At 45.5% G+C, this 43,471-nt stretch carries 38 protein-coding genes; 28 read left to right on the top strand and 10 right to left on the bottom strand.

Annotated features, from left to right (window positions below; translation table 11 throughout):
• Nucleotides 1-415: 415 nt before the first annotated feature.
• Nucleotides 416-1,261 carry a 3'(2'),5'-bisphosphate nucleotidase CysQ family protein gene (locus tag NIES208_RS13250; protein WP_075893460.1) on the bottom strand — a complete coding sequence of 282 codons (846 nt, stop codon included), beginning with the start codon at nt 1,259-1,261 and terminating at the stop codon, nt 416-418.
• A gap of 59 nt (nt 1,262-1,320) precedes the next feature.
• Nucleotides 1,321-2,871 carry a lysine--tRNA ligase gene (gene lysS, locus NIES208_RS13245; protein ID WP_075893459.1) on the bottom strand — a complete coding sequence of 517 codons (1,551 nt, stop codon included), beginning with the start codon at nt 2,869-2,871 and terminating at the stop codon, nt 1,321-1,323.
• 782 nt (nt 2,872-3,653) lie between these two features.
• Between lysS and NIES208_RS13235 the strand changes: the two genes are divergently transcribed.
• The 3 genes from NIES208_RS13235 (at nt 3,654) to NIES208_RS13225 (ending at nt 7,086) form a co-directional block, all read left to right on the top strand.
• Nucleotides 3,654-3,974: a slr1957 family protein gene (locus NIES208_RS13235; protein ID WP_075893457.1), complete on the top strand. Its 321-nt coding sequence runs from the start codon at nt 3,654-3,656 to the stop codon at nt 3,972-3,974.
• A 166-nt stretch (nt 3,975-4,140) separates the two neighbouring features.
• Entirely contained in the window at nt 4,141-5,322 is a 1,182-nt protein-coding gene (locus NIES208_RS13230; RefSeq protein WP_084176633.1) for an FtsW/RodA/SpoVE family cell cycle protein, read from the top strand.
• Nucleotides 5,323-5,652: 330 nt separating this feature from the next.
• Nucleotides 5,653-7,086, top strand: coding sequence for a sodium/glutamate symporter (locus NIES208_RS13225; protein ID WP_075893455.1), 1,434 nt, complete (start codon nt 5,653-5,655; stop codon nt 7,084-7,086).
• 102 nt (nt 7,087-7,188) lie between these two features.
• Here the strand turns inward: NIES208_RS13225 and NIES208_RS13220 are convergent, their stop codons facing one another.
• The 3 genes from NIES208_RS13220 to NIES208_RS13210 all read right to left on the bottom strand — a co-directional run bounded on the left by NIES208_RS13220 (nt 7,189) and on the right by NIES208_RS13210 (nt 11,556).
• Nucleotides 7,189-9,207 (bottom strand): CBS domain-containing protein, encoded by a 2,019-nt coding sequence (locus NIES208_RS13220; protein WP_171971772.1) that lies wholly within the window; start codon nt 9,205-9,207, stop codon nt 7,189-7,191.
• 239 nt (nt 9,208-9,446) lie between these two features.
• Nucleotides 9,447-10,046 (bottom strand): MiaE family protein, encoded by a 600-nt coding sequence (locus NIES208_RS13215; protein ID WP_075893454.1) that lies wholly within the window; start codon nt 10,044-10,046, stop codon nt 9,447-9,449.
• 214 nt (nt 10,047-10,260) lie between these two features.
• Nucleotides 10,261-11,556 carry a Glu/Leu/Phe/Val family dehydrogenase gene (locus tag NIES208_RS13210; RefSeq protein WP_075893453.1) on the bottom strand — a complete coding sequence of 432 codons (1,296 nt, stop codon included), beginning with the start codon at nt 11,554-11,556 and terminating at the stop codon, nt 10,261-10,263.
• A 188-nt stretch (nt 11,557-11,744) separates the two neighbouring features.
• Between NIES208_RS13210 and NIES208_RS13205 the strand changes: the two genes are divergently transcribed.
• From NIES208_RS13205 to NIES208_RS18650, 13 genes are all read left to right on the top strand, one after another.
• A complete protein-coding gene (locus NIES208_RS13205; RefSeq protein WP_075893452.1) occupies nt 11,745-12,362 on the top strand; it encodes a DUF4126 domain-containing protein in 618 nt (205 codons plus the stop codon).
• A gap of 32 nt (nt 12,363-12,394) precedes the next feature.
• Entirely contained in the window at nt 12,395-13,606 is a 1,212-nt protein-coding gene (locus NIES208_RS13200; protein ID WP_075893451.1) for a molybdopterin molybdotransferase MoeA, read from the top strand.
• A 70-nt stretch (nt 13,607-13,676) separates the two neighbouring features.
• Nucleotides 13,677-14,249: a Uma2 family endonuclease gene (locus NIES208_RS13195; RefSeq protein ID WP_084176631.1), complete on the top strand. Its 573-nt coding sequence runs from the start codon at nt 13,677-13,679 to the stop codon at nt 14,247-14,249.
• 196 nt (nt 14,250-14,445) lie between these two features.
• Entirely contained in the window at nt 14,446-15,858 is a 1,413-nt protein-coding gene (locus NIES208_RS13190) for an ATP-binding protein (RefSeq protein ID WP_075893450.1), read from the top strand.
• Nucleotides 15,845-17,866 carry a tetratricopeptide repeat protein gene (locus tag NIES208_RS13185; protein WP_075893449.1) on the top strand — a complete coding sequence of 674 codons (2,022 nt, stop codon included), beginning with the start codon at nt 15,845-15,847 and terminating at the stop codon, nt 17,864-17,866. Before NIES208_RS13190 ends, NIES208_RS13185 begins: the two co-directional genes overlap by 14 nt.
• A gap of 75 nt (nt 17,867-17,941) precedes the next feature.
• Complete coding sequence (locus tag NIES208_RS13180; protein ID WP_075893448.1) at nt 17,942-18,205, top strand: hypothetical protein; 264 nt, start codon at nt 17,942-17,944, stop codon at nt 18,203-18,205.
• Nucleotides 18,205-18,606, top strand: a complete 402-nt coding sequence (locus tag NIES208_RS13175) for an HNH endonuclease (RefSeq protein WP_075893447.1) — start codon at nt 18,205-18,207, stop codon at nt 18,604-18,606. The genes NIES208_RS13180 and NIES208_RS13175 overlap by 1 nt, the downstream gene beginning before the upstream one ends.
• A gap of 240 nt (nt 18,607-18,846) precedes the next feature.
• Nucleotides 18,847-19,089 (top strand): hypothetical protein, encoded by a 243-nt coding sequence (locus NIES208_RS13170; protein WP_075893446.1) that lies wholly within the window; start codon nt 18,847-18,849, stop codon nt 19,087-19,089.
• On the top strand, nt 19,086-19,304 hold the full coding sequence (locus NIES208_RS13165) for a DUF2283 domain-containing protein (protein WP_075893445.1): 219 nt from the start codon (nt 19,086-19,088) through the stop codon (nt 19,302-19,304). The genes NIES208_RS13170 and NIES208_RS13165 overlap by 4 nt, the downstream gene beginning before the upstream one ends.
• A gap of 429 nt (nt 19,305-19,733) precedes the next feature.
• Nucleotides 19,734-19,994 (top strand): hypothetical protein, encoded by a 261-nt coding sequence (locus NIES208_RS13160; RefSeq protein ID WP_075893444.1) that lies wholly within the window; start codon nt 19,734-19,736, stop codon nt 19,992-19,994.
• Entirely contained in the window at nt 19,981-20,343 is a 363-nt protein-coding gene (locus NIES208_RS13155) for a type II toxin-antitoxin system PemK/MazF family toxin (protein ID WP_075893443.1), read from the top strand. The genes NIES208_RS13160 and NIES208_RS13155 overlap by 14 nt, the downstream gene beginning before the upstream one ends.
• A 165-nt stretch (nt 20,344-20,508) precedes the next feature.
• Nucleotides 20,509-20,724 carry a BrnT family toxin gene (locus NIES208_RS13150; RefSeq protein ID WP_235641392.1) on the top strand — a complete coding sequence of 72 codons (216 nt, stop codon included), beginning with the start codon at nt 20,509-20,511 and terminating at the stop codon, nt 20,722-20,724.
• Nucleotides 20,725-20,788: 64 nt separating this feature from the next.
• Complete coding sequence (locus NIES208_RS18650) at nt 20,789-20,995, top strand: hypothetical protein (protein WP_139325061.1); 207 nt, start codon at nt 20,789-20,791, stop codon at nt 20,993-20,995.
• Here NIES208_RS18650 and NIES208_RS13145 read toward each other — a convergent pair.
• Nucleotides 20,952-21,323 carry a DUF1499 domain-containing protein gene (locus NIES208_RS13145; protein WP_075893442.1) on the bottom strand — a complete coding sequence of 124 codons (372 nt, stop codon included), beginning with the start codon at nt 21,321-21,323 and terminating at the stop codon, nt 20,952-20,954. The genes NIES208_RS18650 and NIES208_RS13145 overlap by 44 nt on opposite strands.
• 225 nt (nt 21,324-21,548) lie before the next feature.
• Between NIES208_RS13145 and NIES208_RS13140 the strand changes: the two genes are divergently transcribed.
• From NIES208_RS13140 to NIES208_RS13120, 5 genes are all read left to right on the top strand, one after another.
• On the top strand, nt 21,549-22,040 hold the full coding sequence (locus NIES208_RS13140; protein WP_075893441.1) for an LptA/OstA family protein: 492 nt from the start codon (nt 21,549-21,551) through the stop codon (nt 22,038-22,040).
• A 117-nt stretch (nt 22,041-22,157) separates the two neighbouring features.
• Nucleotides 22,158-22,904: an LPS export ABC transporter ATP-binding protein gene (lptB, locus tag NIES208_RS13135; RefSeq protein WP_075893463.1), complete on the top strand. Its 747-nt coding sequence runs from the start codon at nt 22,158-22,160 to the stop codon at nt 22,902-22,904.
• Between the two features lie 110 nt (nt 22,905-23,014).
• Entirely contained in the window at nt 23,015-23,578 is a 564-nt protein-coding gene (locus NIES208_RS13130) for a thioredoxin family protein (protein ID WP_075893462.1), read from the top strand.
• Nucleotides 23,579-23,705: 127 nt separating this feature from the next.
• A complete protein-coding gene (locus NIES208_RS13125) occupies nt 23,706-24,194 on the top strand; it encodes a hypothetical protein (protein WP_075893440.1) in 489 nt (162 codons plus the stop codon).
• Between the two features lie 49 nt (nt 24,195-24,243).
• On the top strand, nt 24,244-24,441 hold the full coding sequence (locus NIES208_RS13120) for a hypothetical protein (RefSeq protein WP_075893439.1): 198 nt from the start codon (nt 24,244-24,246) through the stop codon (nt 24,439-24,441).
• 4 nt (nt 24,442-24,445) lie between these two features.
• Here the strand turns inward: NIES208_RS13120 and recG are convergent, their stop codons facing one another.
• Together recG and NIES208_RS13110 are read right to left on the bottom strand one after the other, a co-directional pair.
• Nucleotides 24,446-26,914 (bottom strand): ATP-dependent DNA helicase RecG, encoded by a 2,469-nt coding sequence (gene recG / locus NIES208_RS13115; RefSeq protein WP_075893438.1) that lies wholly within the window; start codon nt 26,912-26,914, stop codon nt 24,446-24,448.
• Nucleotides 26,915-27,058: 144 nt separating this feature from the next.
• Complete coding sequence (locus NIES208_RS13110) at nt 27,059-33,244, bottom strand: PAS domain-containing protein (protein WP_075893437.1); 6,186 nt, start codon at nt 33,242-33,244, stop codon at nt 27,059-27,061.
• Nucleotides 33,245-33,377: 133 nt separating this feature from the next.
• On the opposite strand from NIES208_RS13110, the gene NIES208_RS13105 reads away from it, so the two are divergent.
• The 6 genes from NIES208_RS13105 to NIES208_RS13080 all read left to right on the top strand — a co-directional run bounded on the left by NIES208_RS13105 (nt 33,378) and on the right by NIES208_RS13080 (nt 41,239).
• The gene (locus NIES208_RS13105; RefSeq protein WP_225875310.1) at nt 33,378-34,130 is read left to right on the top strand and encodes a peroxiredoxin-like family protein; all 753 of its coding nucleotides are present in this window, start codon (nt 33,378-33,380) and stop codon (nt 34,128-34,130) included.
• Nucleotides 34,131-34,239: 109 nt separating this feature from the next.
• Complete coding sequence (locus NIES208_RS13100) at nt 34,240-35,160, top strand: o-succinylbenzoate synthase (protein ID WP_084176628.1); 921 nt, start codon at nt 34,240-34,242, stop codon at nt 35,158-35,160.
• An 81-nt stretch (nt 35,161-35,241) separates the two neighbouring features.
• Entirely contained in the window at nt 35,242-35,751 is a 510-nt protein-coding gene (locus NIES208_RS13095; protein WP_075893435.1) for a pentapeptide repeat-containing protein, read from the top strand.
• 3 nt (nt 35,752-35,754) lie between these two features.
• Complete coding sequence (locus NIES208_RS13090; RefSeq protein ID WP_075893434.1) at nt 35,755-37,827, top strand: ATP-binding protein; 2,073 nt, start codon at nt 35,755-35,757, stop codon at nt 37,825-37,827.
• Between the two features lie 167 nt (nt 37,828-37,994).
• Nucleotides 37,995-39,689 (top strand): DNA mismatch repair endonuclease MutL, encoded by a 1,695-nt coding sequence (gene mutL, locus NIES208_RS13085; protein ID WP_075893433.1) that lies wholly within the window; start codon nt 37,995-37,997, stop codon nt 39,687-39,689.
• A gap of 17 nt (nt 39,690-39,706) precedes the next feature.
• Nucleotides 39,707-41,239, top strand: a complete 1,533-nt coding sequence (locus NIES208_RS13080; protein ID WP_075893432.1) for a bifunctional ADP-dependent NAD(P)H-hydrate dehydratase/NAD(P)H-hydrate epimerase — start codon at nt 39,707-39,709, stop codon at nt 41,237-41,239.
• A 221-nt stretch (nt 41,240-41,460) separates the two neighbouring features.
• Here the strand turns inward: NIES208_RS13080 and NIES208_RS13075 are convergent, their stop codons facing one another.
• Complete coding sequence (locus tag NIES208_RS13075) at nt 41,461-41,841, bottom strand: C6orf136 family protein (RefSeq protein ID WP_075893431.1); 381 nt, start codon at nt 41,839-41,841, stop codon at nt 41,461-41,463.
• Nucleotides 41,842-42,110: 269 nt separating this feature from the next.
• Nucleotides 42,111-42,281, bottom strand: coding sequence for a hypothetical protein (locus NIES208_RS19035; protein WP_171971771.1), 171 nt, complete (start codon nt 42,279-42,281; stop codon nt 42,111-42,113).
• Nucleotides 42,282-42,524: 243 nt separating this feature from the next.
• Here NIES208_RS19035 and NIES208_RS13070 point away from each other — a divergent pair, with 243 nt between their 5' ends.
• Entirely contained in the window at nt 42,525-43,361 is an 837-nt protein-coding gene (locus NIES208_RS13070) for a sulfotransferase family 2 domain-containing protein (protein ID WP_075893430.1), read from the top strand.
• Nucleotides 43,362-43,471: the final 110 nt, after the last annotated feature.

The following is a 43,471-nucleotide window of genomic DNA, read 5'->3' as shown; positions in this document are numbered from 1 at the left end:
AATGTTCCCGTGTCTTCAAGGCATTCGGATAACTCCTTAACCCGAACTGACGTTAATTAAAATCGTTTTTCCCTGATGTCGTTGAGTTCAATGATTTTTAAAAAATTTACAGATTAATATCTCCCCCCACAACAAGAGACTAGGGATCTATAGCCAAAGCCATCAAAGTTAAGACACCTCATAGACTTTAAAACCTTATCCTGTCGAGGTTTAACACATTAACCCCCTAGTTATCTTGCCGACTATGGCCATACAATTTGATGAAATAATTTTGTCACCGTTGCTGCCGAGAGACTTGTTAAGATTGTGCTTCCGAATCAGTTTTAGCAACAGCCTTCATCCTTCCTTGGGGATAGTGCTCAAAGGAAAGTATTTAATTCTGATGCAAAATGTCTATATACTGACTGACCGCTGATTACGCTGCGTCAATTTCTTTCAAAATTTCAATAGACATCTGACAAAGTTCTGCATGACAGTGACCGTTGGAGGCCATAATACCGCCCCATTTTTTTACGTCACCTTGGTTGTAAAGTACTTCGTTGCCTTCAAAGTAGCTAAACTTGCCACCCGCTTCAGTCAAAATTAATTCTGGCGCTGCAAAATCCCAATCCTTCGCCGCCGATTTCCCTGAAACGGAAATGTAAACATCGGATTGTTGTTCGAGAATTGTTGCAATTTTACAGCCAACGCTACCGACGTAATTGCGATCTTTAAAAGGTAGGCGATTGAGTAAGTCTTGGAACCGCTGATCACGGTGAGTACGGCTAGCGACCAATAATAGTTCTTCTGGTTTATTGCGTTCCGAGACTCGAATCGGTGTGACTGTGCCGTCACGGGTCTCCACGAAAGTACCATTACCCTTTAGCGCAAAATAAAGCTTCTCGGCTTCGGGAATCACGACTACGCCAATCACGGGACGACCTTCATGGGTGAGGCAAATGTGCACTGCATACTCGCCAGTTTGATCGATAAAATCACGGGTTCCGTCTAAGGGATCAATAATCCAAACCCATGGGTGCTCAACCTTAATGCCGTCGTAGGTTTCTTCACTGAGATAGGCAAAGTCTTCTGTGCCGAGCTTGGCATGGAAATTTTCGATAATGTAGTCGTTTGCTGCGATGTCTGCTTTGGTGACGGGGCCATCAGCTTTATTCGAAATATCTTTTATATCGCCTTTGTAATGGCGACGCAATATGTCTCCAGCTCCCCAGCCAATCTCGCGGGCGATCGCCAAAACGGCTTCTAAACGTTGTTGATTCATTTTTTTTGTGGGTTAAACCTAAACCTATAAAAATTCAAAACTATCCATGGACGATCCGCTTAGCTATTCACAGCATCAATGTCCCCATCCGCATCCTTCGCTTTTTGTTTGAGCAGAGGGAAAGCAATCACATCACGGATACTTTCAGAATTCGTCAAAAGCATCACAAGACGATCAATCCCGATGCCTAAACCCACTGTGGGCGGCATGCCATATTCGAGAGCCGTGACAAAATCTTCGTCCACATCACAGGCTTCCACATCCCCCGCCGCTTTTTTAGCCGCCTGAGCTTCCAAACGTTGCCGCTGATCAATCGGATCTGTCAACTCAGAAAAACCATTGGCCAGCTCACGACCCACCACAAATAATTCAAAACGCTCGGTCAAGCCCTGCTTATCACGGTGGGGCTTAGCGAGGGGCGAAACCTCAACGGGATATTCCGTCACAAAGGTCGGCTGAATCAGCGTTTCTTCAACTTTTTGCTCAAAGGCTTCATTTAGAAGTTGACCAAGACTATTGACCTGCTCCGGAATCCCGATCCCGGCTTTCTCTGCTGCGTTTGCCGCGGCTTCAAAATCATCAAAGGCAAGAAAATCGACACCCGTGGCCGCTTGTACAAGATTTTGCATGGTTTCCCGTCGCCAGGGAGAGCCAACATCTACCATTGCTTCGCCATAGGGCAGCTCCACAGTGCCAATGATGTCCTTCGCTAAAGTGCGGATCAGATCCTCCGTCAAATCCATCATGTCGTGGTAGTCACCGTAGGCTTGGTAAACCTCAATGGAGGTAAATTCAGGATTGTGTTTAGTCGAAACCCCTTCATTACGGAAGATACGCCCCATTTCAAATACCCGCTCAAAGCCACCCACAACCAAACGCTTGAGGTGAAGTTCTGTGGCAATCCGCAGATACAGCGGCATATCCAGGGTGTTGTGGTGGGTGATAAAGGGACGGGCTTCAGCGCCGCCTGCCTCCCCTTGCAAAACTGGGGTTTCAATTTCGAGAAAATCTTTTTCCTCTAGGTAACGACGAATGGCTGCGGTAATTCTGGCGCGACAACGGAAAGTTTCACGAACGTCAGGGTTGATAATCAGATCCACATAACGTTGGCGATAACGTTTTTCGATGTCGGTTAAACCATGCCATTTGTCGGGTAATGGCAATAGAGATTTTGTGAGCATGGCAAATTCACTGACTTTGATGGACAGTTCGCCTTTTTCTGTGCGTTTAATCATGCCTTTAACGCCGATGATGTCGCCCACATCGGTTAATTTTTTCAGGTGATTGAATGCGCCTTCGATATGAGGCATGCCTGTATTAATGAGTTTTTTATCGAGATAGAGCTGAATTGTGCCTGTTTCGTCCTGCAGGCTAAAGAATGCTAGTTTGCCGAAAACGCGACGGGCAAGGATACGCCCTGCGATGGAAACGTGGTCTTCGACTTCTTCACCGGCGGCAATGTCTTTATATTTGTCTTGAAGTGCTGCGGTGTGGTGACTGACTTCCCATTTGTATGCGTAGGGGTTCATGGCGATCGCCTTGAGCTGATGCACCTTTTCGAGGCGGGCAGCACGGAGTTCGTCACGGGTGGAATGGGTGGAATCAGACATGAATTTGAGGTTAACAGTGAATGATAGAGCGGTCTCAGAACTCGGTTATTATAGCCGCTTCCTCTTCAAAACAGAATTATTTCTTTCCCTTGTAAAGACTCTGTTTGCTCGCTCATTTAAGCCATTTTTTCGTCAAGATAAAAAATTCCCCTTCCAAGTTGCATATTTGCAGATGGCTATGGTTTCTAGCACTACATATCAAGTGACAAAAATAATAAAAAACCAGCCTGAGCTTAATCGGCTGGTCTATCTGAGCTTGCTGTATGAGAGGAGAAACTCAATGCCAAGATGGCGCAGAACCTATTGTCTACTGGATGAGACTGTTCTTTAAAAATCTTGTGATGAGCTTATCTGTAAACAAATGTAACAAACATTCGGGCTTTTTGCAATATTTCTTTACAAAACTCTGGGCTATGGGCTGAATGTGGCGCTGTGTTTTGGATTTGGGGTGGCGAATTCGTCTTGGGTGAAGGGGAGTTATGGGCAATGATCCCCGTCTATTCAAGTTGGCGATCGCCTGATTTAAGCACCTGATTTTCCAATTAAAATGTCACGAAAAGTCTTTGAAATAAGTATTTTTGCCCATTGTTCTGTTTGAACTTTCTTAAATACTTTGGTTACCCCGTAAATATCATTGATACGATGAAAATCGTTAATTAGAAACAGCATAAATTTGTTGCTCACACCACAGAGCTTTGCTCATCCCAAAGCATTTTTAATTAACGGCAAAAATCACCTAATTTAGTTTAGTTAACCGCTAAAAAACCGAAGGATTTAATTGTATGAGGCATTACAGCGACGAGTGGATTCAAGAATGGTGCGACAGCAATGGCTGGACAGAACCGACTCTCGTCACGACTAATTTTTACTGGGCATTCCCCCCCAATGCCGTGATGCCAGAACCCATTCCCATAGATATTTTAAGGCTGATAAAAGCGGAAAAAGGCTTTACGACTGACGAGCAAAAATGGCTCGGTGCAGCAGTTTTATTTAGTGTTTTTTGCGCCATTGTGAGCATCTTTTGGCGTTGTCCAGTTCCCTTAGTAATGGCCTTTGCGTTTAGCGCAATTACGGTGGCACGTCTTGATGTAGAAGATCCATAAACTAGTGTGATTTCTTTTTATTAGCCCATGGGGTAGGCCTAGTTTTTTAGTTGGCTTTGATCATGGCTTATGACAAAAAGAAAATATTTGATTTATCTGTGAATTCCTCGCTTATTGGCATAATAGTGGGGATTTTTGTTGGTCATTTAAAGTTGATGCTGCCATTGTGCTGAGATATTTTTTGCCATTTCTGGATACGGAAGTTAAACATTGGGCATTGGAGGCGAGACTCCTACGCTGGCTCACTTTTTTGTGGCTATGTATTGGTCTTGTGGCCATGTTTTCAGCGTCTTATCCCGTTGCGGATTTGCGCCAAGGGGACGGTTTTTATTTCGTCAAGCGTCAGCTCGTTTGGATTGTGATTGGGCTATTTTTCTTTAACATCATTGTGCGATCGCCCCTGAAATCCCTCAATAAATTATCTGGTTGGTTGTTATTGTTTTTTTGGGTACTCATTATTTTGACCTTGGTTCCCGGCTTTGGGGTCGAGGTCAACGGTGCAACCCGCTGGATTGCCCTCGGCCCTATTCGTATCCAGCCATCGGAGTTGGCAAAGCCTTTTTTGATTTTGCAAGCGGCCCAGGTCTTTGGGCGCTGGCGTAAACTGATGTGGCATGTGCGGTGGCAGTGGCTGGGTGTTTTTGCCGGGATTTTAGGGTGCATCTTGATCCAGCCGAATCTTAGTACTACGGCGCTGTGTGGCCTGACTCTGTGGTTTATCGCGGTAGCAGCTGGTCTATCTTGGTTCCAGCTTGGTAGTACGGCGGGGGTTGGCCTAGCAACGGCGATCGCCAGTATTAGTGTCCATGAATATCAGCGTCGGCGACTGATGTTTTTTCTCAATCCCTTTGCCGATGCCCGTGGTGACGGTTATCAGTTAGTACAAAGTCTGTTGGCCATTAGTTCCGGCGGCATTTGGGGCGAAGGCTTTGGTTTATCCCAACAAAAACTGTTTTATCTACCCTTTCAAGACACAGATTTTATTTTCGCAATTTTTGCCGAAGAATTTGGCCTAGCAGGCTGTATTTGTTTCCTACTTTTACTCCTGACCTACGCTAGCCTTGGCACCTATGTTGCCCTCCGCTGCAAACATTTAGACCGCCGCCTCATTGCCATTGGTGTGACTTTTATGTTGGTGGGGCAATCGATTCTTAATATCGGTGTAACCACAGGGGTTCTACCGACTACAGGGTTACCTTTACCGCTTTTTAGTTATGGCGGTAGCTCGGTAATTTCTAGTTTGATTTCAGCCGCGCTACTGATTCGGGTGGCTCGGGAAGGAAAAGAAGCTCAGGTCATTTCTATCAGAAATAAACGCCAAAAACAGTCAGCACTGACAGAAAAGTGAAGCTTAAAGTCATTTACGGCAAAAAATAATTGTTTACAAGATATTTTGCTCTTTTACAGTTCGTTTCAATTGCATGCCGACATTATTGCTTTGTGGGGTAATGGGGGCAAGAGTTTAGTCTTGATGGTCAAGCAACGCATGAAATCGCGAGAACACGTTTAGGGGACAAACATTTCGTGTAACGGGGAACGGTAACTTCCCTGAAGGCTGCCTAAACTAGCTCTGAAACTAAAGACAACTTAATTAAAGCTCACTGTCTGTAGGGTGGTGAGTCCCTTTAGTTGAGTCAGGGTCTTGTCCTGAATCTGTTGCAAAGACAGCAGCATTGCTATGTTCACATTACGAGATGTTTTCTTTGCTTTTGTCTGGATTGCGCTACTGGTTTTAGCTGGGCGCTTGATTAAACAAAAGATTGGTTGGATTCGTCGGCTATATCTACCGGAATCTATTGTGGCAGGGGTTTTGGCATTATTGCTTGGGCCTCAGGTACTAGGGGCGATCGCCACCTCTGTCATCGGAGAAGGAACCCTCATCAGCGATGGCGTTTTTACCGAACAGATTCGCACAATTTGGTCACAGTCTCCGGGAGTATTTATCAATATTGTCTTTGCCGCCCTATTCCTCGGTGAAGTTATTCCCAGCCCAAAACAAATTTGGCGACGGGCAGCGCCTCAGGTGGTCTTTGGCCAATCCCTTGCCTGGGGACAATATGTCGTGGGTATTTTGGCGACTTTACTCATTTTGATTCCCCTTTTTGATGCCAACCCCATTGCAGGCTCTTTGATCGAAATTGCCTTTGAAGGCGGCCATGGTACAGCCGGGGGCATGGCGAATACTTTTACTGAGTTAGGCTTTGAAGAGGGTGCGGATCTTGCCCTTGGTTTAGCGACAGTCGGTATTGTTTCTGGTATTGTTACCGGGACGTTTTTATCAAAATGGGGGCGTAAACGTGGCTATGTTGCCGTTGCCGCCGTAGATGTTGAACAGCCCGACAATTTACCCGAACTTTCCCATAATAGCGATCCTGAGATCCTCGAAAAACGGCGGCAGTTAACTAGAGGTCTTTTAATTGATCCCCTTTCCCTCAACTTCGGTTTTGTCGGCATCGCCATCATTATTGGGTGGGTCATTTTAAAGGGGTTAGTCTTTTTAGAGTCGGTGACGTGGGGATTAAGCGGTTTTACGATGATGAACTATGTGCCTTTATTTCCCATGGCATTAGTTGGTGGCATCATTGTACAAGTCATTATGGTGCGTCTAGATTTGGATGCCCTCATCATTCCGCGATTAACTAAAAATATTGCGGGTATGGCATTAGATGTGGTGGTGGTGACGGCTCTGGCCTCGATTTCGCTGAAGGTTATTGGTGGCAACTTAGGCATATTTCTCGTCTTAAGTGTTGTTGGTATTGTCTGGAATATTTCCTTCTTTTTGTATTTTGCGCCGAAGATTTTTCCCGATTATTGGTTCGAAAAGGGCATCGGCGATCTGGGTCAGTCTATGGGGGTAACGGCTACGGGCATTTTATTGTTGCGTATGGTTGACCCGGATAATCGTTCTGGTGCGTTCGAAAGTTTTGCTTACAAACAGCTCTTTTTTGAGCCGATTGTTGGGGGGGGTTTATTTACGGCTGCGGCTCCGGCGTTGGTCGATAGTCTGGGTCTGGTGACGACTTTATGTATTACAGGGGGACTGTTAATCTTCTGGCTAGTGATTGGATTTGTTCTGATTCGCCAGCGATCGCGTTCTAGTTTTGCTCAATAAAAAGTAGGGGTAGTGTGGCTCTGCCCGATGGGCTAACTCTGGTTGAAGAGGACAATTTTTTTCTGTGGTTCTATCGTTAATGGACTGTCATGGTAGCTGTCTTCATGCGGCGATCGCCACGTGACTAACGGGCAAAGTAATCACAAATTCTGTACCTTCATTAGGACTAGAGTGACAGCTTAAATTGCCGCCATGATTTTGCACAATAATTTGATAGCTGATGGACAAACCCAGTCCAGTACCTTGCCCCACAGGCTTTGTGGTGAAAAAGGGGTCAAATAGTTTTGACTGGATATTCTTCGGAATGCCCAACCCATTATCTTTAATTTTAATAATGAGATGATCCCCTTCGGGGGAAACATTGGTCGAAATTTTGATTTGGGGCTTACGATAATTTTGCTTTGCAAAGTTCGTCATCGGTTGAGCCGCTATTTTCTCTTGGGGTGAGGGGTAGGGCGATCGCCGTTGCGCTTCATTGACCGCATCCACAGCATTTAGCAATAAATTAAAAAAAACTTGATTCAGCTGGCTCGGATAACACTCAATACTAGGGGTCGTCTCATACTGCCGAATTACTTGAATTTTTGGAATATCATGGTGCGCCTGGAGACGATTTTGGATGAGCAATAACGTACTATCGATCCCTGCGTGGATATCAGCCCGCTTTAACTGGGATTCATCTAAGCGCGAAAAAGTTTGGAGGGACATCAACAAATTGCGAATGCGATCAACCCCTTTATGCATTGAGTTGACTAAGTGGACAATATCTTCCCGCACAAAATCCACATCAGAAACCTGACGCTGTTGGCGAATTTCTTGGGGTGGCTTTGGATAATACCTTTCGTAGAGGGATAACAAACCCAGAATGTCTTCCACATATCCCCGCGCGTGTTGCAGATTGCCATAGATAAAGTTAATGGGGTTATTAATTTCGTGGGCAATCCCTGCCACCAGTTGCCCTAGACCCGACATTTTTTCGGTTTGGATCAGTTGCAGCTGTGTTTGTTGTAAATGCTTGAGTGTCTGTTCCAACTCAGCGGTCATTCTTTCACGATGGGCAAGGTCTTCCCGCAGTTTGGCATTGGCGTTATGGAGTTGCTGCGTGCGTTCTTTGACGATAGTTTTTAGGTGATCGTGGGCTTCTTGTAGTTGTTTCTCTGCGTGTTTGCGTTCTTTAATTTCTAGCTGGAGTTGTTGATTTTTAGAGGATAATTCTGCCGTTTGTTGATCGACCATGTGCTGTAGTAGGTCAATCATTTGGTACATATCATTGGGTCGTAGTACTCGGAATAGGCTGGTTTGGGACAGTAAGCCCTGCATTTCACCAGTTGTTTCATTAACGACAACGAGGCGGCGCACATATTGTCGGTTCATGGTTTGGTGCGCTTCCCATAAAGAGGTTTCGGGGGAAAGGGTAAAGAGGGGACTACTCATCACCTCCCCTGCTGTTGTGGTTTTGAGGTTTAGATCTAGGCTATGGAATTGGATAATGTCTCGTTCGGTGACAATGCCTATGGGCTGGGGGCGATCGCCTCCAGTTTCAGAGATCACCACACAACCCACTCGGTTCTTGACCATCAACTTCACAACATCGAGTAATGACGTTTCGACTGCTGCTGTAACGACCTCATGAACCATGACATCGGCGACACAATGGAGGCGAGTCAAGAGATTGATCGGTGGTAAGGCCTTGCGGAGACTATCGTAGGTGATAATGCCAATGGGGCGATCTTCCCCATCAACGACTGGTAAATGCTTGAGATGGTGGTGGGTGAGTAAATTTAATGCGGCAAAAATATCTTCATCGGGAGTACAACAGATAGAAACCGTGGGGATTTGAATGGCTTCTCCGAGGGTAATCGTCTGGAGATCTTCGCCTTCAGCAATGAGTCGGACAAAGTCTTGTTCGGTAAAAATGCCACAGAGTTTGTCTTCCTGCACTACTACCAAACAGTTTGGAGCACTAAAGGTCCCTGCGCCATGGGCACTGAGGTCACAATGGTTGCGTTGGCGTACCATCTTTTCGAGGGCGATCGCCAAAGTCTCATCTAGGGTTGCAGTCAGAAACTGGTGCTCGATGGCTAAGGTGATGGCAAAGGTTGAGTTAGCAGAATTCAACACGACATTATTGCTCGAAATACAGATGAAAAAATCCCAACTAATCTGTCTATGGCTCGCACCCTGCCACAAACCGAAATCAAAATTTAAAAAATTTTAGGCTCCAACAATCATTAGTCTGCTCTGTGAAGCACTGAAATGTAACCTTGCTTAAGGGAATTTAGATTTTGTTAATATTTCTTGACATAACCCTTCCGGATTGACTGCGTAACCTTTGCAATGGCACAAAAACGCTTTACTGCTCAGCTATGGACACGAGGTTCTGGGTGTAGTGTCGACAAAATTTCACTTTCGGCGATCGCCAACTCTGCCAAACGCTCATTAACCAAATCAGTATCGAAGTAGGTCGTGGCGAGTACCCAATAGGCACCATAATGTCTTGCTTCCGATGCCATTAGTCCCCGATAAAAAGCCGCCAGTTCCGGCTCAGGACAATACTCACCAATTAACCCTAATCTTTCATGGGATCGCGCTTCGATTAATGCTGAAATCAGGAGAGAATCTAACATTCGATCCGGCTCCTGGGGACGCATTAGCTTATGTAATTTACTGCCATAGGGAGGCGCATTAAGCGGTGCGAGGGGAATATTTTTCCGTGCCAGCCACTGATTTACCAGTTCAAAATGTTCTAACTCTTCTTTGGCGATCGCCGTCAACTCCCTCACCAACTCCGTCGACGATGGATAGCGAAACATCATATTAATGGCAACACTAGCAGCCTTGCGCTCGCAATGGGAATGATCCAGCATCACTTCATCAAGATTATTTAATGCCAACTCAATCCACTCATCACGGGTGGGTTCCTGAAGAAATTTAATGCGAGGCAAAGTAGAAGTCATCATAAAAACTAATGTAGCCTGAGTTCGAGTTAAGCAGAGTCTGCAATGATAATACGGCACAAGCAAGATAGGAAGATTGTTTCAGCCCATCAGTTTTGGTCAAAGCAGAAGTTAGCACAATGCCACTATTGCCGCATTGCCCCTTATTCTCCATGTCCCCGTGTCCCCATGTCTCCGTGTCCCGTGTCCCCCCTTCTTCTCCGAATTCCAGAGGCAATTAGGCCGAGCTACCGACGAAATAATTACGGGTTCCTTTGGCATCAAGGGCTGCCCCAAGGCGATTTAGAGCATGGGCATAGGCCGCAGTACGCATAGAAATCCCTTTGGTGTGGGCAAGCTCCCACACATTTTCTGTCTCGCGAATCATTTTTTCCTTGAGTTTTTCATGGACTTCCGCCGCTGTCCAATAGAAGCCATTACGGTTTTGCACCCATTCAAAATGACTGACCGTTACCCCCCCGGCATTGGTCAAAATATCGGGGACAACCATAGTGCCATGACGTTCAAGGATGCTATCGGCATCGGAAGTGAGGGGGCCATTGGCCACTTCAAAAATTAATTTGGCTTTAACTTGATGGGCATTAGCTGCCGTAATTTGGTTTTCGAGGGCTGCAGGAATCAGAATATCCACATCGAGGGTTAATAGTTCTTCGTTGGTGAGGACTTTGTGTTCCACAATATTGCAGAGGGTCTTTTTGCAATAAATAGCTTTAATGCCACTATTATTTTCGGTTTTATAGCGGCGAATGCTTGGAATGTCTAAACCTTGTTCGGCATAAATACCACCCCGGGAATCACTGACGGCCACAACCCGGTAACCTGCATTGGCGAGTTGGTGGGCAATTTCTGCGCCGGCATTGCCAAAGCCCTGGACGGCAACGGTGGTTTTTTCTGGCGATCGCCCCAATTTCGCACAAATCGTATTTACAACGTGAAAGGCTCCAGTCGCGGTGGCGGTACTACGACCCTGACTACCACCCATAGAAAGGGGTTTACCTGTGACCACGCCGGGCACAATTTTGCGCTGCATAATGCTGTAGTGATCCATCATCCAGCCCATAATCATGGCATTGGTATAGACATCTGGCGCGAGGATATCGGTATCGGGGCCAATGGAGTCGGCGATCGCCTCGATATAACCCCGACTTAATCTTTCTAACTCCGCCTTAGACAAGGCTTTCGGGTCAACGGTAATACCGCCCTTCGCACCACCAAATGGCAAATCTAACAACGCACATTTGAAAGTCATCCAAAAGGCAAGGGACTGCACCTCATCAAGGGAAACGTTAGGGTGATAGCGCACACCGCCTTTGCCAGGGCCGCGTGTATCGTCGTAGCGGACACGGTAGCCGCGAAAAATTTGTAGGGAACCATTATCCATCCGCACTGGAATGGAGACCATTAAGCTCGTTTTTGGATATTTCAGGCGTTCAATGGCATCTTCGGAAATATTGACGTGTTTTAGCGCATTTTCTAGGCGAATACTGGCATCAGCTAATAATGTTGTAGACATACTCTCGCTCCATCCCTTAAGTCCACCACTTTCATTTAATCATGCTAGTTTCCAAAATGTATTGAATGTTACATTTCTGTGGTGTGGCAGCGGAACAAACTCCTAGGCAACGGTCATTCTGAAAACAAAACGATACACTCAATGGGTGGGCTAATCAGGGTTTGGAGTGCCCCGTCTCAACTGCTTTTATGATTCTTGGCTTTCTCGCAGTTTTATCCGCATCGGTAGCCGCAGGCATGAGAATTGCTTTGCCAATACTCGTTATTTTGCTGCTTTACGGTGAACCCTTGTTGGTTAATTTGCTGTTTTTGCGCTGGCTGCCTTCGCAGGTTTTAATCTCGATTTTTACGATTTGGGCGCTATTTGAACTGTTGGCTTCAAAGCAGCTACTGGGTCAACGGGTTTTACAGGTGATTCAGCTAATTTTCGCACCATTGGCGGGCTTTGTTCTGAGTTTAACGGCAGCTCAATTTGTTGGGGTAGAGTTTCGACCACTATGGCTGATTGGTCTTTTAGGCGGCATGATTTCGTTTGTGTGTAAGCTCGTGCTGACGGGTTGGTTTTTTCGGCTGCGGGGGCTGCCGCTATGGTGGTCGTTTATCGAAGATTTTCTGTGTGTGTGGCTTGTTTTATTTGCCTTTCGATCGCCGCAACATGGCGGGGTGATCGCGATGATTTTATTGTGGCTAGCGGTACGTAGCTCGACGGAATGGAAGCGGTATTATGACGGAGGGCGATCGCCGCAGAGGCCGGAAGATGTGGTAGACGGGGAGAGTGGGCGAGAAGGTGACACGGAGATGGGTTAAGGTATTGAGACGCAAGAGTTTGGGGTGACGTGATGATTCCGGTAAATGAGGCTGAGGCAATAATTTTAAAGGCGATCGCCCCGCTAACAGAGACAGAAATAGTGGGTCTTGGGGAAGGTCATGGTCGAATTTTAGCGACGGAGGTGACGGGCAAGCTGGATATTCCCCATTGGGATAATTCGGCGATGGATGGCTACGCAATTCGGGCGGCAGATGTGCCAGAGCAACCCGTGAAATTGCAAGTTATTGAAACGATTCCGGCGGGGGAAGTGCCAACGCAGACATTGCAAGCGGGTCAGGCTGCCAGAATTTTTACGGGGGCAATGTTGCCAGAGGGCGCGGATACCATCGTGATGCAGGAAAATGCCGAGCGTGAAGGTGATATGGTCACCATCCTCGAAAATCCGACGCGTGGTAAATTTGTGCGATCGCAGGGGGATTATTACCGAGCGGGGGAGCCGTTACTGCAAGCGGGAATGCGTTTAGGTGCGGCGGACATTGCGGTTTTAGCGGCCTGTCAATGTCCTAAATTTCCGGTGTTTCGTCGTCCAACGGTCGCTATTTTTTCCACTGGAGATGAGCTGCGATCGCCGACGGATACCCTCCAACCGGGACAAATTGTTGATTCAAATCGTTATGCGCTGACAGCTTTTGTGGAATCTATTGGGGCGATCGCCAAGCCTTTGCCGACAGTGCCGGACGATCCAGCAAAACTAAAAGAAACCATGCAAGCCGCGTTAGCCCAAGCTGATATTGTGCTGTCAACGGGCGGTGTTTCAGTGGGGGAATATGATTTTGTCGAAAAATTATTAGAAGAGTTGGGCGCTGAAATCCTGATGCGGAAAGTGGCGATTCGTCCCGGTAAGCCTCTAACCGTTGCAAAATTTCCCGATGGCAAAGTCTATTTTGGCATCCCCGGTAATCCAGTTTCGGCGCTAGTGGGCTGTTGGCGCTTTGTGCAACCCGCCATCAAAAAGCTCTCCGGTCAAAAAGATAACTGGCAACCCCATTTTGTGTGGGCAACCTCCCCAGAAACCCTCAAGGGCGCTGGCACTCGCGATGCCTATCTTTGGGGAAATCTCACCATGACCGAAACAGGCTACAGCTTTACCCGACCCAGCGGTGGTCACAGTTCCGCTAACCTCATTAACCTCGCCCAAACTAACGCCCTTGCCATCGTGCCAAAAGGTGTTGCTGAAATTCAAACAGGCGATCGCCTCCGAGTAATGTTGATTAATTCTTGAGCCAAAAAACGTGACGAATAGTTGTGTTAGCGTTAGAGCAAATTCGCAATCAAGCTGTGTGGAATTGGTGATGACGACTCAAGCTCCAACTAAAACGGTTTCTCCAGAGGAATATTTAGCCCAAGAAGAAAAAGCGACGGAACGCCATGAATATATTCAAGGTGTAGTAAAGGCAATGGTTGGCGGTTCATTTACACATCACAAAATATCCTTGAATTTAACGATTTCCCTGAGTATGGCTCTCAAAAAATACCCTTATGAGGTTTGCCATGCTGATATGAAGTTGTGGATTCCTTTGCAGCAGGTGATTACTTATCCAGATGTGATGATTGCTTCTAAGCCTTTAGTGATGTTAGAAGGTAGAAAAGATACTGTGATGAATGCCTGTTTGGTTGCTGAAGTTTTATCGCCATCGACAAGAAATTATGACCACGGTGAAAAGTTTGATTACTATCGTTCGATTCCGGAGTTTCAGGAATATTTATTGATTGAACAGGAGTATGTTTGCGTAAAGCACTACGTAAAAATTGGGGCGAAAAAGTGGAGTCTGACGGAATACACAGAGCTTGATGATGTGATCAAACTAGAATCAGTCGGCTGTGAAATTGCGCTGGCAGATATCTACGAAGACATCGAACTGTAGCGGCGATCGCCACAATATCTTGCCTCCCTTACTAAGGGAAGTGTCTGGAGCGAAGCGGAAGACGGAGGGATCCTCAGTAGGTTCCAGAACTGGTGGAAGATCCCCCCTGCCCCCCTCGAAGCAAAGGGAGAACCGGACAGTCGGGGATCTGGAGTGATCGATATAATGGGGGCGATCGCCTTAGTTTGGCTGGGATATGTCCGAAGATCTACTGGTTAAAATTTTTAATTCCTTTGACCCCTTTTTCCCGTTGGATATCAATAACAATAAAGATGCCAGCTTATATGTGGATATGTCAGACTCGCGCGGGGGAGCCAAAATTGAGCGGGACTTAGGGAAAACCATTATTCGCTGTCGTGACAACCGAGCCACAACGCAACTCTACACAGGTCATCGTGGTACTGGAAAATCAACGGAACTATTACGGCTAAAAAAATATTTGGAAGAGCAAGGTTGTTATGTCGTTTACTTTGCGGCGGATGATGGCGACATCGACCCAGAGGATGCGCAATATAGTGATGTGCTGATTGCTTGCACGAGACAATTACTCGATAAACTCAAGCCCTATGCGGATCAGTCTCTATTACAGAAATGGGTGGGGAGTCGCTTGCAGGAATTAAAGGAGCTTGCTTTTGCAGAGGTGACGTTTGAGCAGGGAAAAGTGGATATTCCGCTGATGTTTGCGAAGATGTCCATGGCGATTCGGAAAATTCCCTCGGAGCGGCGCAAGATTCGAGACATTATTGAACCCAATACGATTACGTTGCTGGAAAGTCTACAGGGATTTATCAAAGATGCGAAGGGTAAGCTCCCGGATGGGAAAAAGCAGCTGGTGGTAATCGTTGATAATCTTGATCGGATTGTGCCGATACGACGGCAAGGGGGACGCACAAATCATGAAGAAATTTTTGTAGATCGGGCAGAACAACTAAAAGATCTGGGTTGTGATGTGGTGTATACTGTGCCGATTTCTATTGCGTATAGTCGAGCGAATGAGCTAGGAAATAATTATGATAGTGACCCTGTGATTCTGCCGATTACGGCGGTGAAGACAAAAGATGGTGAGCAGATCGAGGCTGGCATTAATGAGCTAAAGGAAGTGATTCGTCGGCGGGTGCGGCAACATCTAACGGGAGAAGAAAGGTGCGAGCTAGTGCCGCAGATTTTTGGTAGTGACGAGATTCTACAACGGCTATGTCTGATGAGTGGCGGTCATGTGCGGGATTTATTGCGGTTGGTACGGACATCTTTTGATGAAATCGAAACTTTGCCGATCACTAAGGTGGCAGCGCGATCCGCGATGATCAAAATGCGGGATACCTATCGGCGATCGGTGACTTCTCCGGAGGAATGGCTTGCCCTCGCGAGGGTCGCAAAAACTAAGCAGGTTGAAGGTAGTGAGCAGGAACGGCAATTGTTATTTAGTCGGTGTATTTTGCAATATCGTCTTGCGGATGAAGCACCCACAGATGTGGAGTGGGATGATGACGACTGGGAAGAGGATGCGCCCACTTGGTACGACGTTCATCCTTTGATTCTGAATATTCAGCAGTTTAAAGCCGCACAGCGACAGCTAGAGGAGATGGAGCGGGAAGATGGCAACGGTTGAGACAGACTTTGACTGGGATGCGGAAGTTCAGGCAGATGAAGAGTCTGCCTATCAGTCTCTGGTGCGGGGGATAGAACGATCACAGGGTTTTTGTCTTCAGTTTGTGCAATGTACGCCCATTAAAGCGAAGGAAATTATTGAGCGATTAGAAACGGATTTGGTGGGGTGCAAGACAGCCAGACTTGTCATCGATGCAGACATGAATGATTTCTATCAACAGGTTAGTGAGCGGTATCAGGCAGAGCAGTTTGATGTGTTGTTCGTGCAGGGTCTGGAAGATCCGATGTTGGCCTATGAGCAGCGGCAAGGAAAGGATATTTCTGAGCTGAGTCGGCAAAAGGGCTATGGCGGTAGAGGATGGGAAAATGTGCCATTAATTCTGGGGAATATCAACTTATCGCGGGAAAAGTTACGGGATGATTTTCCATTGACACTCGTCTTTTTTCTGCCGGAGTTTGCGCTGAATTATTTTATTCGTCGTGCGCCGGATTTTTTTGATTGGCGCTCAAATACATTTAGCTTTAAAACTGACGAAGAGCAACTGAAAACTGAATATCAACGGCTTGCTTTTGAAGAAAGTGATTTTGACAAATATAGGAGATTTAGTCCCACGGAAAGGGTTGTAAAAATCAAAGAAATTATCAGCTATCTCAACGAAGTATTAACAGACGAAGAGCAAGCTAATTTATGGTTCGAGAAAGGTGCAATTCATGGTGCTGGGAAAGAGTATAAAGAAGCGCTAGCTAGCTATGACGAAGCCCTTGAGATTAAACCCGATTTCCACAAAGCATGGAATAGCCGAGGTATCATTCTCTGTGACAATCTTGATAAGTATAAAGAAGCCATTGTCAGCTTTGAGGAAGCTCTTAAAATTAAATCCGACTACCACCAAGCATGCCACAATCGAGGCGTTGCTTTATTTAATTTAGGCCGATATGAAGAAGCGATCGCCAGCTATGACAAAGCCCTTGAGATTAAACCCGATCACTACTATTCATGGCACAACCGAGGCGTTGCTCTAAGACAATTAGGACGATATGAAGAAGCGATCACCAGCTATGACAAAGCCCTTGAGATTAAACCCGATAAGCATGAAGCATGGTTCAACCGAGGTAATGCTTTAGATGATTTAGGACGAAAAGAAGAGGCGATTGCCAGCTATGACAAAGCCCTTGAGATTAAACCCGATAAGCACGAAGCATGGAACGCACGAGGTGCTATTCTCTATGACAATCTCGGTAAATATGAAGAAGCCATTATCAGCTTTGAAAAAGCTCTTGAGACTCAACCCGATTTCCACTCAGCATGGTTTAATCGGGGCGTTGCTTTATCTAATTTAGGACGAAAAGAAGAGGCGATCGCCAGCTATGACAAAGCCCTTGAGATTAAACCCGATGACCATCAAGCATGGTACAACCGAGGCAATGCTTTAAATGATTTAGGACGAAAAGAAGAGGCGATCGCCAGCTATGGCCAAGCCCTTGAGATTAAACCCGATAAGCACGAAGCATGGAACGCACGAGGTGCTATTCTCTGTGACAATCTCGGTAAATATGAAGAAGCCATTATCAGCTTTGAAAAAGCTCTTGAGACTCAACCCGATTTCCACTCAGCATGGTTTAATCGGGGCGTTGCTTTATCTAATTTAGGACGAAAAGAAGAGGCGATTTTAAGTCATGAAAAAGCATTTGATATTCGTAATCAGTTAGGCGATCGTGAAGGTATGATTCAATCAGCTCAAGCTCTTATGGGTATTCATCAAAGCTTAGGGAATATGAGGCAAGTTCTCAGCTGGTCACAGCAGATGACAGATCTCATGCAAGAAGATGAAAACTGGATTGAAAAATTTCCTGCTCCCAAGTGGATGAAAGGCTTGTTGACTTTCTCTCAAAAAGGATTTGTACAATCCATCTTAGGAATAAGCGCAATAGTTATTGTCGCATTAATTATGTTGCCTTTTAATTTATGTGTTTTTCTATGGCGGAAGATCCGAAACGTCAAAAAGTAGCATAAATAGACAGTGATTTTGATCCTATTCGTGATGGCTCACGTTTCCAAGCTTTAATCTAAGGAGAATGAGTGAATGACAACTATTTCAGCCAAAACAAGTGCCTATCAAGAAATTGTTGATTTCCTTGCAAAAGGTACGACACCAGAAATGATTATCAATTTTCAAGTTACCGATGAAACCAAAGAGAAAGTTGCTGATTTAATCTTTGCCGAGAAAAATAAAGGATTGAGCAAAGAAGAGAAAGAAGAATTAGATCATTTTCTTTTGCTGGAACATCTTGTTCGGTTGGCAAAAGCAAAAGCTCGTCAGTACATTGCCGTAGAGCAAAAAAGCTAATGGAACGTGTTTATCTCAGCCGTAAACTTCGTGACTTGGTTGCCGAGAGGGCAAATCATGCCTGTGAGTATTGCAAAATCAATGAACAAGATACTGCATTAAGTTGCGCCATTGACCACATCATTAGCTTGAAACATGGTGGCAGTAACGAAGCCGACAATCTTGCCTATGCCTGTGTATTTTGTAATCGATATAAAGGCAGTGATATCGGTTCCATTATTTGGGAAACCAAAGACTTTGTGCGGTTTTATCATCCGCGCTGGGATGTGTGGGAAGAGCATTTTCAATTTCAGCAAACCCAAATAAAACCACTGACACCCATCGGTAATGTTACGGCAAAAATACTTTGCTTCAATGAACCCAATCGCATCCTAGAGCGGCAGTATTTACTTGGCGAATGATTTTAGAAAAAAGAGGCGATCGCCCTTGTGATTGATTATGAAGAAGAGAGAGGTCGTTAAAATTAATACAGAGAATAAAGTCTAGGGAGCAATAAAGTGGCGATCGCCCTTCGATGACAAAGCTCTTTAAATTAAGATAGAGCGGTCAAAAAAAGATAGTGGCTTTGACTTTATTCGTGATGGCGATCGTTTCCAAGCTTTAATCCAAAGCAATCAAACCTGAGATTCTGTCCCCAGATAATGTCCGACTATAAGTTTACGAACTACTTTGAAAACGATGTATTAAAAAAACGACCGTACCTCAAAAAAGAATGGTGTATTTATGTCCTCGAAAACTATATTCGTTATGAAAAACAAGAAGACAATCGCTTTAGATTTTGGGCACAGATAGCAGAATTTGGAAACCGATATCTCAGAGTCGTTACCCTAGAAGACAAACTCACCATCCATAATGCTTTCCCAGACCGGAGTTTTAAACCATGAAAATAAACTACTATCCCGAAACCGATTCTTTATATATTCACCTGTCGGATCAGCCTAGTATCGATAGTCAAGAAATCTCTGAAGGCGTAGTCGCAGATTATGACGAGGCAGGAAATTTGGTGGGATTAGACATCGATAACGCTAGCAAGAAAGTACAACTTGGAGAATTTATCCTCAACCAACTTCCTCTCACACCACTCAGCCCGGCTATTTAAGTAGAAATGAAATTTTGATGGCATCACAACCATCCATAGATGACGACCTTTGCGATGAATATGATCTCAGTCAGCTTAAAGTTCGACGAGTCGGATCAAAGCGTAGCAATGTCGGTTCTCGACAAGTGACACCGTCCACGGCAACCCCTTCCGCCTTCGGCACCTTCCCCAAGGAAGGAAACAGAATGAAAGATTTGAAGAGACCAACTTAGAAGAGAAAGAGGCGATCGCCCTTGTGATTGATTATGAAGAAGAGAGAGGTCGTTAAAATTAATACAGAGAATAAAGTCTAGGGAGCAATAAAGTGGCGATCGCCCTTCGATGACAAAGCTCTTTAAATTAAGATAGAGCGGTCAAAAAAAGATAGTGGCTTTGACTTTATTCGTGATGGCGATCATTTCCAAGCATTAATCCAAGGAGAAGAATAAAATGAGTCCTTTATTAGAGCAAGCAATTAATGAAATCAAAAAATTATCTGATGAAGAACAAACGGCGATCGCCCAACTCATTTTGCGACAACTAAGTAACCCCATATATTCCCATGCTGAACTATTCCAGATGCCATTAGCGCAAAGACGAGAGATTTTGGAACAGCAAACAGAAATGATGATTTCCCATTATCAAAACAATGAGGAAATTTTAGAATGGAGCGGCGGCGATATCGTCGAACTTGAAGATGCAATGTCGTAGAGGAGAAATTTGGCTTGTAAACCTCGACCCAACCATTGGCGCAGAAATTCGCAAAACTCGACCTGCAGTGATCGTTAGTTCAGATGCTATAGGCAAATTACCGATTAGGTTGATTGCACCCATTACTGATTGGAAGCCTTACTTTTCTGGAAATCTTTGGCATATTCAAATTGAACCAAACCGAATCAATGGTCTAAGTAAAGTTTCGGCAATTGATACCCTACAGATCAGAGGTATAGATACAAAACGATTAGTTCGGAAGCTTGGCAAGGTTTCAGATGAGCTGATGAGGAAAACGACTCAGGCGATCGCCCTTGTGATTGATTATGAAGAAGAGAGAGGTCGTTAAAATTAATACAGAGAATAAAGTCTAGGGAGTAATAAAGTGGCGATCGCCCTTCGATGACAAAGCTCTTTAAATTAAGATAGAGCGGTCAAAAAAAGATAGTGGCTTTGACTTTATTCGTGATGGCGATCGTTTCCAAGCATTAATTACTTAACCCAGTGAGAAAATATGGAATTTGAATGGGATGAGGAAAAAGCCAAAACAAATCTCTCTAAACATGGTGTCAGTTTCGCAGAAGCACAAACAGTGTTTACAGATCCTTTCTACATTGACTTTTTTGATCCAGACTACTCCACTGCAGAGAACCGTTTCATCATCATCGGGCAATCCTTAGAGCAACGCCTTTTATTTGTGTCATATACCGAGGGAAACAATAAAATTTAGGATTATTAGTTCTCGCCTCGCCACTCATTCAGAACGTCAATTTTACGAAGAAGGTATTTAGACTATGGAAGCTGAACTCAGACAAGAATATGATCTCAGCCAGCTCCAAGTCAGACGGGTTGGTTCCCAGCCCAGAAATATTGCAGGATTGTGGCGATCGCCTAATTCCCATAACCTAGAAAAAAGAGGCGATCGCCATCAAAGAGATTTGTATTTTTTAGAGAGACTTATTTCAAAGCCCCACGAATCGCTTCAACTCGGTCACGATTAACGCCGAGATCAGACTTGCCGAGACGAGAAGCAGAACGCACTTGAATCGCATTGCCATCATGGAAAAACTCCACATCATCCACAAAGCCCATGAGCTTCGTTTTAAATTCTGCGTAGAGATAATTATCCGTTTGCTCCATAATCGTTGAGCCTTCCATTCCCTCCACAACCTGACGTACTTGGTCTAAAGACACCGCAGGTAACGGATCGATTTTCTCTTGGGGGCGATCGCTTTGACTACAGACACAGTTTGGCGTGCCGGGACAAGCCTTGAGTTTGCCATCCGTAACACCGAGATCATCAGGACGCTTACCAGAAAAATTAAACATAATGCAGATCACTCCTCGCACCATCCCCAGCGGGGATTGGCTTAAAACACTGTTACATTGGTCATAATATCCGGATTTTTTAGAAAACGCAGAGATTCCCTGAGTCAACGCTTTTATCATGGGACAATATTTAGCAACCCAGAGCGTGGTTTTGCGTCACATAAACTAGCGTTGGGTATTTTCCCCATTCACTGCGGTCTTTACGGATAAATTAGGTTAAATAGTATGGCTCCAAGGTTACAGGGCTTCGGTAAACAATTTTCTCTCTTCTCTGGGGGGCTCCTCGCGGCGATCGCCAGCACCGCTCTACTGACCCTTAGCAACCCCAGTCAAGCACCCGTCCAAGCCCAAAATGCTGGTGCACTGACCGTTACTTCAGATATTCAAGAAGCCAATACCGAAACTGGCATCATTACCGCGCGAGGCAATGTTCGCATCAACTATCCCGCCCGCAATATCCAAGGCACAGCCGCCCAAGCCCAGTATTTTTCTACCGAGCGTATCCTTGTCCTCAGCGGTAACGTTTACGTCCTCCAAGACGGCAATAGTATGCGAGCCGAACGCATGACCTACAAAATCGACGAAGGGCGTTTCGTGGCAACACCGGCCCCCAAAGAACAAGTCGAGGCGATTTATCTTGTGCCAGAAGAAGATGAACCCAGACCCGCCAACAATTCTGCACCGCCCGCTCCTGAGCCAGTGATCAATCTGCCGTAAACTAAAAACAATTAATAAAATTGAGGCACTTTGTTCCCAATAATTCCTGAAGACTTCTAATAAAAGGGTTTAGGGAAACCCCGCCTTAATATTTTTTTGACCTTTACCCGCAGTATTGTGACTATTCTCCTCGACAACATCCGCAAAGTTTACGGCAAACGTGTCGTCGTTAATCGCGTTAATCTCAAGGTCAATCGTGGCGAAATTGTCGGTTTGCTTGGCCCGAATGGTGCGGGCAAAACGACGACTTTTTACATCACAACGGGTTTGGTGAAAGCCAATGAGGGACAGGTTTGGTTAGACCAACAGGAAATCACCTCCCTCAGCCTCGACCAACGGGCAAAATTGGGCATTGGCTATCTGACCCAGCAACCCAGTATTTTCCGGAATCTCACCGTTAAGGAAAATATCCAGCTCGTTTTAGAGCAATCTCCCCTATCACCCCGGCAGCAACGACAACGGTTGCAGGGTCTGATCGAAGAGTTTCGATTGACGAAAATTCTAAAAACGAAAGGGAAATTGGTTTCGGGTGGTGAGCGCCGCCGTACCGAGCTAGCCCGTGCGTTGGCGGTACAGGGTCGAGGCCCCAAATTTCTATTGCTTGATGAACCTTTTGCGGGTGTTGACCCGATCGCCGTGGCGGAGATTCAACAGATCGTTGCCCAACTGCGGGAGCGGGATATGGGGATTTTGATTACGGATCACAATGTCCGTGAAACCTTGGCTATTACTGACCGGGCCTATATTATGCGGGATGGGGAAATTTTAGCGTCGGGTACGCCGGATGAACTGTATAACAATCCTTTGGTGCGGCAATATTATCTCGGTGAAAATTTTGGACGTGGGGTAAATAATTATCTCTAGATGAATTTTTGTTTTTGCAATTTGGCTGTGGCAAAAATATGAGCGGGCAAAAAATGCCTACAATATTGGCTATCGGTTTAGATTTTTTAGTTGAGCAATGGTTTACGGTCATGAGTGAGACAACAACGTCAGCAAATAAGCAGGGTAAATGGCAAAAACTCGTGATTGGGTTTGTGGCGATCGCCCTTGGTGTAGCCCTTGCGTTGGGCGTAAAAACCCAGCCTCCTGCTGAAACTCTTGAGGCACAAGCGGCGGCGGCAATGTCGTTAGATGTGGCGTTAGCCAATGAAAAGCCGACCCTTGTGGAATTTTATGCGGATTGGTGCACCAGTTGTCAGGCGATGGCGGAGGATCTGCGTCAGATTAAAGGAAAGTATGGCGATCGCCTCAATTTTGTGATGCTCAATGTCGATAATGGCAAATGGTTGCCGGAAGTGTTGAAATATCGTGTGGATGGGATTCCCCATTTTGTCTTTTTCGATGAAACGGGCGAGGCGATCGCCGAAACTATTGGGGAACAACCCCGCACTGTGCTTGAGGCGGATATCGATGCGCTCATTGCCCACACCGATTTGCCCTATACCTACAACCAAGGCCAAGTTTCAAAACTTAAAGATGCGCCCCAAACGACCCCCGCTGACCCCCGCAGCCACGGCGCTCAAGTAAAAGGTTAGTGGGGAATCTAACCTTAAACCTCATTTAAAAAATCCTTCAGTATAATAGCCAGCAGATTAAGCGGCGATCGCCACCTATAAAGGCATCTCCAGTTTCTCTCATTCATTACCGGTAAACCCTCTCACTATGAAGATTAGACAAACAGCACTCCTTGCCCTCGCTCCCCTCAGCGTCATGGCGATCGCCAAAACTGCCGCCGCTCACATGATCGAAACTGACTACACCATGGGTTTTGATGGCCTAGAAATTCAGGCAACCTTTGGTGATGGCGAAAGTTTCCCCGATGCCCCGGTATCGATTTATTCTCCCGACAATCCCGATGAGCCTGTCCTCGTCGGTCGTACCGATAGCGAAGGGAAATTTAGTTTCCAGCCAAATCAAGAAATTGAAGGGGATTGGGCGATCGAAATCGGTGATGCCGAAACCAGCCACTGGGATTATCTTGTCGTTCCCGTCAGCAACTCCGGTGTGGAGTTAGATGCCATTAGTCAAGCGGCTCCGGCGGCCACCCAAGACCCCCACCGCCACGATACTTTTGCCTATTCCTTTGCACTCATTCTGGCTTCCCTTGGGGCGATCGCCGGTTTCCGTTTTTTGCGGACTACATCCCACTAAAATCTCAATTGCACCATTAGGCTAAAAGACAGTCAAACCAACATTTCGCATGGGTAAGCGTACACCACAAAAAGGGTTAAATGACGTTGCTGAAGCACAAGCTCTTAAAGAAATTGTCGTTGATCAACGTAGTGCCAAGCGGGCGACGAAAGCGAAAGGAAGAAGGCGCGATCGCCGCTACGAAAATCGGTTATTGCGCACGACAGTGGATTTGCTGGATGATGATGCAGATGAATGCTTGGAATAAAAAATTAAGTCAAAACATCAGCACCTAATAATTTTCGGTACTTTGCTTCCAAAGTTTTCTGAATTGATGGATAACGATCAAGTGTGGGGTTTTGTGCCAACATTTGTTCTGCTGCTTCTCGTGCCAAGACTAATACTTCCTGATCTTCCGTGAGACTCGCTAGGGCAAAATCTGGCAAACCTGACTGTCTCGTACCCAGAACTTCTCCCGGCCCCCGCAAACGTAAATCCATTTCTGCAATAAAAAAGCCATCGGTAGATTGTTCCATTACCTGCAATCGATTTTGGGAATCGTTGGATTTACTGCTGGTTACTAAAAGACAATGGGATTGATGTTTACCGCGACCGACGCGACCGCGCAGTTGGTGGAGTTGTGATAAACCAAATCGTTCGGCATTTTCAATGAGCATTACGGTGGCATTGGGCACGTCTACCCCTACTTCAATCACGGTGGTAGAGACGATAATTTGGTCTTCTTTTTCTCGGAAACGGGTTAGTGCCAAATCCTTGTCGGCGGACTTCATGCGGCCGTGAAGCAAGCCTACGTTAAAGCTTTGAAAGACTTGTTTTGATAATCTTTGGTGTTCTTCGACGGCGGCTTTGGCTTCGAGTTTTTCGGATTCTTCCACCAGCGGAAAAATAATGTAGGCTTGGCGACCCTGAGCCACTTCTCGCTTGATTAGATCATAGGCGTGGGGGCGATCGCAGCCTTTAATGACGCGGGTATCAATGGGCTGTCTACCGGGGGGAAGTTCATCAATTTGACTGACATCAAGATCGCCGTGGAGGGTTAGAGCGAGAGTTCGGGGAATCGGCGTGGCAGTCATGGTGAGCACATGGGGCGCATCGCCTTTTGCGAGTAGTCTGCCCCGTTGTTGCACGCCAAAGCGATGTTGCTCGTCGATTACCACTAAACCCAAATTTTGAAATTGCACTGGATCTTCAATGAGGGCATGGGTTCCCACTAAAACTTTCAGCTCACCAGTTGCGAGTTGGGCATGGATTTCGCGGCGCTTTTTGACTTTTGTTGAACCTGTCAACAACTCCACGGGCAAATAAAGTTGGTTAAACCAATTCACTAATTTTCGGTAATGTTGTTCTGCCAAAACTTCGGTGGGAGCCATCAATGCTGCCTGATAGCCGGACTGGATCGCCGCCAAAATTGCGAACACCGCCACAATGGTTTTACCTGCGCCGACATCCCCTTGCACCAAACGATTCATCGGTATGGGCTGTCTTAAGTCCGCCATAATTTCGCCAATGACTCGGTTTTGCGCACCTGTTAATTGGAAGGGTAATAGTTTTTGAAATTTCTCGATTAGCTCACCTTGGGGCACAAAAATGGCGCTGGTTTGTTTTGCTTTTTCTTGTTGTCGCCGCTGCAAAAATCCTAGTTGTAAATAGAAAAATTCGTCAAAGACTAACCGCCGTCGCGCATGGACTAAAATTTCGGGGTTTTCGGGAAAATGAATATTGGCGATCGCCTCCGGTAATTTCATCAGCTCAAAATCATCCCGCAAGACCTTGGGAAACGGATCTTTTAGTTGGGGTAAGGCCGCCATCGATGCAATCACAACCTTACGAATTAAATCCGCTGGCACACCATCAGTCAGGGGATAAACGGGCAAAACCCGCCCAATTTTGAGGGATTTGATATCGGCTTCATCGCTGGTCAATACTTCAATTTCAGGGCTGTCCAGCGTTAAGCCATATTTGGTTTTTTTCACTAAACCCGACGCGGCGATCACCACCCCACGGGGATACATTTTTTTCTGCTTTTCCTGCCAACCGCGATTACTGAATCGTGCCCCAGCATAGAACCGGCTGAGTTTAATGCGACCACTACTGTCGCGCATATATAGCTCAAAAATTGAGAGTTTCTTATTCTTCGGACTCGTAAAAATATTGCACCGCACCACCGAACCCACCAGCGTCACCGTTTCACCCGGTTGTAAGTCTGTGATTTTTACTTGCTTGGCATAGTCAATATGTTCGCGGGGGTAATAAAACAAGGCATCCCGCACCGTCAATAAGCCCAATTTCGCCAACTGTTCGCTCCGTTTGGGGCCAATCCCCGGCAAATACATCAGCGGTTGGTCGAGGGTGATTTGTTTTTGATAGCTCGCTCGCTTGGGAACCTTGGCATAAACCGGCTCTGCGTGGGGTGATTTTACTTTGCGGGGTTCATTAATCGGGGTTTCTAATTGGGTTTTGACCTGCTGCAAAAAAGAACGGGTTTCTGCAACAACACCTCGCCGTTTTGCTGGTGTAAATTCTGAGTACTGGGAAAATTTTTGGGCAAAATCTGTCCATCGCCGCCGCGTATCTAGATCTAATCTGGCAGGTGGAATCTCACCAAAGCTGAGGCAGAGAAATTCGCTAAACCGATATTTGTGTCCCTGAAGATCTCCAAAACCCCGTTCCGCTTCCACAGACAATGCTTTTTGTAATCGCAAAAAATCCGGTGCATCCATAAATCGTAGTCGGGGGCGATCGCCGTATCTTTTACAGCACAGACAAAAATAAAACTTGAGTAATTAATTTTAGGAGATATATTTTGCTGAATCTTGATCTGCGGAAGAAAAAACGAAAAATCACAGGGACAAATACTCCTAAAATCAAGATGATTCACTAGATTCAAAAGGTTGGCTCAAATTAGCTAGCGTCTCAAAGTCTAAGGTATCAACTAATGCCTGTAGTTGTTCGGCGATCGCCGGATAATCAGCGGCAAATTCTTGAATCAGGCTATCCAAAACTTTCATGCGAGCAGAACAGGCCGCTTTGTGAAAAGCTTGACGCCACCGAAGAGGAAACCGCTGTAAATCTGCCGCCGTTAGGGAGCCGGTACGCTCAGACCCTTGGTGGAGATCCCGAAAGGTTTGCCCTAAGCTCCGGGCACTTTGCCTATCCCATTGCAGCTCAAAGGAGAAACAAGAACCAACATTCGGTTGACTTACTACCGTAATTTCACCGCCCATCAGCCTCACAAATTTTTGGCTCAAAGCTAACCCTAAACCACTACCCTGTCCGTGGCGATCGCCAGCCTCTAGTTGGACAAAATCCTGAAAAAGTTGAGACTGTTCAGAGAGCTTAATGCCAATCCCTGTATCAATCACACTAAAACGAATCCTTAGAGGAGTATGGCTAGTGACCTCTACGACGAGCCTCACTTGCCCTTGATGGGTGAATTTTGTCGCATTACTCAACAAATGACTGAGAACAGAATGTAACTTCACCTGATCAGCAGTAATGTAGCAGGGTAAATCATCGCTACGGTGGATCTCGATATCAAGGTTTTTGCCTTCGCCAGAGGAGTGGAATCTTTTCTTCAAGTCATCTAACAGTCCATGCAAATTAAACAATCCTAAATTTAAAGAAGCCTGTCCCTCCTCAAAACGCGCTAGCTCAATAATGTCATTGAGAAATACCAGTAATTTTTGGCCTGACGCTGCAACAATATCGAGATGTTGGCGATGTTGTTCAGGAAAAATAGGCGACTGATCCATCACCTGCGCAAAGCCTAGAATTGCATTGAGGGGTGTACGAAGTTCGTGACTCATGTTGGTGAGAAATTGGCTCTTCGCAAAGTTTGCTGATTCGGCTTTTTCCTTGGCCTGTTCAAGATTTTTTCTAGTTTGCTGGCGCATTAAATGGTGGTAGATCAAATCACCGGCGATCGCCAACACATCCATATCCTCCGGAGACCAAGACGGTGGCTGGGCTTGATCCGAAAAACAAGCAAGATAACCCCAAGGATTTCCCTGATCATCTTGAATGGGCACGAGTACCAAGGCATGAATACCGAGACGAATTAACGCTTCACGCTCTAAACGCCCACCCTCAGGAATGTTTTGGACATCTGAAATAAGTATTTTTTCTTGGGTCTGCCACTTTTCGAGCCAGTAGGGAAAATGAGAGATCTCAATAGTTGACCATGCCTCTCCAATGTATTCTTTTGCCGGTTGAGACCAATAGCCTAACCTTTGCAGCTTCGTTGTTTTGGGCTGGCAATAGACAATAGACATCCAGCAAGCATCCAATGTTGTGCCTAACAATCCCAAAATCATTGAAAAATCTAGATCGTTATTGACAATAATTAAATTGGATATTTTCGCCAAAACCGTTTCGAGCTTCAGGCGACGACGGAGAGCCTCATCAGTCTGTTTTTGTTGGGTAATATCGAGGGCTAAACCACTGACAATATATTCATTGTCATCAACCTGCTCGATATTGAAAGATTTATCACTAAACCAATGCCAGTTTCCTTGGACATCCTGAATGCGGTATTCAATGACATATTGTTGTTCTAACGTGACCCCAGAAAAAATCGGTAGAATTCTAGGCAAGTCATCGGGATGGATTAACTCACGCCATCGCTCTGTATTTCGAACCCAATAATCTACGTCATAACCCAAGATATCTTTCAGTCTTGATGAATAGAAAAGTCCACCTTGCGTTGTGGAATATTGGTACATGATGGCGTGGACACCATCCACTAAATTTTGATAGCGGTTTTGGGTTTGGGCTAAATCATGGGCTGCTTGTTTGTACTCGGTAATGTCTTCTACGAGGCCAAGGACATAAATGGGTGCACAATCTTCGTTGTGTATGTATGAAATGATTATCTTTGCCCAAATATAATGACCTTGTTTATGAACACAGCGTTTTTCCAGTACGGCGCTTGGGATTTCGCCAGCTACAATGCGCTCAACTGTATTGGCACAGATGGGTGTGTCGTCGGGATGGGAAATGCTTTGCCATGTTAGCTCCAGCAGTTCATCTTGGCCATAGCCGATCAGATCACAAAAAGCCTGATTGACGGCGACGAATTGGCCTTCTAAGTTTAATTGGACAATGCCGAGGGCTGCTTGGTCGAAAATGCTGCGAAAACGTGCTTCGCTACTGCGCAACTCTAGCTCCATTTGTTTGCGATCGCTGATGTCTGTGGTGACACCGATGTGACGTAGCAAATGACCGTCATTGTCATAAATGCGAGAAGAACGGGAATAGAGCCAACGGATTTCACCATCTGCTCGGATAATTCGATATTCCTCATTAAATGGTTCTCCTTTTGCCATTTTTGCTAAAGCTGCTTGTTCACGCTCAAGATCATCAGGATGTACCGCTTCAAGCCACGATAAACTGTCGTCAATGAGGCTTTGACAGCTCCGTCCCCAAATTCTCTCGTAGGCAGGGCTAATGTAGGTGATTTTTGTTGGATCCGGCGGGCTAACCCAGAAACATTCGTCAATGTTTTCGACGAGTTCTCGAAAGCGTGTTTCGCTCTCTTGGAGGGCAAGGCTGGCCTGCCGAAATGCGGTGACATCCTGAAGTGTGCCGGAAAAATGTGTGACAATCCCGGCTTCGTCGGTAATTGCGTCAACGTGTTCTACTACAATTTTTTGGGTTCTTGATGTGTTGATTTTGTATTCGAAGTCATAAACTTTTTGCCCGGCTTTTAGTCTTTCTAAGGCTTCTAAAATACGGGGGCGATCGCCCGGTTCGACCATGGACAAAAAGACATCAAAATCAGGGTTGAGAGATTGTGGCTCTAGGTCGAAAAGTTGGAAAAGTTCCCTAGACCAGGTCAATGTATCCGAGGCGAGTTCCCACTCCCAAACGCCTATTTTCGCGATCTTTTGGGCTTTTGCTAAGCGGGCTTCGCTGGCGGCCAAAGCGGCCATTGTTTGTTGGTCTTCGGTAATATCTTGATTTGTGCCCCTCAGACCAATTACTTCGCCAACCTCATCCTTTAAGAGATTGATATATGCTCTTAGAATTTTCTGTGTATTGCCAGAGGTCGTAATGCGAAATTCAATGGGTTTTAACACATTTCTATCACCCCTTAAAAGCTCATCTACTGCTTGCTCAATGATGGGTAGATCGTCTGGATGAACAAAGCTTAGAAATCGCTGGTAAGTGGGCTGAAAAGATGTTGGATCAACATCAAAAATCCCATAGGTTACCTCAGACCAATACAGTTTTTCTACACTAAAATAACTTTCCCAATAGCCTAATTTTGCGATTTTTTGAGCTTCTGCTAGGCGGAGTTCACTTTGCTCTAATGCTTTTAAAGTGGTTGTCTCGGCGGTTACATCCTGCACAGCTCCTCTAATAGATAACACTTTGCCACGATCTGTGCGACTAATTTCAATGTAATTATTAAGGGTTTTCGTTTTTCCTGTTGGGGTGATGATTCGAACTTGCTCAGTAAGGTTATCTTTTTGTAGTTTGCCTGTAAAAATATTCTTGGTTAAGGTTTGGATGCGGAGGCGATCATCTGGATGTAGGAGTTCTGTAGCAATTGCGACTGTGGGTTCAAAGCTATTAGGCTCATAACTTGATATCTCAAAGCATTCCGGCGACCAAAAGATCTTTTTGTCAGTAATATTCCATTCCCAAACGCCAATATTGGCGATCGCCTGTGCCCGAGCCAGCCGTGCTTCACTCTTTTCTAGAGCCGCAATAATTTCCTTGTATTTTGTAATGTCTTGGCAGATCCCCTGTATGAATACAGGAGCACCGGATTCATCCCGCTCAACCGTAAAGCGATCCCGGACAAATTTCACTTCCCCTGCTGGTGTCACAGTACGATATTCCGTTTCTCCCGCAGAAAGATCCCCATTGAGGATTTGGTCTACCCTCTCAAGGAGCAGGGGACGGTCATCTTTATGCACTAAAGCGAAGAAGTTCTCGAAGTTGGCCTCAAGGCTCTGGGGTTCAAGGCCAAAAATTTCGTAGGAGTTCTCTGACCAATAATATTCGTCGTTCACAATGTCCCATTCCCATACTCGAACTTGGGCGATCGCCTGTGCTAGAGCCAGCCGCGCATCACTTTTTTCTAGAGCTGTAATCGTACTCATCTCTGCCGTAATATCCTGTGCCGCCCCCCGCAGAAGAAGGATAGTACCCGACCCATCACGGACAATTTCAATGCAATCCTTGAGAAATTTTGTTTCACCCGCAGGAGTAATAATGCGATAGATTTCATCGTCGTTATACTTGCCACCAGACAAAATATTTTCGATGACCACATTGACACGGGAACGATCGTCAGGATGAATCGCGTTCAAAAATAGCGCCGCTGTTGGTTCAATACTGTTAGCCTCATAGCCAAAGATTTCAAAACATGCCGGCGACCAATACACAGCTTGGCTCACGAAATCCCATTCCCAGACACCTAACCGAGCAATTTTTTGGGCTGCTGCCAGCCGATATTCGCTGGTGCGGAGCGCTTCTGCTGCTGATTTTCGTGCATGGATATCTTCAATGGTGGCCACCAAGTACGCCACTTCACCCTGGAAATTTTTAACCGATGCAATGTGAAGACTGCCCCAAAACCAACTACCATCACTGCGCAGATAACGTTTCTCACAACTAAAAGTATCGATTTCTTGGTTCCGGAATTTAGCAAAAATCTCAGCACTTATGGTGTGATCTTGATCGTAGGTGACATCAAAAACAGAGCGACTCAGTAACGTGATGACTTCCATGCCGAACATTTCTGCGCCACGTTGGTTGATAAAACGAAATTGTCCTGTCAAATCTGTTTCGGCAATACCAATCGGTGCACAGTTTAGGATGCTGCGGAGACGGGTTTCACTCATGGCTAAAGCATTGGTACGCTGGCGCACGAGGTCTTGTAGGTGTGCTTGGTAGGTATTGAGTTGAGTGGCTAGGCGGTTGCGAGCTGTCACATCTACTAAAACTGCCAATGCGAGTTGTTCAACGCCAGAGTTGTCGATGGTGCCAGATAGGGAAATATCAATGATTTCGCCATCTTTCTTGACGAACTGATATTCGACATCGCTAATCTGCCCCTGCTGGTAAAAGAGCGGCAGCATTTGCTTGGCAAATTCCTGTGATTGTAATGTGAGAAATTCGGTTAATTTACGGCCAATTACTGCTTCGCGGGTATAGCCCATGACTTCTAACCAGCGATCGCTCACCGCGACGATGTCTCCTGTTTGGTTAACTGCATACAACATGGCGGGTGTCTTTTCGTAGTAGTTCCGCTGCTGCTGGGCAATGTGGGTCAGATATTTTTTCTGGGCTGTGATATCGACAATCACGCCATCAATCCAGAGTAAATCCCCGGCTTTATCAAAGATGCCCTGTCCCCGTTCATCGACCCAGTGCGTAACGCCATCGCGATCTATGAGGCGATACTCCAAGGCAAAAGGTTCTTTTTTTTCTAGGTGTTCGTCAATATTTTCTTCAACTAGGGTGACATCTTCTGGATGGATTAGGCTGGCAAAGGTGCGATTTCCGGTCGGAAAAAAGTCAGTGGCTGGATAGCCGACGATATCGGCGATCGCATCGCTAATATACACGCCTTGCCAGTCTTTATTGTGGAGACAACGGTAAACGGCACCGGGAATATTTTTGATGAGTGTTTGAAAGCGATCGCCCTGAAATTCTGCGAGCGGATCAGCGGCTGGAGCGGCTTGGGTTAGTCGGTGACGACGTAGACAATGGCTGAATAGATCAAGGCTAAATTCTGACCATAGAAAACAGTCCGTAATCGGTTGGCGAAAGAGTTCCGCTTGGGTGATTTCTGACTCTGTTAGCCAACAACAAAATTTATTTTGAAAAAAGTCTAAATGATCTAATAAATATTTAAGGGGAGCATCCCCCAAAAAGACATCGTATTTCATCAACTCGTCGCTCGAGTCCACTTGATCTATGGCCAGCCATTCCACCTGAAATTGTCGATGATGACTTTGGCTGAGTAATGCTTGCATCCGCTCGTAGGACTCCTGTTCTGTGGACAGGAAAGCAATAACAGAAGGAACTTGACTCATGAATTTGTCAACGCGTGGCCTAACTTTAGGGCGATCGCCTACCGTTTTCTATGTAGATTATGTAAAGGTTTAATCAGTACTACCGTGATCTGAAATAGTGAATACTCTAAATCTTTTGCAAAAGACAATGCTTATGGGAGTAGCCGATGGTTGCGTCACAAACCTTGTCCCTGCAAATATCCCGTTACGACACCCATTATTAATATTGATCCTATCGCAACTGGGAGATTTTGACAGTCTCGAATATGCTTGGTGGCTCCAAAAAGATCGCGCATTGGTTGCTGATTTGAATGTTGTGGCTGTGGGGATTGGCGATCGCGCTGCTGGACAAAAATTTTGCGACTATACGGGGTTCAATCCAGAAAAATTATTTATTGATCCAACAGCTACATTACATCAAAAATTAGGGCTTTATTCTGGTTTGCAATGGAATTTTCCGGGATTGAAAGCAGGGCAACAGGCGTGGGTAAATCTCATGCTCATGTGCGCAGGTATCGCGAGTCCCGGCACATTAAAGGAAGTGTTGCGTGGCTACACTGGCGATAAAAATGCCCCCCAACTTTTTGGTGATGAAGAAACAATCAAAGCGCCACCTTTACCAGAGCTAAAGGGTAAATTTTTTGAAACGGCTGGTGGCAAGGGATTTCAACGTCCGTTGGAGCTCGCAACATTGCGGTTACGAAATATGGGGGAAGTGTTGGGCAACTGGTCAACCTATGTCCCCGATGCCAGCTATATGACCCAACGGGGCGGCACATTTTTATTTGATACGGATGGCGAACTGCTTTACGAACATCGTGATCGCGGTATCCTTGGTTTCGCTGAAAATATGAGCCGTCCTCTATCATTTTTAGGGGATATTAAATTCAAATCTTCTACTACTTAAATCTGTTCGGTTGGCTCTTTTAATTCATGTCAAAAATGTTGTTCCTCCTAAATTCCCCTTTCCAAGGGGGACTTAAATTATTTGTCTGTTTTAAGACCGCTGGGGAAGAATGGAAATACAGTATCGACTTAATTTTGAAGTTTATCGTCGCCCTTTTCGTACACCTCTCAAAACCCATCATGGTTTATGGTCAGTGCGGGAGGGTCTTATTGTTTCTTTAACTGATGCATTGGGCAATACCACCCGGGGCGAGATTGCGCCGCTGCCTTGGTTTGGCACAGAAACGCTGGCGGAGGCGATCGCCTTTTGTTCTGATATTTCTGGACATCTTTCTTCTCGAAAGATCCAGCAAATACCGAATCATTTGCCTGCCTGTCAGTTTGGTTTTGAAACAGCAACATGGCCCGTCAATCCTGAACTTTTATCAAGTATTTTAAATCCGGAAAAATGCTGTCAACTGCTCACGCCGCAGGTGGAGATGCAGAGTCAAGTTTTAACTTTCATTAAACAAGGTTTTCGCACCTTTAAGCTAAAAATTGCGGTTCATAATTTCACCGATGAACTTGAGTGCTGTGAGCAAATTTTGGCAATCCTACCACCTGATGGCAAACTGCGACTGGATGCCAATGGTGGTTTATCGTTGGAGCTGGCAAAACGGTGGGGTGAATGGGGCGATCGCCAACCCCAACTGGAATTTTTAGAACAGCCACTTTCGCCAGAAAACTTCACCCAGCTACTCTGGTTACAAAATAATTTTCAAACAACCATTGCCCTAGACGAATCTGTGACAAATCTCGAAAATTTGGTGGCTTGTTATGAGCAAGGTTGGCGTGGTGTTTTTGTGATTAAGGCGGCGATCGCTGGCTTTCCCCATCGCTTAAAGGAACTGTGCAATACCTTAGATTTGGATGTTGTATTTTCGACTGTTTTTGAAACAGTAGTCGGGCGCAATGCCCTCTTGCACCTAGCCTCAGAGGTTCGCCATGATCGCGCTTTCGGCATGGGCGGCAGCCATTGGTTTAACGATTGAGATTTATACAATTCTGCGCAAAGCCTGAGGACGATGAGTATAAAATACTTACATACATAAACTTGAGGATTAAATGTCGTGATGAAGCGGGTTATCACAAATATTTTGGGAAAAATGGCGATCGCCTGTTTATCTTTACTCATAATTGGCGGTATGGTGACGACGTTTCACGCCGATGCGTTAGCCGTGGACTACAACAAACGCACCTTTATCCAAGAAGATTTTTCCCACCAAGACCTCAAGGGCAATAGCTATGATCTTGCGAGTTTACGGGGCAGTGACTTTAGCTATTCCGATTTGCGGGGTGTGCGGTTTTTCTCTGCCAATCTCGAATTTGTAAATTTTGAAGGGGCAGATATGCGGGGCGCAGTGCTGGATTCTGCCCGTATTGGCCATACAAATTTTACGAATGCTAATCTTGAGGGCGCTTATCTAGCCAGCGTAAAAATTACGCCAAGTACCGTGATCGATGGGGCGGACTTTACCGATGCGTTAATCCTGAAAAACGAAAACGAAAAACTCTGCGAACTCGCCACAGGCACAAATCCCACCACCGGACGCGACACTGCCGAAACTCTCTATTGTCCCTAGGGCATGACGACAACTTTCGAGTTAGATTTTGACGAATTTCAACCCCTGTCTGCTTTTGTACGGCGGGTTGATTTTTTTATGGGGCAAGCGTTGCAACATGCCGAAAATTTGACTGAGACTGTTCCTCCCCTGCCATTTGATTTTGCCGCGACTGATCAACCGCCGACGGTCTATGCTCACCCTGCTGTGCTCAGTTTTGCCCAAGCGTTTCAGCTCAACGAATTTGAGCTGGATGTTATTGCTTTAGCCCTCGCTCCAGAGCTTGATTTGCGTTATGGGGCAACCTACGCCTATTTACAGGCAGACCCAGTCTGCACATATCCGACGGTAGACTTTGCCCTGAAAATGCTCGGTGGTGATGGGGGCGATCGCCTGCAACGGAGGCATCATTTTTCTGACGATGCGCCATTAATTGCCCAGCATATTATTCAGTTAGTACCGCCTCCCAACTCCATTAAACCGAGCCTTATTAGCCATTTTCTGGTTTTAGATGAACAACTCATGCGTCTGTTATTTCAGCAGTCAGGCTTAGATCAGCGTTTAAAGAATCTCTGTGAGCTCCATACGCCCCGGGGGAAGACGTTACAGACATCTCTTTGTACGCCTTTACAGCGCAATTTACCGCTGTTTATTTCGGCGCATTGTGATCAAAATCTACCCCTGCGGCTTTATTTACAAGGGAAGCGTCCAGAAACTTATTTTGATACAGCCTTAGAAATAGCATCAGCACTAGATATGGGGTTGCTAGAAGTACAGATTTCGGCATTGCTGACCCTTCAGGATCACGGCTGTGGGCTAGTGCCATTTATTTTTCGTGAGGCTTGGTTCCAAAATGCGCTGGTGTATTTTGAGGGGATTGATCTGTTGTGGCGAGACGATTATCAACGGGTAAATAGGCAACTGCAAGGGGCGATCGCCCGCCACCAAGGCATTGTCATATTTTCGGGGCAACATCCTTGGCAACCGAGCATGAGAGAAACGTTAGGGGTGATCTCCTTTCCCGTGGAACCGCCCAGTAATGAACAGCGACAACAATATTGGCGGCAGGCTCTAACCGCGGCGGAGATCAGCATCCCAACGATTCAATTGGCTCAACTCAGTGATCGCTATGGTCTCACTCCAAACCAAATTTCCAATGCGGTGGCGATCGCCCAGAAAAAACTGCAATGGCACGACTTTACCGCAACAAATATTGATCCCTTCCAAGAGCTATGTGCCGCCGCCCGCCTGCAATCAGGCCATAGTCTGATCACCCTAGCCAAAAAAATCGAGCCCCAATACACCTGGGCAGACATCGTCCTGCCATCGCCAATTTTGACCCAGTTACAGGGGATTTGCCAAGAAGCCGAATATCGTGATCTTGTCCATGAACAGTGGGGCTTTTCTGAAAAATTATCCCTTGGTAAGGGGTTAAATATTTTATTCGCGGGCGCACCGGGCACAGGGAAAACCATGACAGCTGAGGCGATCGCCAACCATCTCCAGCTCGACCTTTATAAAATTGATCTTTCCCAAATCATTAGCAAATATATTGGCGAAACTGAAAAAAATCTCCGCAAAATTTTTACCGCAGCAGCCGATACAAATGCTATTTTGCTCTTCGATGAAGCCGATGCCCTATTCGGTAAACGCTCAGAAATCCAAGATGCCCACGATCGCTATGCCAATATTGAAGTCGGCTTTCTTTTGCAACAAATGGAAGAATACGAAGGGATCACCATTCTCACCACAAACCTGCGCAGTAATATGGATACGGCCTTCGAACGTCGTCTAAGGTTTATTGTCGAATTTCCGAAACCAGATGTCGGCGATCGCCTCAAAATTTGGCAACAAACCTTCCCCACAATAGCTCCTGTGTCCCCCGATATCGATTGGCAATTTCTCGCTAAACAATTTGATCTAACGGGGGCAAACATTAAAAATATTGCCCTCACCGCCGCTTTCCACGCCGCCGATACCCACACCGAAATTACCATGGCAGCGATTATTTTTGCCCTCAAGCGCGAATACCAAAAAATGGGTCAAATTCTGCGAGATAAAGAACTGGGTAACTATAGTCGTAGTCGGCAAGATTAGCAGGGGTTTAACAGATTAAACCCTGACAGGAAAAGGTTTGAAAGTCTAGCAGAGGTCTTACCCTTGATGGCTTTGACCATAGTGCGGCTAACGCGGCGATCGCCTAGTACATTACCTTGCTGGCGATGCAATTAATTATGGACATGGTAATTCGGTAGACTGGTTGGATGGCCAAGATTAAACCGCTACCAAATGACGTTGTGCAGCTGATTGCCGCTGGGGAAGTGATTGATTCCCTCGGGGCGGTGGTGCGGGAGTTGGCGGAAAATGCCATTGATGCGGGTGCCACAAGAATTCACATCGATATTAATCCTAGCCTGTGGAAAATTCGGGTAGCGGATAATGGGCACGGCATGGATCTCGAAGATCTTGAACTTTGTGCCACACCCCATAGCACTAGCAAAATCGGCGATCGCCATGACCTTGCCCACATTTCAAGTCTCGGATTTCGGGGAGAAGCACTTTATAGCATTGCCCAGGTGGCGCATCTCAGTATTGCTAGTTGTACAGCGGGTGATACAGGTTATCTGTTGAACGCCCATCAAGACAAAATTTCAACGGCGAGTTTACACCCCATGTCGGTGGGCAGCATCGTCACAGTGGAGCATTTGTTCGCAAATTTTCCAGTACGTCGTAATGCATTACCCTCGCTCCAGCAACAGCTCAAAACAATTCAGCAGATTATTTTTCATTTGGCTCTGTGCTACCCCAAGCTCACCTGGCAAGTGAACCAGCCTAAGGGCTCATGGTTTCAGATTGCGGCGGGGGAAACGGCTCTCGATATTTTGCCGCAACTGTTAAAATCCCTTGCCCCACAGGATCTGGTTTATCGTCGGTTTACCCATGCTGAGCTGCCTTTACTAGAAGAACATTGTGCCTTGGAATTGGTCGTCGGTTTGCCAGATCGCTGCCATCGTCACCAACCGGATTGGCTAAAGCTTGCGGTCAATGGCCGCATCGTTAAATTTCCGCTCCTTGAACACTCGATTATTAAAGCTTTCTACCGGACTCTACCCCGCGATCGCCACCCCGTTTGTTTTGCCCATTTGCACCTACCACCCGAACAGATTGATTGGAATCGTCACCCAGCTAAAAGCGAAATTTATCTGCAACATCAAGCCCGCTGGCAGGACGTTATCAAGGAGGCGATCGCCCGCACATTGCGCCTCAGCAAAGCAAATTTACCGAAACTAGAAAACCAGCGAGTTTTAGATCTGATGATCGCGGCTGAACCCAAAGCCGAATATACTGTGACCCCAAAAAAAGCAGTCCAAATAACTACGACAAACATCGATCTAAAAATTATTGGGCAGTCCCGTAATACCTATATTCTGGTGGAGCATAAAGCAGGCATATGGCTTGTGGAACAGCATATTGCCCATGAGCGGGTTATATTTGAGCAAATTCAGGAAAAATGGCAAATTATCCCCAGTTCAAGTCCTGTCATTCTCGGTGATCTTTCGGCAAAACAATTGGAACAGCTCACTGAAAATTTGGGTTTAACCCTTGAGCCCTTCGGCGAAAATCTCTGGAAAGTAACGACCATTCCCGCAGCATTACAGACATACCCAGATCTTGAAGCGGCTCTTTTCGAATTGGCAGATGGGGGAGATCTGGGCACAGCACAAGCGGTGATCGCCTGTCGCACCGCAGTCAAAAATGGCACCCCTTTACGTCAAGAGGTGATGGCAGACATTATTAACCACTGGCAACAAACCAAAAATCCCCACACTTGCCCCCACGGTCGCCCCATTTATTTATCCCTCGAAGAAACATCCCTCTATCGCTTTTTTCGTCGCCATTGGGTATTAGGAAAAAGCCATGGTATCACCGAAACAAAGTCTAGCAAAATTGATTATTAAACTCTCTATAAATCTCTATGTTTGACACCGACAACATCATCGTTTCTGCCGAAGAAATGCGACAAATTGAAGCAGCAATCTTTGAGCAGGGAATGCCTGTCGCTGCCCTCATGGAAAAAGCGGCAACCTTGATTTTTCACTACATTCAAAGTCAATATCCGCGCGCCCAATATCCGACAATCGGCGTGCTGGTCGGCCCTGGCCATAATGGCGGTGATGCTTTAGTGGTGGCGAGGGAGCTATATTTTGCTGGTTATGAGGTATTGCTATATCGTCCCCTAGCTAAGCTCAAGCCATTAACAAAAAAACATTTTGATTATGCCCATTTTTTAAAGATATTTTGTACACCAAACTTTGAAAAGTTTCTAGATTGTGATGTGATTATTGATGGTCTATTTGGGTTTGGGCTAGAGCGGGAAATCACTGAAAATTTAGCATTATTAATAGAACAACTGAATGAAGCAGAAAAAGTTGTAATTAGCATCGATTTGCCATCGGGATTACACACTGATACGGGCAAAGTTTTAGGCACTGCTGTGCAGGCAACGGAAAGTTTATGTCTCGGTCTCTGGAAAAGGCTATACACCCAAGATGAAGCGATCCCCTACATCGGTGAGGCCACGCGGTTAGATTTTGGTATGCCGCCCCAAATTTTGCAGGATGTTCTCCCTCTTGATATCAATCTTCAACGTATGACAACGGCGATCGCCCAGTCTTTTTTACCTTTAGCGCGATCGCCGCTGACTTATAAATATCAACAGGGACATTTATTGCTCATTGGCGGGTCAGCACAATATGCAGGCAGCGTTATTTTGGCAGCTCTTGGGGCAAGGGCTGCAGGCATGGGCATGGTCACTATCGCTGTGCCAGAATCCTTAAAAAATGTGGTGGTGGCACAACTGCCCGAGGCCTTGGTGATCGACTGTCCAGAAAGTCACGAGGGAGTGATAACAAGGCTACCCACATTAGATTTTTCAAAATATCAGGCGATCGCCTGCGGTTGTGGATTAACCCTTACTGGCGCAAACAATATTTTGCCCGATCTTGTACCACGGGAAATCCCCCTCATTCTTGATGCAGATGCCCTAAACTGGCTTGCAGAAGATGACTTAGAACTGATCCAACATCGCCACGCCCCCACCATTCTCACCCCCCACCTCGGTGAATTTCGTCGCCTCTTCGCTGACCAGATTCCCATCGGCGGCGATCGTCTAAACATGACCCAAAAAGCCGCCAAACTTAGCCAAGCGATCACCTTACTCAAAGGCGCAAATACCATTATTTCCCGTCCCAACGGCCAAACCTATTGCGTTACAGAAAGTACACCAGCCCTTGCCCGTGGCGGTAGTGGCGATGTTCTACTCGGCTTAATCGGCGGTCTGCTTGCCCAGATGCCCGATACACCCCTTGAAATTACCGCAACAGCAGCATGGTGGCACGCCCAAGCAGGCATTCTTGCCGCAAAAGAGCAAACCCTCGCAGGAGTAGACGGTGTAACCTTAGCCACCTATCTCACAAAATTTCTCGCAGCCATGGTCGCCAATTCCTAGGGAACGTTAGTTATGAATAAGAATTTAGCTGATATTTCTTTAAAGAAAGGAAGACACGGAGAGGTAGAGACACGGAGAACCAACGAAAATCTGCGTTTTTTGACCCCTAGGATTGTTTAGATAAAACATCTCCCGATCTCTCGCTCTCTTATTCGCCGCGTCCTATTGCCAAGCATTCTTAAGCAAAACTCAGGTTAGGGACATTTTCCGAAGCGCCCTCCCTAGCGGAACCGAAAAACCTGTCCCAAAACTTTTAGCGGTGCATCATACCAATAGTCAATATGAGAAATAATCAAATCCCGCTCATTGACTTCGAGAAGGCTATATCCAGAAATACTTAAACGGGGTTGCCACGGTAAAGGACAAGTCATTTTCAATGTCCAATCAGTACGAATCGTCGTGCCATTACGATGAATCTGATGGAGATCTAGGTCAACATTTCGAAACCAACGACCGAGAAACCCAATCATTTTTTTGTAACGGTGAACCCCTCGAAATTCATTGAGCGGATCTTTAAAAAAGACGTTCCTCGCATAAATCTCAAAGCTTTGATGCTTAGGAAATCGCTGATAGTCCTGTTGCAAGATTTCAAGAATATCCATGGGTTATGCAGCTCGCTTGGTAGAAAAACAAAATTCAATTTATTGTCCACGATCCAGACAGTGAAGTGACAAAAAAATAAGCAAGCAAGGAAACTATAATCAAAGCCAATAAATTTAGGACGATAAAGTTGGGGAGTTGGGGAGTTGTGCAAGTCTCCCAAAGTCAAGGAAACCTTTGGAAAAGACCCGACTGTTGAACCCTAAGGTTTTTGTAATAATCTTGCTAGCCTTGGCTATACAGCCAAATCATGTCAGTGTTTATTGCTTGACTACAGCAGAATCAAGGTATCTTTCGGGGATATTGAAGGTTCGAACGGTTTTTGATACGGAGCCTCACCATGATCACATTTTTCAGATGGCAACACTTTATCGGGTTGATGGCAATACACTGGAGGGCGATCGCCGTAATAGATGATTACGAGTTGATCCTCAGGAGCCATGAGCTAACCTCTTTACATACCATGACTTTTTTGTTCTATAACCATTAAAATTTTTTTTTGACGGAAGTCAACGGAATAAGCTTGTATTTATTCTTATTCAACGCAATTTTTCATTGTCACCTACCTAAATAAGGAACGCTGTAATACATTACAATATTAAAGAAAGCATCGTCTTCAAAGTCAATTATCATATCTTTCAAAATCAAAAAATAGCATCATAAACCGTAGCAGATAATATTAAAAATGTTTATATCTAAAAAATTGGTTTTTACCGAATTACATAAAACAGGATGTAGTCATATTGGCAAAATATTAGGAGCTTTACTTGAAGGCATTCAAAAAGGTAAACATAATAGGCCTCCAGAAAATATTTTAGAAGGTGATTACTATTTTCTTGGCTCTGTCAGAAATCCTTGGGATTGGTATGTTTCCCTATGGTCATACGGATGTGGGCAAGCTGGCTCGATGTATTTAGCTACTGTTGTTGGCAATAAAACTCCCAGACGATTTACTGGCAGAGGTTGGAAAATAAACCCACTGGCCGCATCAAAATCCTATGTAAAAGATTTATTTAAAGACCATGAACGATGGCAAAGGTGTTATGCAGAGCAAACACCAGAAAATTTTCAAGAGTGGTTACGCGTTATTAATGATGAGGAATTTTGGGGAGACTTTGGGGAAGATTATGATCAATATCCAGCAAATCAAAGTATTGGTCTATTAACTTACCGATATCTTCGATTATTTTGTCGTAGTGATTTTCGGAATCTCAAAGACTTCTCTGAAATCTGCCAATTTGCAAAAGATAACTGTTATATTGACTATTTTATTAAAAATGAGTCATTGGAGGCTGATTTAGCTATAGCATTACAAAATTGTGGCCTTTTTACTGATGAACTTTCACTCGTAGAAAAATTAAAATCATTTGGTCGTACAAATACCTCTCCCCGCAAAAAAGATTACCTATATTACTATGATCAAAACAGCATAAATTTGATTACTCAAAGGGAAAAGTTAATCATCGAAAAATTTAATTATCAACCACCGAAAATAAATGTATCTCATGATAAAATAAATTAACATGCATAACAGGGTAATCGTATCAAAAAAAGAGGTCAAAATATGCCCGAATCAGCAAGGATCTTCAGCAAAAAATTATTGTCTAAGCCAGCTTGATATCGTTTCATCTT

It is taken from the genome of [Limnothrix rosea] IAM M-220 (assembly GCF_001904615.1).
GTDB lineage: Bacteria > Cyanobacteriota > Cyanobacteriia > Cyanobacteriales > MRBY01 > MRBY01.
The sequence above is the reverse complement of the archived record's forward strand: the minus strand, read 5'-3'. Positions and strand labels throughout refer to the sequence as shown.

Bases quoted from the DNA above. Each gene is read 5' to 3' on its own strand.
- recG (WP_075893438.1), bottom strand. From the start codon at position 26,914: ATGGATGCACCGGATTTTTTGCGATTACAAAAAGCATTGTCTGTGGAA.
- NIES208_RS18650 (WP_139325061.1), top strand. From the start codon at position 20,789: ATGGAAGCTGAACTCAGACAAGAATATGATCTCAGCCAGCTCCAAGTC.
- lysS (WP_075893459.1), bottom strand. From the start codon at position 2,871: ATGTCTGATTCCACCCATTCCACCCGTGACGAACTCCGTGCTGCCCGC.
- NIES208_RS13140 (WP_075893441.1), top strand. From the start codon at position 21,549: ATGGCTCCAAGGTTACAGGGCTTCGGTAAACAATTTTCTCTCTTCTCT.
- NIES208_RS13215 (WP_075893454.1), bottom strand. From the start codon at position 10,046: ATGATGACTTCTACTTTGCCTCGCATTAAATTTCTTCAGGAACCCACC.
- NIES208_RS13120 (WP_075893439.1), top strand. From the start codon at position 24,244: ATGGGTAAGCGTACACCACAAAAAGGGTTAAATGACGTTGCTGAAGCA.
- mutL (WP_075893433.1), top strand. From the start codon at position 37,995: ATGGCCAAGATTAAACCGCTACCAAATGACGTTGTGCAGCTGATTGCC.
- NIES208_RS13110 (WP_075893437.1), bottom strand. From the start codon at position 33,244: ATGAGTCAAGTTCCTTCTGTTATTGCTTTCCTGTCCACAGAACAGGAG.
- NIES208_RS13080 (WP_075893432.1), top strand. From the start codon at position 39,707: ATGTTTGACACCGACAACATCATCGTTTCTGCCGAAGAAATGCGACAA.
- NIES208_RS13150 (WP_235641392.1), top strand. From the start codon at position 20,509: ATGGAATTTGAATGGGATGAGGAAAAAGCCAAAACAAATCTCTCTAAA.
- NIES208_RS13160 (WP_075893444.1), top strand. From the start codon at position 19,734: ATGAGTCCTTTATTAGAGCAAGCAATTAATGAAATCAAAAAATTATCT.
- NIES208_RS13180 (WP_075893448.1), top strand. From the start codon at position 17,942: ATGACAACTATTTCAGCCAAAACAAGTGCCTATCAAGAAATTGTTGAT.
- NIES208_RS13145 (WP_075893442.1), bottom strand. From the start codon at position 21,323: ATGTTTAATTTTTCTGGTAAGCGTCCTGATGATCTCGGTGTTACGGAT.
- NIES208_RS13075 (WP_075893431.1), bottom strand. From the start codon at position 41,841: ATGGATATTCTTGAAATCTTGCAACAGGACTATCAGCGATTTCCTAAG.
- NIES208_RS13125 (WP_075893440.1), top strand. From the start codon at position 23,706: ATGAAGATTAGACAAACAGCACTCCTTGCCCTCGCTCCCCTCAGCGTC.
- NIES208_RS13195 (WP_084176631.1), top strand. From the start codon at position 13,677: ATGACGACTCAAGCTCCAACTAAAACGGTTTCTCCAGAGGAATATTTA.
- NIES208_RS13095 (WP_075893435.1), top strand. From the start codon at position 35,242: ATGAAGCGGGTTATCACAAATATTTTGGGAAAAATGGCGATCGCCTGT.
- NIES208_RS13130 (WP_075893462.1), top strand. From the start codon at position 23,015: ATGAGTGAGACAACAACGTCAGCAAATAAGCAGGGTAAATGGCAAAAA.
- NIES208_RS13235 (WP_075893457.1), top strand. From the start codon at position 3,654: ATGAGGCATTACAGCGACGAGTGGATTCAAGAATGGTGCGACAGCAAT.
- NIES208_RS13170 (WP_075893446.1), top strand. From the start codon at position 18,847: ATGTCCGACTATAAGTTTACGAACTACTTTGAAAACGATGTATTAAAA.
- NIES208_RS13225 (WP_075893455.1), top strand. From the start codon at position 5,653: ATGTTCACATTACGAGATGTTTTCTTTGCTTTTGTCTGGATTGCGCTA.
- NIES208_RS13190 (WP_075893450.1), top strand. From the start codon at position 14,446: ATGTCCGAAGATCTACTGGTTAAAATTTTTAATTCCTTTGACCCCTTT.
- NIES208_RS13200 (WP_075893451.1), top strand. From the start codon at position 12,395: ATGATTCCGGTAAATGAGGCTGAGGCAATAATTTTAAAGGCGATCGCC.
- NIES208_RS13185 (WP_075893449.1), top strand. From the start codon at position 15,845: ATGGCAACGGTTGAGACAGACTTTGACTGGGATGCGGAAGTTCAGGCA.
- NIES208_RS13090 (WP_075893434.1), top strand. From the start codon at position 35,755: ATGACGACAACTTTCGAGTTAGATTTTGACGAATTTCAACCCCTGTCT.
- NIES208_RS13105 (WP_225875310.1), top strand. From the start codon at position 33,378: ATGGGAGTAGCCGATGGTTGCGTCACAAACCTTGTCCCTGCAAATATC.
- NIES208_RS13205 (WP_075893452.1), top strand. From the start codon at position 11,745: ATGATTCTTGGCTTTCTCGCAGTTTTATCCGCATCGGTAGCCGCAGGC.
- NIES208_RS13165 (WP_075893445.1), top strand. From the start codon at position 19,086: ATGAAAATAAACTACTATCCCGAAACCGATTCTTTATATATTCACCTG.
- NIES208_RS13250 (WP_075893460.1), bottom strand. From the start codon at position 1,261: ATGAATCAACAACGTTTAGAAGCCGTTTTGGCGATCGCCCGCGAGATT.
- NIES208_RS13155 (WP_075893443.1), top strand. From the start codon at position 19,981: ATGCAATGTCGTAGAGGAGAAATTTGGCTTGTAAACCTCGACCCAACC.
- NIES208_RS19035 (WP_171971771.1), bottom strand. From the start codon at position 42,281: ATGGCTCCTGAGGATCAACTCGTAATCATCTATTACGGCGATCGCCCT.
- NIES208_RS13175 (WP_075893447.1), top strand. From the start codon at position 18,205: ATGGAACGTGTTTATCTCAGCCGTAAACTTCGTGACTTGGTTGCCGAG.
- NIES208_RS13210 (WP_075893453.1), bottom strand. From the start codon at position 11,556: ATGTCTACAACATTATTAGCTGATGCCAGTATTCGCCTAGAAAATGCG.
- NIES208_RS13100 (WP_084176628.1), top strand. From the start codon at position 34,240: ATGGAAATACAGTATCGACTTAATTTTGAAGTTTATCGTCGCCCTTTT.
- NIES208_RS13070 (WP_075893430.1), top strand. From the start codon at position 42,525: ATGTTTATATCTAAAAAATTGGTTTTTACCGAATTACATAAAACAGGA.